Annotated in this window: 33 protein-coding genes (2 of these 33 only partly in view); 22 read left to right on the top strand and 11 right to left on the bottom strand. The window is 74.1% G+C overall.

Features of this window, described 5'->3' with window-relative positions:
• From ACZ47G_RS06240 to ACZ47G_RS06210, 7 genes are all read left to right on the top strand, one after another.
• Positions 1-8056, top strand: partial view of a non-ribosomal peptide synthetase/type I polyketide synthase gene (locus ACZ47G_RS06240; RefSeq protein ID WP_465740288.1) — the 3' portion only. It extends 1256 nt beyond the left edge of the window; the window shows 8056 of its 9312 coding nt (coding positions 1257-9312); its start codon lies off the left edge, out of view; its stop codon occupies positions 8054-8056.
• Entirely contained in the window at positions 8043-9722 is a 1680-nt protein-coding gene (locus ACZ47G_RS06235; protein ID WP_465740287.1) for a phytoene desaturase family protein, read from the top strand. The genes ACZ47G_RS06240 and ACZ47G_RS06235 overlap by 14 nt, the downstream gene beginning before the upstream one ends.
• On the top strand, positions 9719-11401 hold the full coding sequence (locus tag ACZ47G_RS06230) for a phytoene desaturase family protein (RefSeq protein WP_465740286.1): 1683 nt from the start codon (positions 9719-9721) through the stop codon (positions 11399-11401). The genes ACZ47G_RS06235 and ACZ47G_RS06230 overlap by 4 nt, the downstream gene beginning before the upstream one ends.
• 116 nt (positions 11402-11517) lie before the next feature.
• Positions 11518-12573 carry an MDR family NADP-dependent oxidoreductase gene (locus ACZ47G_RS06225; RefSeq protein WP_465740556.1) on the top strand — a complete coding sequence of 352 codons (1056 nt, stop codon included), beginning with the start codon at positions 11518-11520 and terminating at the stop codon, positions 12571-12573.
• 105 nt (positions 12574-12678) lie between these two features.
• Positions 12679-13164: a GntR family transcriptional regulator gene (locus tag ACZ47G_RS06220; protein ID WP_465740285.1), complete on the top strand. Its 486-nt coding sequence runs from the start codon at positions 12679-12681 to the stop codon at positions 13162-13164.
• Positions 13161-14012 carry an ABC transporter ATP-binding protein gene (locus ACZ47G_RS06215; RefSeq protein WP_465740284.1) on the top strand — a complete coding sequence of 284 codons (852 nt, stop codon included), beginning with the start codon at positions 13161-13163 and terminating at the stop codon, positions 14010-14012. The genes ACZ47G_RS06220 and ACZ47G_RS06215 overlap by 4 nt, the downstream gene beginning before the upstream one ends.
• Positions 14009-15106, top strand: a complete 1098-nt coding sequence (locus ACZ47G_RS06210; RefSeq protein WP_465740283.1) for a hypothetical protein — start codon at positions 14009-14011, stop codon at positions 15104-15106. Before ACZ47G_RS06215 ends, ACZ47G_RS06210 begins: the two co-directional genes overlap by 4 nt.
• A 91-nt stretch (positions 15107-15197) precedes the next feature.
• Here the strand turns inward: ACZ47G_RS06210 and ACZ47G_RS06205 are convergent, their stop codons facing one another.
• Positions 15198-16583 (bottom strand): hypothetical protein, encoded by a 1386-nt coding sequence (locus ACZ47G_RS06205; RefSeq protein ID WP_465740282.1) that lies wholly within the window; start codon positions 16581-16583, stop codon positions 15198-15200.
• 216 nt (positions 16584-16799) lie between these two features.
• Positions 16800-18017 carry a threonine synthase gene (locus tag ACZ47G_RS06200; RefSeq protein WP_465740281.1) on the bottom strand — a complete coding sequence of 406 codons (1218 nt, stop codon included), beginning with the start codon at positions 18015-18017 and terminating at the stop codon, positions 16800-16802.
• Between the two features lie 116 nt (positions 18018-18133).
• Between ACZ47G_RS06200 and ACZ47G_RS06195 the strand changes: the two genes are divergently transcribed.
• Positions 18134-18436: a hypothetical protein gene (locus ACZ47G_RS06195; protein WP_465740280.1), complete on the top strand. Its 303-nt coding sequence runs from the start codon at positions 18134-18136 to the stop codon at positions 18434-18436.
• Between the two features lie 109 nt (positions 18437-18545).
• Here the strand turns inward: ACZ47G_RS06195 and ACZ47G_RS06190 are convergent, their stop codons facing one another.
• A complete protein-coding gene (locus ACZ47G_RS06190; RefSeq protein ID WP_465740279.1) occupies positions 18546-21362 on the bottom strand; it encodes a penicillin acylase family protein in 2817 nt (938 codons plus the stop codon).
• 274 nt (positions 21363-21636) lie between these two features.
• Between ACZ47G_RS06190 and ACZ47G_RS06185 the strand changes: the two genes are divergently transcribed.
• Entirely contained in the window at positions 21637-22719 is a 1083-nt protein-coding gene (locus ACZ47G_RS06185) for an SUKH-4 family immunity protein (protein ID WP_465740278.1), read from the top strand.
• Positions 22720-22957: 238 nt separating this feature from the next.
• On the opposite strand, the gene ACZ47G_RS06180 is transcribed toward ACZ47G_RS06185, so the two are convergent.
• The gene (locus ACZ47G_RS06180; protein WP_465740277.1) at positions 22958-23971 is read right to left on the bottom strand and encodes a zinc-binding dehydrogenase; all 1014 of its coding nucleotides are present in this window, start codon (positions 23969-23971) and stop codon (positions 22958-22960) included.
• Between the two features lie 101 nt (positions 23972-24072).
• Between ACZ47G_RS06180 and ACZ47G_RS06175 the strand changes: the two genes are divergently transcribed.
• Positions 24073-24756, top strand: a complete 684-nt coding sequence (locus ACZ47G_RS06175) for a TetR/AcrR family transcriptional regulator (RefSeq protein WP_465740276.1) — start codon at positions 24073-24075, stop codon at positions 24754-24756.
• A 201-nt stretch (positions 24757-24957) separates the two neighbouring features.
• On the opposite strand, the gene ACZ47G_RS06170 is transcribed toward ACZ47G_RS06175, so the two are convergent.
• Positions 24958-25638, bottom strand: coding sequence for a macro domain-containing protein (locus ACZ47G_RS06170; protein ID WP_465740275.1), 681 nt, complete (start codon positions 25636-25638; stop codon positions 24958-24960).
• Positions 25639-25844: 206 nt separating this feature from the next.
• Here ACZ47G_RS06170 and ACZ47G_RS06165 point away from each other — a divergent pair, with 206 nt between their 5' ends.
• The 5 genes from ACZ47G_RS06165 (at position 25845) to ACZ47G_RS06145 (ending at position 33599) form a co-directional block, all read left to right on the top strand.
• Positions 25845-27470, top strand: a complete 1626-nt coding sequence (locus ACZ47G_RS06165; RefSeq protein ID WP_465740274.1) for an ADP-ribosyltransferase domain-containing protein — start codon at positions 25845-25847, stop codon at positions 27468-27470.
• Between the two features lie 489 nt (positions 27471-27959).
• Positions 27960-28673, top strand: coding sequence for a thioesterase II family protein (locus ACZ47G_RS06160; protein WP_465740273.1), 714 nt, complete (start codon positions 27960-27962; stop codon positions 28671-28673).
• A 258-nt stretch (positions 28674-28931) separates the two neighbouring features.
• Positions 28932-30431, top strand: a complete 1500-nt coding sequence (locus tag ACZ47G_RS06155) for a lyase family protein (protein ID WP_465740272.1) — start codon at positions 28932-28934, stop codon at positions 30429-30431.
• On the top strand, positions 30428-31354 hold the full coding sequence (locus ACZ47G_RS06150) for a GHMP family kinase ATP-binding protein (RefSeq protein WP_465740271.1): 927 nt from the start codon (positions 30428-30430) through the stop codon (positions 31352-31354). The genes ACZ47G_RS06155 and ACZ47G_RS06150 overlap by 4 nt, the downstream gene beginning before the upstream one ends.
• Positions 31344-33599, top strand: a complete 2256-nt coding sequence (locus ACZ47G_RS06145; protein WP_465740270.1) for a pyridoxal-phosphate dependent enzyme — start codon at positions 31344-31346, stop codon at positions 33597-33599. The genes ACZ47G_RS06150 and ACZ47G_RS06145 overlap by 11 nt, the downstream gene beginning before the upstream one ends.
• A gap of 81 nt (positions 33600-33680) precedes the next feature.
• Here ACZ47G_RS06145 and ACZ47G_RS06140 read toward each other — a convergent pair whose 3' ends face one another.
• Positions 33681-38576 (bottom strand): amino acid adenylation domain-containing protein, encoded by a 4896-nt coding sequence (locus tag ACZ47G_RS06140; protein ID WP_465740269.1) that lies wholly within the window; start codon positions 38574-38576, stop codon positions 33681-33683.
• 66 nt (positions 38577-38642) lie between these two features.
• Positions 38643-39917 carry an MFS transporter gene (locus ACZ47G_RS06135; protein WP_465740268.1) on the bottom strand — a complete coding sequence of 425 codons (1275 nt, stop codon included), beginning with the start codon at positions 39915-39917 and terminating at the stop codon, positions 38643-38645.
• 378 nt (positions 39918-40295) lie between these two features.
• On the opposite strand from ACZ47G_RS06135, the gene ACZ47G_RS06130 reads away from it, so the two are divergent.
• The 3 genes from ACZ47G_RS06130 to ACZ47G_RS06120 are packed head-to-tail and all read left to right on the top strand — an operon-like array spanning position 40296 to position 46262.
• Entirely contained in the window at positions 40296-43505 is a 3210-nt protein-coding gene (locus ACZ47G_RS06130) for a non-ribosomal peptide synthetase (protein WP_465740267.1), read from the top strand.
• Positions 43502-44701 carry an NAD(P)/FAD-dependent oxidoreductase gene (locus ACZ47G_RS06125; protein WP_465740266.1) on the top strand — a complete coding sequence of 400 codons (1200 nt, stop codon included), beginning with the start codon at positions 43502-43504 and terminating at the stop codon, positions 44699-44701. The genes ACZ47G_RS06130 and ACZ47G_RS06125 overlap by 4 nt, the downstream gene beginning before the upstream one ends.
• 22 nt (positions 44702-44723) lie before the next feature.
• Positions 44724-46262, top strand: a complete 1539-nt coding sequence (locus ACZ47G_RS06120) for an AMP-binding protein (protein ID WP_465740265.1) — start codon at positions 44724-44726, stop codon at positions 46260-46262.
• 75 nt (positions 46263-46337) lie between these two features.
• Here ACZ47G_RS06120 and ACZ47G_RS06115 read toward each other — a convergent pair whose 3' ends face one another.
• Together ACZ47G_RS06115 and ACZ47G_RS06110 are read right to left on the bottom strand one after the other, a co-directional pair.
• On the bottom strand, positions 46338-48698 hold the full coding sequence (locus ACZ47G_RS06115; protein ID WP_465740264.1) for a non-ribosomal peptide synthetase: 2361 nt from the start codon (positions 48696-48698) through the stop codon (positions 46338-46340).
• Positions 48695-50074, bottom strand: coding sequence for a condensation domain-containing protein (locus ACZ47G_RS06110; protein ID WP_465740263.1), 1380 nt, complete (start codon positions 50072-50074; stop codon positions 48695-48697). The genes ACZ47G_RS06115 and ACZ47G_RS06110 overlap by 4 nt, the downstream gene beginning before the upstream one ends.
• Before the next feature lie 286 nt (positions 50075-50360).
• Here ACZ47G_RS06110 and ACZ47G_RS06105 point away from each other — a divergent pair, with 286 nt between their 5' ends.
• From ACZ47G_RS06105 to ACZ47G_RS06095, 3 genes are read left to right on the top strand one after another with little or no spacing between them, the layout of a single operon-like run.
• Positions 50361-52895, top strand: coding sequence for a non-ribosomal peptide synthetase (locus ACZ47G_RS06105; RefSeq protein WP_465740262.1), 2535 nt, complete (start codon positions 50361-50363; stop codon positions 52893-52895).
• Between the two features lie 14 nt (positions 52896-52909).
• Positions 52910-54307, top strand: coding sequence for a serine hydroxymethyltransferase (locus ACZ47G_RS06100; RefSeq protein ID WP_465740261.1), 1398 nt, complete (start codon positions 52910-52912; stop codon positions 54305-54307).
• A gap of 56 nt (positions 54308-54363) precedes the next feature.
• A complete protein-coding gene (locus ACZ47G_RS06095; RefSeq protein WP_465740260.1) occupies positions 54364-54570 on the top strand; it encodes an MbtH family protein in 207 nt (68 codons plus the stop codon).
• A 68-nt stretch (positions 54571-54638) separates the two neighbouring features.
• Here the strand turns inward: ACZ47G_RS06095 and ACZ47G_RS06090 are convergent, their stop codons facing one another.
• The gene (locus ACZ47G_RS06090; RefSeq protein ID WP_465740259.1) at positions 54639-55292 is read right to left on the bottom strand and encodes an FMN-binding negative transcriptional regulator; all 654 of its coding nucleotides are present in this window, start codon (positions 55290-55292) and stop codon (positions 54639-54641) included.
• A gap of 15 nt (positions 55293-55307) precedes the next feature.
• Positions 55308-56609 carry a lysine N(6)-hydroxylase/L-ornithine N(5)-oxygenase family protein gene (locus ACZ47G_RS06085; RefSeq protein WP_465740258.1) on the bottom strand — a complete coding sequence of 434 codons (1302 nt, stop codon included), beginning with the start codon at positions 56607-56609 and terminating at the stop codon, positions 55308-55310.
• Between the two features lie 373 nt (positions 56610-56982).
• Between ACZ47G_RS06085 and ltaE the strand changes: the two genes are divergently transcribed.
• Positions 56983-57671, top strand: partial view of a low-specificity L-threonine aldolase gene (gene ltaE, locus ACZ47G_RS06080; protein ID WP_465740257.1) — the 5' portion only. It continues 409 nt past the right edge of the window; only the first 689 of its 1098 coding nucleotides appear in the window; the start codon lies at positions 56983-56985; its stop codon lies off the right edge, out of view.

Here is a 57671-nt window from a genome sequence, read left to right as displayed (position 1 = left end):
CGGCGTCAACTCCTTCGGCTTCGGCGGCACCAACGCCCACGTCCTGCTGGAGGAACCGCCGCCGCCCGCGCCCCCCGCCTCCGCCCCCGCGCCCCGGCCGGCCGTCACGGTGCTCCCGCTGAGCACCCGGGACGCCGCCGGACTGCCCGAACTCGCCGCCGCCGTACGGCAGGAGCTGGCCGACGGCGCCTGCCCGGCCGACCTCGGCCACACCCTGGCGCACCGCCGCCAGCACCTGCCCGAGCGGCTCGCGGTGGTGCACACCGGACCGGCCGACCTGGCCGAGGCACTGACCGCCGCGGCACGCGGCGAGGCCCACCCGAGGGTCGTCCAGGGCCGCGCCCTGGAGCCCGGAGATCGGCGCCTGGCCTGGGTGTTCACCGGCATGGGACCGCAGTGGTGGGGGATGGGCCGGGGCCTGTACGAGAGCGAGCCGGTCTACCGGGAGGCCGTCCGGGCGGTGGACGCCGAGATCCGCGCCCAGGCCGGCTGGTCGCTGCTGACGGAACTCGGGCGCGACGAGGCCGACTCCAGGATGGCCGGGACCTGGCTCGCCCAGCCCGCCAACTTCGCCGTCCAGCTGGGCCTTTCGGCGCTCTGGCGGAGCCACGGGGTGCGCCCCGACGCGGTGGTGGGTCACAGCACCGGCGAGGTCGCCGCCTTCCACGAGGCCGGGGTCTACGACCTGGCCGACGCCGTCCGGGTCGTGCTCGCCCGCAGCGGCCTCCAGCAGCGGCTGGCCGGGACGGGCTCGATGCTCGCCGTCGGCCTGCCGGAGGCCGAGGCGGAGCGCCGGATCCGCCCGTACCGCGACCTGGTCTCGCTCGGCGCCGTCAACAGCCCCTCCGCGGTGACCCTCGCCGGGGACACCGAGGCGCTGCGCGAACTGGCCGGGGAGCTGGACCGGCAGGGCGTGTTCGCCCGCTTCCTCGACGTCGAAGTCCCGTACCACAGCGTGCGGATGGACCCGATCCGGGAGGAACTGCTCGCCGCCCTGGACGGCATCAAGCCGCAGCAGGCGAAGCTGCCGATCTACCTGACCGCCCGCGAGGGGCTCGCCCGGGGCCCGGAGCTGGACGGCGGCTACTGGTGGGGCAACGTCCGCAACCCGGTGCGCTTCCGGGCCGCCGTCGAGCGGATGGCCGAGGACGGCCACCGGCTGTTCCTGGAGGTCGGCCCGCACCCGGTGCTCGGGCACGCGATCCGCGAGTGCGCCGAGCGGGCGCACCCGCTGCCGTCGATCCGCCGGCAGCAGGACGAACCCGAGCGCATCGCCCGCACCCTCGCCGAACTCCACACCCTGGGAGTGGAGTTGAGCTGGGACGCACTGCACCCGGCCGGCCGCCCGGTGCCGCTGCCGAGCTACCCGTGGCGGCGCGAACGCTACTGGGTCGAGCCGAAGCCGGTCGAGCAGGTCCGGCTCGGACAGCTCGACCACCCGCTGCTCGGCCGCCGCACCACCGCCGCCCAGCCCACCTGGACCACCGCGCTCGACCCCGAGCGGCTGCCCTACCTGGACGACCACCGGATCGAGGGCCGGGCGGTCTTCCCCGCCGCCGGCTACCTGGAGATGGCCGCCCAGGCCGTCCGCGCCCTGACCGGCGGCACCGAGGTGGTCCTGGCCGAGATCGAACTGCACCGGGCGCTGTTCCTCTCCGACACCGAACCCGTCCCGGTCCAGCTCGGCTACGCCCCCGAGGACGCCCGTTTCACCATCGCCGCCACCCCGGCCGGCGCCGAACCCGTTGTGCACGCCGGGGGTCGGGTCCGCACCGGCCAGCGCCGCTCCCACGGGCCCGCCCCCGACCTGGCCGCGCTGCGCGCCCGCGGGCAGCACCTCGACGGCCCCGACTGCTACCGGCGGCTGGCCGAGCGCGGCTACGACTACGGGCCCGCCTTCCGGGCCGTCGCCGAGGTGTGGGCCGGGCCCGGCGAGGCGCTCGCCCGGATCCGCCCCACCGACGGACTCGGCCCCGACGCGGCCGACCACCACCTGCACCCCGTCCTGCTCGACGCCTGCTTCCAGACCCTGCTCACCACCCGGCTGCACGTGCCCGAGGACGGCGGCGTCCGGCTGCCGGTCTCCATCGCGGAGGTCCGGCTCGACGCCATCGGCGACCAGCCGCTCTGGGCGCACGCCACCGTCACCCGGGACGGCGGCGGCGAACTCCTCGGCGACCTCGCCCTGTACGCCGAGGACGGCACCCCGCTCGGCCGGATCACCGGCTTCAAGGCCGCCGACGTCACCAAGGCGGCCGGCTCGGTGGGCCTGGCCACCATCGACGGCTGGCTCACCGAACTCGGCTGGCAGGACACCCCGGCCGCGCCCGCCGAGCAGCCGATCGGCGACCTGCTGCTGTTCGCCGACTCCGGCGGCCTCGCCGAGCGGCTGGCCGCCCTGGCCGCCGAGCGCGGCGCCCGCAGCCACCTCGTCCGGCCCGGCGCCGCCTACGCGGCCGGCGCCCAGGAGAGCACCGTACGGCCCGACTCCGCCGAGGACCTCCGGCAGCTGCTCGCCGACCTGGACCCCACCTACCGGACCGTCGGCCACCTGTGGAACCTCGACCTGCCCGCCCTGGACACCACCGACCCCGGGCAGCTCGACCGGCTCGCCACCCTCGGCGCCTACTCGCTGATCCCCCTCGCCCAGGCGCTGCCCGCCGCCCGCCCCGACGGCCGGCTGCACATCGTCACCCGGGGCACCCAGTCCGTCCTCCCGGCCGAGCCGGTCGAGCCGCTCGGCGCCCCCGCCTGGGGCATCGGCCGGGTGCTCTGGCAGCAGGAACTCGTCGCCCAGCGCGGCCGGTTGATCGACCTGGACCTCGCCGCCCCGGCCGTCGCCCAAGCCGAGGCACTGCTCACCGAACTCGCCGCCCCCGAGGACGCCGAACCGGAACTCGCCCTGCGGGCCGAGCGCCGGCTCACCAGCCGGCTGCGCCCCGCCGAGGGCCTCACCCGGCCGCTGCCGCCGGTGCTGCGCCCCGACGGCAGCTACCTCGTCACCGGAGCCTTCGGCGCGCTCGGCCGACTGCTCTGCCGCACCCTGGTGCGCCGCGGCGCCCGGCGGCTCGTCCTGGTCGGCCGCACCGCCCTGCCGCCGCGCACCGCATGGCACACCGTCGACCCGGCGAGCCCGGCCGGCGAACGGATCGCCTTCCTGCGCGAACTGGAGGAACTCGGCGCCGAACCGCTGCTCGCCGCCGTCGACGTCACCGACCGGAGCGCCCTGGCCGACTGGCTCGCCGACCACCGGCAGCGCCGGCTCCCGCCGATCCGCGGTGTATTCCACCTCGCCGGACAGGTCAGGGACACCCTGCTGGCGCAGATGGACCGCCCCGCCTTCGACGCCGGGTACGCCCCCAAGGTGACCGGCGCCCACCTGCTGCACCGGCTGCTGGCCGACGAACCGCTCGACCACTTCGTGCTGTTCGCCTCCGTCGCCTCGCTGCTCACCACCGCCGGGCAGACCAACTACGCGGCCGGCAACGCCTTCCTGGACGCCCTCGCCCACCACCGCCGAGCCGCCGGCCTGCCCGCGCTCAGCCTGGACTGGGGCCCCTGGGCCACCGGCATGATCGAGGAACTCGGCCTGGTCGCCCACTACCGCGACGCCCGCGGCATGAGCTCGCTGCCGCCGGAGGCGGGCACCGCCGTACTGGAACGCGTCCTCGGGCAGGACCGCGCCCAACTGCTGGTCGCCACCGTGGTCGACTGGCCGACCTTCCTCGCCTGGTACCCCACCCCGCCGCCGCTGGTCGCCGAGCTGGCCGCGAACGCCGCCGAGCAGGCCCCGGCCGAGAGCGGCGGCTTCCTGGACGGCTACCGCGCCGCCGACCCGCAGACCCGCCGCGCGCTGGTCACCGAACGGTTCACCGCGGCCGCCGGCGCCGTGCTGCGCACCGGCACCGAGCGGATCACCCCCGACACCCGGCTCGGCGCCCACGGCCTGGACTCGCTGCTCGCGATGGAGCTGCGCGCCCGGGTGCACGGCGAACTCGGCGTCGCCCTGCCGGTGGTGGCACTGCTCAGCAACGGCAGCGTCGCCGACCTGGTCGAGCTGCTCACCGAGGGCCTGGCCGAGCGGCTCGCCGCCGAGGGCGGCCCGGAGCGGGCCGAGGTCGAGCTGCACACCGACGCCTCGCGCTACCCGCTCACCCACAACCAGCAGGCGCTGTGGTTCCTGCGCCAGCTGCACCCGGACGGCTTCGCGTACAACATCGGCGGCGCCGTCGAGGTGCGCGCCGAACTCGACCCGGGCCTGGTGTTCGCCGCCTTCGCCTTCCTGGTCGCCCGGCACCCCGGCCTGCGCGCCGCCTTCACCGCCGAGGAGGGCCGCCCCGTCCAGCGGATCCGCAGCGAAGTCGTCGCCGACACCGGGCTGTTCGACGTCGAGGGCCGCCCGTGGGAGGAGATCCACGAGCTGATCGTCCGCGAGTACCGGCGGCCGTACGACCTCGCCGAGGACCCGCTGGTACGGCTGCGGCTGTTCCGGCGCGGACCGGACCGCTGGGTGCTGATGAAGGCCGTCCACCACATCGTCTCGGACGCGATCTCCACCTTCACCTTCATCGAGGAGCTGTTCGAGGTCTACCAGGCGCTGCGCCGGGGCCGCACCCCCGAACTGCCCCCGGTAGCCGCCCGCTACCTGGACTTCCTCAACCACCAGAACCGCTTCCTGGCCGGGCCGCAGGCGCAGCGGATGCTCGACTACTGGCGCGGCCACCTGCCCGCCGCGATGCCCGTCCTCGCCCTGCCCACCGACAAGCCGCGCCCGGCGGTGCAGACCCACAACGGGGCCTCCGAGTTCTTCCGGCTGGACGGCGAACTGACTGCCCGCGTCCACGAGTTGGCGCGCGCACACGGCGCCACCCCGTTCATGGTGCTGCTCGGCGCCTACTACCTCCTGCTGCACCGCTGGTCCGGGCAGCCAGACATCGTGGTCGGCAGCCCCGTCACCGGCCGCACCCAGGAGGAGTTCGGCTCCGTCTACGGCTACTTCGTCAACCCGCTGCCGCTGCACGTCAGCCTGGCCGGGGAGCCGACGGTGACCGAGCTGATCGCCCGGGTGCGGGAGAGCGTGCTCGGCGGGCTGGACAACCAGGAGTACCCGTTCCCGCTGCTGGTCGAGCAGTTGGGCCTGCAGCACGACCCGAGCCGCTCCGCGGTGTTCCAGGCGATGTTCATCCTGCTCACCCACAAGGTCGCCGTGGAGCGCTTCGGCTACCGCCTGGAGTACATCGAACTCCCCGAGGAGGAGGGGCAGTTCGACCTCACCCTGTCCGCCTACGAGGACCGCGCGGACGGCTGCTACCACTGCGTCCTCAAGTACAACTCCGACCTCTTCGAGCCCGACACCGTCCGGCGCCTGGCCGCGCACTACCGCAACCTGCTGGTCGCCATGACCCGGGCCGCCGAGGGCGAACCGGTCGGCCGGCTGCCGATGCTGGACCAGGCCGAACGGCGCCGCATCCTCGACGAGTTCAGCGGCGCCGGGCGGCGGATCGACCACGACGTGCCGCTGCCCGAGCTGATCGCCAAGGCCGCCGCCGAACACCCGGAGGCCGTCGCGGTGGTCGCCCCCGGCCGGGACGCCGTCCGGCGGCTGAGCTACGGCGAGCTGGACCGCGCGTCCCAGCGGGCCGCCGCCCGGTTGCGTGGACTCGGTGTCGGCGAGGGATCGGTGGTCGCGGTCTGCCTGGACAAGTCGCCCGAGCTGATCACCACCCTGCTGGCGGTCTGGCGGGCCGGCGCCGCCTACCTGCCGCTCGACCCCGGCCACCCGGCCGACCGGCTGGCGTACCAGGTGGCCGACGCCGGGGCGGCCCTGGTCGTGGTGGACGAACGCCGTCCCCTCCCGGCCGAACTGCCCGCCCCACTGGTCACCCTGGCCGAGCTGGACGGCCCCGCCGCCGGCGCCGGGCCGCTGCCCCCGGCCGACCCGGACCGGTCCGCGTACGTGATCCACACCTCCGGCTCCACCGGGCGCCCCAAGGCCGTCCGGGTCGACCACCGCAACCTGGCGGCCGCGACGGCCGGTTGGCGCGCCGAGTACCGGCTGGACACCGAGGCCCGGGTGCACCTCCAGATGGCCGGCAGCGCCTTCGACGTGTTCTCCGGCGATCTCGCCCGGGCGCTCGGCACCGGCGGCACCCTCGTCCTGGTCGACCGCGAACTGCTCTTCGACACCGCCCGGTTGTACCGGGTGATGCGGGAAGAGGCGGTGGACTGCGGCGAGTTCGTGCCCGCCGTGGCCCGGGCCCTGCTGGCCCACTGCGAACGCTCCGGGCAGCGGCTGGACTTCCTGCGGCTGCTGGTGGTCGGCTCCGACTCCTGGAAGGCCGCCGAGCACCGCCGACTGCGCGCCCTGTGCGGCCCGGAGACCAGGCTGGTCAACTCCTACGGCCTGACCGAGGCCACCGTGGACAGCAGCTACTACGAGGGTGGTGCCGAGGAGTTGGAGCCCGGCCGGATGGTCCCGATCGGGCGCCCCTTCCCGAACAGCGCACTGTACGTCCTGGACCGCTACGGCGAGCCCGTCCCGGTCGGGGTGCCCGGCGAACTGTGGATCGGCGGCGCGGGCGTCGCGGCCGGCTACCCCAACGACCCGGAACAGACCGAACGGCGCTTCCGGGAACTCGACCTGGACGGCACCCCCCGGCGGTTCTACCGCACCGGCGACCTCGGCCACTGGGACACCGCCGGCACCGCGCACCTGCTCGGCCGGATCGACAACCAGGTCAAGGTGCGCGGCCACCGGATCGAACCCGGCGAGATCGAGGCCCATCTGACCGCCCGGCCCGAAATCGCCGAAGCCTGCGTGACGGTCCGTCAGGACGTTGTGGGCGAGGCGGTGCTGGCCGCCTACCTGGTGCCCGCCGAGGGCGTCCGGCTGGACCGCCGCGAACTGCGCCGCCACCTCGCCGAACACCTGCCCACCGTGATGATCCCCTCCTACCTCACCGAACTGCCCGCCCTGCCGCTCACCCCGAACGGCAAGGTCGACCTCGCCGCCCTGCCCGAGCCCGAGGCCGACACCGGCGGTGCCCGGCACGAACCGCCGGTGACCCTCTACGAGACGCGGGTCGCCGAACACTGGCAGAAGCTGCTCGGCCTGGCCGAAGTCGGCCTCCAGCACGACTTCTTCGAGCTCGGCGGCAGCTCCATCCGGCTGATCGAGCTGATCCACCACCTGCAGACCGAGTTCAACATCAGCATCCCGGTCGGCCTGCTGTTCAAGGTCACCACCCTGCACGGGATGGCCCGCACCGTCGAGCAGATCATCACCGGCGAGGTGGCCGGCGGCCAGCCCCACCTGTGGTTCAACGCCGAGGCGCCGGAAGCCCGTACGGTGTTCTGCTTCCCGCCGGCCGGCGGGCACGGCCTGGTCTACCGCCAGCTCGCCGCCCACCTGCCCGGGCACCGGATCGCCGCCTTCAACTACCTGACCGGCGACGACAAGACCGCCCGCTACGCCGACCTGGTCGAGGCGCTGCACCCGGACGGGCCGTACCTGCTGCTCGGCTACTCGCTCGGCGGCAACCTCGCCTTCGAGGTGGCCAAGGAGCTGGAACGGCGCGGCCGCACCGTCGACGCGCTGCTGCTGGTGGACGCCTACCGGGTCCTGGACGCCTTCGACCTGGGCGCGGAGCACGTGGCCGTCTTCGAACGCGAACTCCGGGAGCACCTGCACCGCCACACCGGCTCCACGATCGTCGCCCAGGAGACGCTCCAGCAGGCCCGGGACTACCTCGAGTTCTGCAGCCGAACGCCCAACACCGGTACCGTCCGGGCCCGGTTGGCCGTGGTCTGCGAGCGCGAGCGGCTCGGCCTCCACACGGCCGGCGAACCGGGCTCCTGGCACGGCGCCTCCACCGCCGGCACCGCCGTGCACCCCGGCCACGGCAGCCACGCCGAGATGCTGGACGGCGAGTTCGCCGCCCGCAACGCCGAACTGGCCGCCGGGCTGCTGGCCGCCGCCCCGGCCGCCGACCTCCCGGCCGCCGACCTCCCGGCCGCCGACCTCCGGACGGGAGGCGGCGCCGATGGCCGCGGCTGACCGCGGGCCGGACTGGTCCGGCCGGGAGCGGGCCACCGCCGGCCCGCCCCGGGTGATCGTGATCGGGGCCGGCCTGGCCGGCCTCGCCACCGGCTGCTACGCCCAGATGAGCGGGCTGGAGACCCGGATCTTCGAGAAGCACGTGCTGCCCGGCGGCTGCTGCACCGCGTGGTCCCGGCAGGGCTACCTGTTCGACTACTGCATCGACTGGCTGATCGGCACCGCCGAGGGCACCGGCGCCCACCAGGTCTGGCGCGAACTCGGCGCCCTGGACGGCAAGTCGGTGACCCACTTCGACACCTTCAACCGGGTCGTCGACGAACACGGCCGCGCCGTCACCTTCCACACCGACCCGGACCGGCTGGAGGCCCACCTACTGGCCCTCGCCCCCGGCGACGCCGCGCCGATCCGGGCCTTCTGCCGGGACCTCCGCCGCTTCGCCGCGATCGACCTGCCCTGGGACCTCACCCCGCCGCCGCTGCGGACCACCGCCGAACGGCTGCGCACCCTGCGCGGCCTGCTGCCCGCCTTCCGGCTGTTCTGGCGCACCGCGACCACCCCGATGAGCGGCTTCGCCGAGCGCTTCCAGGACCCACTGCTGCGCCGGGCCTTCCCCACCATGTTCCTCCAGGAGCCGGCCGGCTTCCCGCTGCTGCCCTACCTGTACACCCTGGCCGCCGCCCACACCGGCAACGCGGGCTTCCCGCAGGGCGGTTCGCTCGGGCTGGCCCGCTCGGTGGAGGAGCGCTACACCTCGCTCGGCGGGGCGATCGGCTACCGCTGCCGGGTGGACCGGATCCTGGTCGAGGACGGGCGCGCCGTCGGCGTCGAACTGCGCGACGGCACCCGGCACTTCGCCGACCACGTGGTGGCCGCCTGCGACGGCCCGACGGTGCTCGACCGGCTGCTGCGCGGGCGCTACTCCAGCCCCGCCACCGACCGGCTGTACGGCGAACTGCTGGACAAGCCCGGCAACCTCTACCCGGCGGTGGTCTCCGCCTTCGTCGGCGTGGACGGCCCGCTGCAGGCCGGCGAACCGCACAGCACCACCTACCTGCTGACGCCCGAGGACGCCGCCCGCCTGCCCGGCTCGCTCCAGCAGAGCCTGGTGGTGCAGCTGCGCTCGAACTACGCCGAGGGCTTCGCCCCGCCCGGCAAGTCGGTGCTGCACTGCACCTACTTCAGCGACTACCGCTCCTGGAAGGAGCTGCGGACCCGCGACCGCCGGGCCTACCGGGCACGCAAGCAACAAGTCGCCGGATTCGTCCGGGAGTTCCTGGAGCGCACCCACCCCGGGCTCGGCGCCCGGATCGAACTGGTCGACGTGGCCTCGCCGGTGACCACCGAGCGGTTCACCGGCAACACCTACGGCAGCATCCTCGCCTGGCAGGCGTTCTCCGAGGCCGAGGACGCCGCCAACCGGCTGGTCAACCGGGACCGGATGCGGCTGCCCGGCCTCAGCGGCTTCTCGATGGCCGGTCAGTGGGCCTCGCTCGGCGGCCTGATCCGGGCCGCCACCAGCGGACGGTACGCCGCCCAGTACCTCTGCCGGGAACTCGGCCGGCCGTTCCGGGCCTGGCCCAGCGACAACCGGGAGCCCTGGCACCCGGGCAAGTGGGGCCCGCTGCCGCAACTCGACGCGGTCACCATGGGAGTACCCGAATGAGCCCCAGGCAGTCCATGATCATCGTCGGCGGCGGCCTCGGCGGCCTGTCCACCGGCTGCTACGCGCAGATGAACGGCTACCGCACCCGCGTCCTGGAGATGCACGAGCTGCCCGGCGGCTGCTGCACCGCCTGGGACCGCGGCGAGTTCACCTTCGACTGCTGCATCAGCTGGCTGCTGGGCAGCGGTCCCGGCAACGAGATGCACCGGATCTGGCTGGAGCTCGGCGCGCTGCAGGGCAAGCGGATGCGCAACTTCGACGTCTTCAACGTGGTGCGCACCCGGGACGGCCGGGCGGTGCACTTCTACTCCGACCCGGACCGGCTGGAGGCCCACCTGCTGGACCTCGCCCCCGAGGACGCCCGGCAGATCCGGCAGTTCTGCGCCGGACTGCGCACGTTCCGCCAGGCGCTGGCCCGCTACCCGTTCCTCAAGCCGGTCGGGCTGATGGGCCGGTGGGAGCGCTGGCGGATGCTCGCCTCCTTCCTGCCGTACTTCAACGTGATCCGGCGCTCGATCTCGGTGCTGATGAGCGACTACTCGGCCCGCTTCCGCAGCCCGCTGCTGCGCGAGGCGTTCAACTTCGTGCTGTACGAGAAGCACCCCAACTTCCCGGTGCTGCCGACGTACTTCCAACTCGCCTCGCACGCCGGGCAGTCCGCCGGAGTACCGGAGGGCGGCTCGCTCGGGCTGGCCCGCTCGATCGAGCAGCGCTACCGGCGGCTCGGCGGCGAGATCGACTACAACACCAAGGTGACCGAGATCCTGGTCGAGCGGGACACCGCCGTCGGGGTGCGGCTGAGCGACGGGCGCGAGCTGCGCGCGGACATCGTGGTGGCCGCCTGCGACGGCCGCACCACGATGCTCGACCTGCTCAAGGGCCGCTACCTGACCGACACCTACCGGCGGCTCTACACCCGGACGCTGACCGAGCCGGGCATGGTCTTCCCCGGCTACCTGACCGTCTTCCTCGGCCTGCGCACGCCCTTCCCGGCCGGCGACCCGTGCACCACGTACCTGCTGGAGGACGAGTTCGCGGCGCGGCTCACCGGCATCCGGCACCCCAGCATCAACATCCAGTTCCGCAGCCGCCACTACCCCGAGCTGTCGCCCGCCGGGACCACCGTCGTCTACGCCAGCTACTTCTGCGACATCGCCCCCTGGCGGGCGCTGAGCACCGGCCCCGAGCAGATGCCCCGGCTGCGGCGCGGCGAGGAACTGCACACCCTGCCGGTCGGCCGGGGCCGGGAGTACCAGCGGGAGAAGCGCCGGGTCCGCGACGCCGTCATCGAGTTCCTGGACGGCCACCACCCCGGGCTGCGGGACGCGGTGGCCGTCAAGGACGTCTCCACCCCCCTCACCCAGGTCCGCTACACCGGCAACTACGACGGCACGGTGCTCGGTTGGCAGCCCTTCGTGGAGAGCGGGGAGACCCTGGAGGAGGAGATCAAACGCAACGGCCCGGGGCTGCCGGGCCTGGCCAACTTCTACCTCTCCGGAGTCTGGGCGACCACCGGCGGCCTGATCCGCGCGGCCGCCGCCGGCCGGCACGTCGTGCAGTTCATCTGCCGCGACGACGCCCGGCCGTTCACCGCCGAGGTGGACGACCACGCGCCGCCGCCCACCCTGATCACCGACCCGGTCGGGCCCGACGACCGGCAGTTTGGAGTCACTTCGTGAGTCACCTGATGAGGACCGCCGAGCCCGTGACGACCACAGAGCCCTTGTCGACCGCCGAGCCCGTGACGACCACAGAGCCCTTGACGACCGCAGAGTCCTTGATGACGGCCGAGAAGGTGCGGATCGAGAAGTGGGTCGTCCGCGAGCACCTGGACGGCGTGCCGGACGTGGCGCGGATGTACCGGAAGGTCGTGGAGGAGGTGGACGTCCGGCTCGCCGAGGACGAGATGCTGCTGCGCACGCGGTGGGTGTCGGTGGACCCCTACCTCCAGGGGATCGCGCTGGACACCCCGGTCGGCGACCACATGGGCGCCGACTCGATCATGGAGGTGGTGCGGGCCGGGCCCGCCGCGCGGTTCGCGGTCGGCGACCTGGTGCAGGGCTTCGGCGGCTGGCGCAGCCATGTGATCGGCACCGGGGAGTCCTGGCTCTGGCAGACCGGCACCTTCCCGATGGTCTTCCCGGCCTACCGCCGGCTGGACCGGGCGGACTACGACGAACAGCTGCCGATCAGCACCGCGCTCGGCCTGCTGGGCGGCCCCGGGATGACGGCCTGGGGGACGGTGGAGAAGTTCCTGGACGTGCGGCCCGGACTGACCGTGCTGGTCAGCGGGGCCAGCGGCGCGGTCGGCTCGGTGGTCGGACAGCTCTGCCGGCACCGGGGCGCCCGGGTGATCGGCACCACGGCGACCCCGGCGAAGGCCGCCCGGCTGCGCGAGCTGGGCTTCGACGCGGTGCTGGAGTACCGGGACGGCGACGATCCGGAACGGCTGGCGAAGGAGCTGGCCGAACTCGCCCCGGACGGCGTCGACCGCTACTTCGACAGCCTGGGCGGCACCCTCACCGACACGGTGTTCCGGATGCTCTCGGTGGACAGCCGGGTGGCGGTCTGCTGGCAGTGGGGCAGTCAGGTGGGCGGAGAGTGGGTGGGCCCCCGGCTGCTGCCGATGATCATGTTCCCGCGCACGGTGATCCGCGGCATCTTCTCGCTGGAGTGGTTCACCGAGGAGAACTGGGCCGCGCTGCGGCGCGACCTCGGAGCCCTGGTGCGCAGCGGGGAGCTGAGCTACCAACAGACCGTCCACCAGGGCTTCGACAGCATCCCGGCCGCCTACCGCAGCCTGTACGCCGACCGCTCGGCGAGCCGGGGGAAGGTGCTGGTCGAGGTGTGAGCCCACGGGATCCGGTAACGGAGTTTCAGTGTAGTGGTTGACCAGTGTTCTAGTAGACCGTAACAATTCACGGGCACGCCTCAAGACCCTCAGCGATGCGAGGAGATGCCCGTGATCGAATTCCACGTGGACCGGAGCGACAGCGTCCCGGCCTACGCCCAACTCGTCCGCCAGGTGCGGGAGGCGCTCAGGCTGGGGGTGCTCAAGCCCGGGGACCGCCTCCCGGCCGTACGGGACGTCGTCGTCTCGTGCACGGTCAACGCCAACACCGTGCTCAAGGCCTACAAGGAGCTGGAGCACGTCGGCCTGGTCGAGGCCCGGCAGGGCTCCGGCACCTTCGTCACCGGCTCGCTCGGCGCGGTCGAACCGCACGACATGGCGCGGCTGCGCACCGGGCTGGCCCGCTGGGTCGCCGAGGCCCGTCGGGCCGGGTTGGAGGACGAGGACGTCAAGGCCCTGGTCACGGCGGTACTCGCGGAGGAGCCGGCCGCCGCCGAGCGTGACGCCGTCGGCCGCGCCGCTGCCGAGCGTGACGCCGTCGACCACGATGCCGTCGACCGCGATGCCGCCCGGCACGGGGCGAGCTCGTGATCGCCACCGAGCCGGCGCTCGCGGCGCACGGGCTGACCAAGAGGTACCGCGGCGTCACCGCACTCGACGACTGCACCTTCACCCTCCCGGCCGGCGGGGTGATCGCCCTGGTCGGCGCCAACGGCGCCGGCAAGTCGACCCTGATGGGGATCGTCAGCGGCATGGTCCGGCCCACCGCCGGGGAGTACCGGGCCGGCGGCCGGGTGGTGCTGCTCTCCCAGGACAAGCCGCTCTACCGGGGCTTCAGCGTCGCCGACATGCTGACCTTCGGCCGCCACACCAACCAGGTCTGGGACCAGCGGCGCTCGCTCGACTGGCTGGAGCGGTTCGCCGTGCCGCTCGACCGGCGCTGCGACAAGCTCTCCGGCGGACAGCAGGCCCAGGTGGCGCTCGCCGTCGCGCTCGGTGCCTGCCCCTCGCTGCTCCTGCTGGACGAGCCCCTGGCCAACCTCGACCCGGTCGCCCGCAAGGCCGTCACGGGCGAACTGCTCGGAGAGGTCGCCGAGACCGGGATGACGGTGCTGCTCTCCACCCACGTCGTCGCCGAACTCGTCGGGGTGGGCGACCACTTACTGCTGCTCTCGCAAGGCCGCTCCATCCTCGGCGGCGACACCGAGGACCTGCTCACCCAGCACCTGCGGCTGACCGGCCCGCGCGCCGAGCGGCCACCGGTCGAGGGGGAGGTCGTCCACCGGAGCCACACCGCCCGGCAGTCCACCTTCGTGGTGCGCAGCCTGCTCGGCGCGGCCACTCCGCTGGACGCCCCCGGCTGGACGAGCCACCCCGTCACCCTGGAGGACATCGTGCTCGCCTACCTGAAGACCTCGCTCGGGGAGACCGGACTGTGAGCGACCGTACTGCGAGTGACCGTACTGCGAGCGCAGTCTTCACCGCCCGGCCGGCGGCCGGCGACACCCGGCCCGCGGCCGCCGCCCGGGGCCGGGTGTGGCGCGGCATCCTCTGGCTGACCTGGCGCCAGCACCGTGCGGCGCTGATCGGCTTCGCCGCCGTCACGGTCGTCCTGCTGGTCTGGATGGCCGTCAACGCCGCCGAACTGCGGAGCGCCATGGAGCTGTGCCACGGGTCGGGCTGCACCAAGGCCGTCGCCGACGAGCGGGCCGCCCGGATCAGGGACGCCGCCGACCTCGCCGGCTACCAGCTGAACCTGGTGGTCTTCCTGCCCGCCATGATCGGCACCTTCCTCGGGGTGCCGCTGCTGGCCAAGGAGTACGAGCACCGCACCCTGCTGCTCGCCTGGTCCCAGGACCTCAGCCCGCAGCGCTGGCTGTTCGGCAAGCTCGCCGTGCTGGGCACCGCCGTCGCGGCGCTGTCCGCGGCGCTCGCCGCCGAGTGCCTGCACGTCTCCCAGCTCGTCCACCTCGCCGACCGGCGCAGCCTGTTCGAGGGGACGCTCTTCCAGGCGGGCGGGTGGATGCCGCTCACCCTCGGCCTCGCCTGGGGGATGTTCGGGGTGGCCGCGGGGGCGGCGCTGCGCCGGCTGCTGCCCGCCTTCGCCGTGGTGCTCGGCGCCTTCGGGCTGCGCACCTGGGCGATGGAACAGCTGCGCCCGCACCTGCTCGACCCGTTGACCCGGGTGCTGCCGCTCGGGCCGGACCGCTCGGCCGGCGCCGATCCGCTGGCGGCGGTGCCCAACGAACTGCTGCTGGACGGCGGCAAAGCGCCGTTCGTGGACGCGGCCGGGCACGTCCACGCGTACGGCGACGTGATGACGCAGTACTGCGGCAGCATCCCGGACGGGCGGGGCGACGCCTTCGTCTCCTGCCTCCAGCAGCAGGGGCTGGTCGGCGTCCAGCAGGCCTACCAGCCGGCGAGTCGACTGGGGACCTTCCACCTGATCGAGAACGGGCTGAACCTGACGGTGTTCGTGTTCTCGCTGGTGCTCACCTGGTGGCTGGTGCGGCGGGGGCGGACGACGGTCTAGGAGCGGGCGCTCCCGCGGTGGGGGCGCTCGGGCGGGGAAGGGCCCCTCGGCCTGGCGGGGCCGAGGGGCCGGTCTGGGGTGGGCGCGGTGGTCAGCCCAGGGTGAACCAGGTGCTGCGGGACTTCTTCCACTCCGGGTGGGTGAGGTCCTTGGCGTCCGTGCCGTCGGCGTACAGGTCGGCGGAGCCGTTGTCGGTGATCAGCTGGGCGCGGGCACCGGGGGCGTTCAGGTCCGGGACGTCCGGGACGGCCTCCCAGGCGCCGGCGTCGCTGGTCGGCAGGTCGATCAGCTTGACCGGCTGGGAGCCCGGCCGGCCGTCCCAGCGGTAGAGCGCGTACGGCGCGGAGTTGTCCTCGGCCGCCCAGGAGCCCGCCACGATCAGGTACTGGCCGAGCGCGTTGCGGCGCAGGTCGCGGACGGACAGGCCGCCGAGGTCCAGCTCGATCGGCTCGCCGATGGCCGCGTGCGCGGCCGAACCGTCGAACAGCGAAGGGAAGTTGGTGACCGGCACCAGCAGCGCCCGGCCGCCGGTGACCGCCGGGGTGAGCGGGGCGCGGAAGCCGATGTACGCGGTGCTGCCGCTGCCCGGGGCGAACTCCAGGCCCTCGACGTTGAATCCGTCGATCTGCTTGGGCGCCTGGCCCTCGGCGGAGCCCGCCGCGAAGCCGTAGCGGTCGCCGTGCGCGCTGTCCCAGGCGATCAGGTCGTCGCGCAGGCCGTGGTACGAACCGGCCAGTGACAGCTGGGTGTTGGCGCCGGAACCGGTGACCTTGGTGGTGAACAGGGTGTGCCGGTCCGGCTTGACCTTGCCGTCCTTGTTGTTGCCGAGCGAGCCCGTCCAGTAGATCGTGTCGCCGACCCGGGCGGCGGCCTCGATGTCGATCTCCTTGTCGACGCCGAGCGCCGAGCTGAAGTCCCAAGTCCGCACCGGGGAGCCGGAGTTGCTCTGGTCGTAGAGCCGCAGGGTGTTGGACTCGTCGTCGCCGACCAGGATGAAGCCGCCGCCCGCGTCCACCGCGGCCGAGGCGTCGCTGGAGCCGGTCAGGTAGCGGGTCGCGGCGGAGTCCCGGACGGCGGCCGAGGCGGCGTAGTGCAGCGTACGGGTGGCGGTCTTGCCGCCCAGGCCGGTCACCTTGACGGTCAGGTCGGTGTAGCCGACGCCCTGGGCGGCGACCGCCAGGGTGCGGGTGGCGCCGCTGCCGGTCACCGTCACGTCGCCGGCCCGGGCCACGCTGCCGCGGGTGCTGGCCGAGGCGGCGACCGTCAACGCCGAGGCGGCGGCGCCGCTCTGGGCGACCGTCACGCTCACCGTCGGATCGCCGGTGGCGCCGACCGCGCCGGACAGGTAGCCGGCCGAGAAGGTGATGGTCGGGGTGCCGTACGAGGCCGCCGCGGACGGCACCGCGGGGAGCGCGAGCACGGGCACCGCCGCGACGGCGACGGCCAGCGGCAACAGCCGACGGGAGGACAGGATCACGGTGACAGCCCTTCGACGCGGGGGAGTTGGGGCGGAGCAAGCCTGCTGTGCGTGGGCGAACGCCGACCCTACGTCAGCGAACGGTACGACGAACAGCAGGCTTCCGGTACCGGTCGTGCACTTCTGTTGCGGGCTTCGGGTGCGGGCTTCGGGTGCGGGCCTCGGTTGCGGGCTCCGGCTGCGGGCTTCGGTGCGCGGCTCGGTCGGGCGCTTCGGTCAGGCGGTGATCCCGGCCGCGCGCAGGCGGCGCTCGACCTCCTCCCAGGTCGGGGTGGCCGGGGCGGTCCGGTGGGTGCCCATGCCCTTGTCCTTGAAGCCGCTGGAGGTGGAGACGCAGACCACCGGACCGTCGTCCGGGGCCTGCGCGCCGAGGCTGCGCAGTCCGGCCAGTCCGGCCGCCGCGGACAGTTCGGCCCACAGTCCGGCGCGGGCCATCTCGCCCTGGGCGTCGGCGAGTTGGACGTCGTCCAGCGTGAGTGCCGCACCGCCGCTCTCGCGCACCGCCAGGACGCCCCGGTAGCCGCTGACCGGGGAGGCGATCGAGTAGGCCGCGCTCGGGCCGACCGGCACGTGAGCGGCCGGGAGTCCCTCGGCGAGCGCCCGGTGCAGCGGGCCGGAGGCCGCCGACTCGCAGGCGTAGATGCGCGGCACCCGGTCGGCGAGGCCCAGCCGACGCAGCTCGACGAAGCCCTTCCACACCCCGAAGAGCAGCTCGCCGTACCCGGTGGGGACGAACACCGCGCTCGGCACGCCGACGTCCTGGAAGATCTCGTAGGCGACGGTCTTGTAGCCCTCGGGGCCGTAGGCGTGGCCGGTGTGGGTGGGCGTCAGGTTGCTGACCGGATGCAGGCCGAGCCGCTCGACGACCTGGCGCAGCAGCGGCCAGCGGGCCTCCCACGGGACGGGCAGCACCACGGCGCCGTAGGCGTTGAGGAAGGCGTCCACGGCGGGCGGGGTGTCCGGGCCGGTGAACACCACGCACGGCAGCCCGGCGCGGGCGGCGTAGGCGGCCGCCGAGGCGCCGTGGTTGCCCGAGGAGGCGACCGCGATGCCGGGCGCGCCGACGCCGACGGCGGCGCTGGTGGTGCAGCGGTTCAGCCGGTCCTTGTGGCTCCAGGTCGGGTTGCGGGACTCGTCCTTGACGTACACGCCCGGTTCGAGCTCGACCAGCGGGGTGGCGCCCTCGCCGAGGCCGGGCGCGAGCAGCGGGGGCAGCAGCGGCGCCCAGCGCTCCAGGCCGCCGCGGGTCCGCACGGGGGCGAACAGGGCGGCCGGGTCGACCTTGTCGTAGGCGTAGTCGACCTCGACCGGGTAGGAGACGTCCGCCGTGCCGGTGTTCGGGCAGCCCGAGGTCAGCGGTGGGTGGAGGGGGTAGTCGAGGGTGGGGTCGCCGAGTGAGCGCTGGCCGGTTGCGAGGGAGTCGTCTGTTGCCATGTAAGTAGCCTAGGGCTGTTTCAGGTGCTACCGGGCGAGTTTTTGAATCTTGACCGGTTGGGCACACTAGCGGGGGTGTCCGAGGACGGACAACGGAACGGAAGCCGGGGAGCGGGATGGACAGCGGGATTCGGGCGATGGTCGACGCGGTCGACGAGGCGCGGCGGCAGCTGCGGGAGAACGCCCTGCCGAAGGCGAAGGACAGCGGGCGGGACAAGGTCCCGGCGGCGGAGGCGGCCGTGATGCTCGGGGCGCTCGCCGATCTGGTGGAGGTCGCGGGCGAGCTGGCGGCGGCCCTCTCCGAGCGGATGGCCACGGCGCAGAGCCCCAAGGCCTATCACCTGGCGGGCGTGCGGCTCAGGGACGAGGCGGACCACCTGCGGGAGGCCGAGCGGGAGGTCGTCAAGCGGGTCGGCTGAGCGCGGGGCCGTCGAGCGGGTCGGCTGGGCGGGAGGTCGTCGAGCGGGTCGGCCGAGCGTGCCACGGCCGCCGGTGCCCCGGGTGGGGCGCCGGCGGCCGTTCCGTCGGTCAGGGCCGGTGGCTGGAGAACTGCACCACCTGCTGGTACGTCGGGCGGTTCTGCCAGGTGGTCTTGGAGTCCGTCACCCCGCCCAGCGGGCGCTGGATGATGGTGTCGGCGCACCACTGGTCGCCCGCCGAGCAGTCCGTGTCGCCCTTGTAGACCTGGGCGGACGACTGGGCGGCGGCCTGCGTGAGGGTGGTCAGCAGGACGTTGCGGCAGGCGGTGAGGTCGCCCCCGCCGCAGAACGGACGGGCCAGCGGCCCGGCCACCGGGTCGCCGAGGACGGCCCGCAGGTCCTTGTCCAGATAGCTCCACCAGCCGTACTGGAAGGCCGAACCCTTGTGCGGGATCGACTCGTTGGCGCTGACCGGCCCGCCGGCCGTCGCCCCGGTCTGGCCGCCGGAGGGCGACTCGTTGATCTGCAGCGCGCCGGTCAGCGCGCCGAACAACTGGTCACCGAGGCCCGGCCGCATCACCCCGTCGGCGACCAGCGGCCACCAGGCGTCCATCACCCGGATCGCGGCCGCGTCCGCGTAGGTGTGGCTGCCCGGGGAGGTCTCCTTGCGCTGGGCGCCGTCCGCGAGCCAGGCCTCCAGCTGCTGCAGGGCGGTGGCGGCGGCCGGGTCGGTGACCGGCGCGCTGCGCAGCACCCGGATCAGGTCGGGCAGCACGTCCTCGGCTCGGAGGTCGGCCAGGGCGGCGCTCTCCATCGCCTGGGTGAGGGTGACCCGGCTCGCCTTGCCGCCGTTCCGCAGCAGGGACTTGACCCGGTCGTCCAGCAGGTTGGCGCGGTGCACCGAGCCGTTGCCGAAGCCGGCCGCGGTGAAGCCGTCCGCCTGCTTGTTGTTCCAGGAGACGTAGTAGTCCTGGTCGACGGAGTGCGGGTGCTCGGTCGGCGGGGTGTACCGGGCGGTGTTCGTCGCCGGGTCGAAGTCGGCCCACTCGTAGGCCGGTTGGGCGAGCACCGGGAGCCCGGCGTCCACCCCGGGGGCGCGGACCGGGTTGCTGCCGGAGTTGTAGTACGCGATGTCGCGGGAGTCGGCGTAGAACCAGTTGAAGGTGTAGTTGATGTCCTGCGCCGCCTGCTGGAAGCTCTGGGCGTCGTGCACCGCGCCCGGGTCGTTCAACTCCTGGAAGCCGATGATGGAATCGGCCTCGTGCCGGTAGGTGGAGCGCAGCGAGGTGAAGGCGACGGGCGCGCCGCCGACGGTGCCGCGGGCCGTCACCAGCCCGTAGTTCGAGCGGTAGGCCACCAGGGTGTACGAGCCGGCCGGGGTGGAGTCGGCGGTGGTCGGGCTCCACGCGTCCTTGCGCTCCAGCCGGTCGAAGGGCTGGCACTGCCCGTGCCAGAGATAGGAGTTGGCGGCGGTGGTGACCGGCGAGCCGTCGGTGGTGCAGAGCGGGACGGCGTAGGTGTCGGTGATGTCCTGCCCGGCGGAGGTGGCGCTCCAGGCGTAGTCCTGGCCGCGGCCGAGCTGCACGTAGAAGCTGAGGCCCGCGAAGGCCGCGCCGCGGGCGCTGATCCCGGGGCCCTGGATCTCCTCCAGCATCAGCAACTGCGGTGCGAAGTAACCGGTTTGCGGGCCGAACACGGCGACCGGGTGGCCGTCGTCGGTGTGCGCGCCGGAGACCAGCAGGGCGTTGGACATGCCGTGCTTGGCGGTGAGCAGATTGCCGGGCAGGACGCCGTCCGCCTTCGTGGTCGCGGTGTTCGCCGATCCGGTGGCGTCGTAGATCATCCGCTCGGGCACCACCGAGCCCGGGTCGGGCAGCGCCTGGCCCTGCGGGGCGTCGGGCACGGTCGCGTACGGGAAGCTCTGCCCGTCGTGCAGGGTCTTGACCGCCTCCGGGTCGTCGGCCTCCCGCAGCGACTTCCACACCGCGTCCCCGGCGTCCTTGCCGTACCGGGCCTCGGCGGCCTCCTTGACCTGGGCGGAGGCCAGTTCGCCGCCCCCGCCGGAGCCGAACAGCGCGCCGACCACCGAGGCCAGGGCGACCAGGTCGGTCAGCTTGAACGGCTCGATCGAACCGGCGTTGGTGATCGGGTCGATGTGCCCGGTGAGGTCGTACTCGCCGGGAAAGGTCCGGCCGTTGTACGCCTGGGTGACGTACTGGTTGATGCCGTCCAGGTAGGCGTTGGCGTCCGCCAGCGCCTGGGTGGCCCGGCCGCCGCGGGCCGCCAGCGCGTCGATCTGCTGCTGCAACTCGGCCTCGGTGTACGGGGCGGCCTGCCAGAAGCTCTGCTCCAGCTGCCGGTTGGCGGCCGCGCCGCCCGCGAAGCCGGACAGCTGGCCCCGGCCGACGTGCCGGAACAGGTCCATCACCCACAGCCGGTCCTGTGCGGCGGCGTAGCCCGCGCCGAACTCGGTGCCGTACCGGGTGGTGCCGGTGATGTGCGGCACGCCGGTGGCCTTGTCGCGCACGATCGTCACGTCCGGGCGCGGGGTCGCGGTGCTGGCCACCTGGTCGGCCGGCACGCCGAACGACGCGTCGTTGAAGAAGCTGCGCAACCCGGCCTCGGTCAGCCCCGGATAGCCGGAGGCGAGGCCGGAGTACGGGCCCAACTGGTCGTCGGTGTGGGCGGGGCGGCTGCCGAACATCCGGTTGAGCAGGATCTCGGCGAGTGTCGCATTGCCGTTCTCACCGGGCGGCAGGATGTCGGTGCACCGCCCGCCGCAGTAGTCCGGCGCGGCGGCGGCAGCGGCGGGGGTCGCGGTCGCGGTCGTGGGGGCGGTGAGGGCGGCGGTCACGAACAGGGCCGACGCGAGGGCGACGGCGGCGAACCGGAGGGGGTGGGGGTGGGGGCGTGGGGGTCTGCGCAAGGCGAGCTCCTCCGTCGAAGCCACGGGGAGTCGACGGTAGGGGTGCTACTGGACGGTTGGCTAGTGGCGTGCATGCCATTTCGCGCGCGGCGCCCAGGAGTTGGGCTTGATCGTGACGCGTGGGCCGGTGGGTCGGGCCTGGTCGGGCGGATGGGGGCGGCTCTGACTGTCGGTGGGGTCGACTAGGGTCGCCCGGGTCGATGGAGATCGTCCGCCGTGGGGTGGCGGGGCAGGAGGCAGTGGCGTGGCTGGGGCGGGTATGGGGGACAGATGGGTGCGGGAGTTGTCGGCTGCCGGGGAGTCGTGCTGGGAGCGGGCGTACCTGGACCTGGGGGCTGCGGGGGAGGAGCCGCTGCGGTCGGTCGAGGGGTTCCAACTGCTGGGGGAGGCGTGCTACGAGGCCTGGGAGGGGCCGGTGGCGGTGCTGCTGGACGGTGTGAGCGGGGAGGTGTTCCTGGGGCGGCCGGGTGATGACGGGGTGCTGCGGCGGGACTTGCTGGCCAGCAGTCCGGCGTGCCTGGTCGCGCTGGCGCGGGTGATGGAGACGCTCGGCGGGGGACGGGAGTACGGTCCGGCGGCCGTCGCCGAGGTCGAGCGGGTCGGGCGGGAGCGGCTGCGTGCGGCGGATTCGGAGCTGTACCGGCGGACGGACGGGCGGCCGGCGCACTGGGAGACGGCGCTGACGATCCGTGCCCTCGCCCGGGGTGCCCGGGCCGGCGGCGCGGAGGGGCTGGCGTACGCGGTCACGCCGGAGCTGGTCGAGGACCTCGCGATGCTGGAGGGCGGCGGGGGTGGGGTCCGCCGGTTCGCGGAGGCCGAACTGCCCGCGGGCGTCAGCCACGGGCCGAGTCGCCGCCTGCTGACCGAGGTCGGCCTGCCGCTCTCTGCTGAGTGCCTGCTCTCCGTCGAGGCCGAGGGGCCGCTGCGCACCCTGGCGGAGGACTCTCCGGAGAACTTCGACCCCGAGAACGAGGAGGAGTTGTCGACCCGCGCGTACCAGGGCGGGTTCCTGGTCGTCGGCGAGTGGATGTACGACCTCGACGTCGTGCTCGACGGCGCCACCGGCCGGGTCGAACTCCCGGACTTCTGGGACGACGGCGATCCGGCCGCGTACCTGCACCGCGACCTGTCCGCGCTGCTGTACACGCTCTGGACCTTCCACCGGCTGCGAGGCGCGCGGGAGGCGGCGTACCGGCTGCGGCGGGAGGCTCCGTGGTCGGTCTTCGACCCGTGTGAACTCTTCGACGGCGCGGCCGAGGCGGCGATGCGGGCCCTCGATGCGGAGGCGTTCGCGAGCGAGAGGCACTTCTGGCCGATGCGGATCGACGACGGGCACATGGGCAGCCTGCTGGAGTAGGGGGTCGGCCGGTGGATCGGCGGGTGGCCAAGGTGGTGTGGCGGCGGAAGGAGCTGCCGCTGCCGGCCGGGATCACGGTGGCGGCAGTGGGCGGGGCGGGGCTGTACCTGGCTCAGCAGGGGACGGCGGCGCACGTCCCGGCGGGGGGATAGCGCGCGGGCCGGCAGCCGTGGGGCGGCTGCCGGCCCGGGGCCGTGCCCGGCTCAGTCGGGCAGGTGTGGGGGGCGGGTGGGGGCTGTCAGGGCTTGAGGACCAGGCGGATGGGGTTGCCCTCCTTGCGCTCCAGGGCCTCGACGGCGCGGGCGGCGTCGGCGAGGGGGAAGGTGCCGCTGACGGAGCGGGCGAAGTCCAGGCGGCCGCCGCGGACCAGGTCGACCAGGTCGACGACGTCCTGGCCGTCGGAGCCGTAGTGGCCGAGGATCTGCTGGCGCAGGTAGCTGAGCCGGGTGCCGTCGGTGATGGTCAGCGGCTTGTCGGTGAGGCCGACGAGCACCAGGCGGCCGCGTTCGCCGAGGGTGGCCATGGCCTGCTCGCGGACCGGGGCGACGCCGGCGAAGTCGAAGGCGGCGGCGAGCGGCCGGCCGCCGGTGGCCGTGCGGAGCTGCTCGGCGAACTGCGGGTCGGCCGGGTCGAGGGCGGCGTCGGCGCCGAAGGCGAGGGCGCGCTCGCGGGCGGCCGGGAGCGGGTCGACGGCGACGATCGGGAAGGCGCCGATGGCGCGCAGCAGCTGGACGCCGTGGGCGCCGAGTCCGCCGACGCCCCAGACGCCGACGGCCTCGGCGGGGCGGACGGCGCCGGTGCCGGTGATCGCGGCCCACGGGGTGGAGACCGCGTCGGGGATGAAGCAGGCTTGTTCGAAGGGGAGTTCGTCCGGGATCGGGACGAGTGTGGTGGCGGTGGCGAGCGCGTACTCGGCCCAGCCGCCGTCGTAGTCCACGCCGCGGGTGTACACCCGGCCGTTGCGGGTCTCGCCGGCCTGCAGCAGCACCCGGTCGCCGACGGCGGCGGTGGTCACGCCCTCGCCGAGGGTGTGCACGGTGCCCGCGACCTCGTGGCCGAGGGTGACCTTGTCGCCCTGGAGGAGGAAGGGCTTCAGGGTGCCGTCGATCAGGTGGACGTCGGAGAGGCAGACGCCGGCGGCCTCGACCTTGATCAGCACCTCGCCCGGGCCGGGCACCGGGACGGGCACCTCCTCGACGGCGAACGCGCCCTTGGTGACGTCGAGGCGGCCGGCGAGCATCGTGGCGGTCATCGGGACTTCCCTTCTGCCGGGGGCGGCGGGGCTGGGGGAGTGCCCCGCCGCCCCGAACTTGCTTGTTATCCAACAAGCAAGTTCGACCCTAGCATGGTGCCATGCCCACGCACGATGACCCGCCCGCCCGCACGACCGCCAGCACGCCTGCCGGAACGACCGCCCCGCAGGACGCCCAGCCCCGCCGCACCCAGGCCGAACGGCGCGCCCACGCCGAGGCCGCGCTGCTCGCCGCCGCCGCCCGGCTGATCGCCGAGCACGGCAGCACCGGGGTCACCCTGGCCCGGGTCGGGGAGGAGGCGGGATTCAGCCGCGGCCTGGCCACCCACTACTTCGGCTCCAAGGCCGCGCTGCTCGCCCGGCTCCAGGAGGAGGCCCTGGCCGAGGCGATGGCGGCGGCCGCCCCCGAGCGCAGCGGCGCCGGGGTGGTGGAGGAGCTGTGCGGTTTCGCCCGGGGCGTGCTCGACGGGGTGCGGAACCCGACCGACCTGGGCCGGGCCTTCGTGGTGCTGGGCGCCGAGGCGCTGGCCGGCGCCTCCGAGCTGACGGGCGCGGTGGCCGAGCTGGACTCCCGGACGCGCGGCTGGGTGGTGGACGCGGTCGGCCAGGGCGTGGCCGAGCGGGAGGTGCGCGCCGGGGTGGACCCGCAGGCCTTCGCGTTCGCCTTCGTGGGGCTGCTCAAGGGGCTGGTGGTTCAGGCGGCGGCCGCGCCGGAGGCCTTCGACGTGGCGGTGGCCACCACGGAGGCGCAGCGCTGGATCCGGCTGGCGCTGGTCGCGGACTGACCGGGGGCGGCTCCGAACCGGCGGCGGCTTCGAATCCCCGGCGGCTCCGAACCCGTGGCGGCTCCGAACCCCGCGGTGGCTCCGAACCGGCGGCGGCTCCGGACCCGCTGTGTCTTCGAGTCCGGGTGACCGGAAACGCCCCGCGCCGCGCCGAAGGGTCGGCACGGCGCGGGAGGCGGGAGGGTGCTCCTCGGGGTCGGGTTACCGCCCGGAGCGGCTGCGGGGCGACGGCGCCGTGATGCGGACCCTGGTGGTGGCGGGGGCCTTCTCGATGTCGTCCAGCTGGGCCAGGATGGTGGCGCGCAGCTCGTTGTCGTCCTCGAAGTGGTGGTCGTTGAAGAGGGTGTAGCCCGTCCACATCAGGTTGGCGCAGACCCGGGCCGGCACCCGGCCGGTCTGGGCGCCCATGCCGACCAGGGCCACCGAGCGGATGCTGCCCGGGGCCAGCCGGTTCTGCCGGTGGACGGCCTGGAAGGCGGCGGCGCAGGCCAGGGCGACGTTGAGGGTCTCGCTCACGTTCTGCGAGGAGCTCTGCATCGTGGGCGCGGAGATCAGGAACCCGGGGGTGACGGCGCCGGAGGGCACACAGACCGCGCTGCCCACCGGCAGGCTGCCCGCGTGGTGGTCGCGTATCGCGCGCTGCACCTTCAGCTGGATGCCCGCGCCCAGGTGGCGCTTGATCGCGGCGTCCGTCCCGCCGTCCATCCGGCCCTTGGAGTTGGTCGGGCTGACCCAGGCGTCGACCTGCTCGGTGAGGATCGAGCCGTGCCGGATCTCGATCTCGGGGGTGTCGGCGAAGGCGGCCCGCCAGGACTCGACCACCGTCGCGTTGAGGTCCGTCAGCACCACCCGGAGCGGGGACTGCGCGCGGTCCGTCGTCATGCTGCAACTCCTGTCGTACGGCAGGGCCCGGGAGAGGGGGCCCGAGGGTCTCTCGTTGTCGGTTCCGACGCTAGTGGGTGCCACTGACAGTCCGTCGCCCGCTCACCGGGCGGGCCGGAGTGTCAGTCCGGGCTGTTAGGAAGGTGTCGTCCGCCGGAGAACTGACGGATCGTCATCCGATGCCCTTGACCAGCCGGAGTACCACCATGAGCGCTGCCGACACCTCCGCCACCACCCAGCCCGACCCGAACGACCCGCTGGCCCTCGCCGAGCTCTTCCAGGGCGGCGGCGAGCCGTGGCTGCCGGTGCTGAAGCCCGTCATTGAGGCGCAGTCCGGTGCGGCCTCGTTCATCGGCCCGGGGCGCGGCCCGGACGTCGTGCCGGTCCGCGAGCTGACCTTCCAGGCGCTCAAGCCGCACGCCCCGCACAAGTGGAAGGTGGTGGTCTTCGGCCAGAACCCGTACCCGCGGCCGGAGAGCGCCACCGGCATCGCGATGTTCGACAACGCCTTCCACGACTGGAAGGACAGCCAGTTCGGCCGGGTGATCAGCATCCGCTGCATCATCAAGGCCGCGGCGATGTGGAAGTACGGCATCCCCAAGAAGACGCCGATCGCGGACATACGGGCGCTGCTGAAGAAGGAGGAGACGGTCCAGCCGCCGGAGTGGTTCCAGGCGATGCTGACCCAGGGCGTGCTGCTGCTGAACGCGGCGCTCACCGCCAGCGCCGACGGCGCGATGGGCCCGGACCAGCACACCGGGTTCTGGCGGCCGGTGGCCGAGCGGATCGTGGAGGAGATCCTGCGGGCCAAGCAGCAGGCGGGGGAGGAGGACCGGGGCGTCGTGTTCGCCTGGTGGGGTGCGCACGCGCGCAGCCTGAAGAGCGTGGTGCAGCGGCTGGAGAAGAAGTACCCGGAGGTCGAGGTCCGGCACATCGACCACGCCAACCCGGCGGCCCAGGGCGACATCTTCTGCGACGACGAGCACTTCGCCACGGTGAACGCCGCCCTGGCCTCGCTCGGTGCGGACGAGGTGGACTGGCTGCCCAGCAAGGGCTGGAACGCCGGCGCGGCGGCGGGTGCGGGCGCGGACGGCGGCGTCGCCGAGCGGATGGGCGCGTTCATCGCCTCCACGATGGAGCTGCACCAGCTGTACCTGGACCGCCTGGCCGGCGTGAAGGACGAGGGCCTCGAACTCCCGGCGATCAGCGGGGTGTTCGACACGCCGCTGATGGACTTCCGGGAGGCCGTGGCGCCGGTGGCCGAGCTGCTGCGCGGCCTGGACCGGCACATCGCCCTGTCGTACGACTTCGGCAGGCGGCGGGCGGGCGAGGGCGCGGCGGCCGGGCTGTCCGCGGACGCGATCGCCGCGCTGTACCTCTACACCTGCGAGTCCGCGTTCTACCGGGAGATCAACGCGGTGCTGCGCTCGCCGGACCGCGGCCGGCTGGTGCCGTACCTGCCGTACCTGCGGCTGCTGTTCGCGGCGGTGTCGCAGCTGCCGGTGCGGACGGAGCCGCTCTGGCGCGGGGTCTCGCTGGACCTTCGGAAGCAGTACCCGCTGGGGCGGACGGTGACGTGGTGGGGCGTGTCCTCCTGCACCTCCGAGCTGGGGGTGGCGAAGGCCTTCCTCGGCAGCCGGGGCAAGCGGACGCTGTTCGAGGTGCGGCCGCTGCGCGCGACCGGGATCCAGCGGTTCTCGGCGTTCACGGGCGAGGAGGAGTACATCCTGCTGCCGGGCACCCAGTTGGAGGTCACGGACGTCCGGGCCCAGCGCGGCGGGCTGTGCACCGTGACGCTGACCGAGATCGCGGAGGGGCCGCTGGTGTCCTGAACCCCGTGCCGACCGGATGTCGTCGGAAGCCCAGGGCCTCGACGGGTCGCGACGGGCCTCGGCGGGCCTCGGCGGGCCCCAACGGATGTCGTTGGATTGGCCAATGCGAGTTCCCCGTGGGTTGTGCCACGGGTTTCCCTCCCGAGTCGGCGAGTTGGAGAAATCGGAGCGCTTTCGGGTGGGGGCGCCGTAGAGTGGGACGGCCGATGATCGTCAACTATTGAGCGTGCTCACTCAGCTGAGGTACAGTCATCAGCGGTTGATCGGCACACCATTCATCATCCTCGATGGCAGAACCGACCAGGCGGCACAACCGGCCTCCGCAGAGCGGCGATCCAGAGCGGATCGAATGGGTTCTGGCAGCTATTCCAGAAAGGCCGCTTCGGAGACCATGGACTTTCCGGACGACCTCGGGCCAATAGCCGGACTTCCGGGATGGCGCCCGTGAACGGCCAGATACTTCCCGACAAATGGTTCGTTTCCCGAGAATTGCGTCCGGAGGCGCCGGTCAGGCTCATCTGCTTCCCCTATGCGGGCGGCGCCACGGCCGTCTACACCCGCTGGCCGGCCGCGCTCGGTCCCGGCGTCGAGGTCGCCGCGCTGGCCCTGCCCGGCCGGGAGCGCAGGCTCGGTGAGCCGGCGGCCGTCGAGGTGGAGCGGATCGGGGAAGCCGTCGCCGCCACCGCCGACCGGCCGTACGCGCTGTTCGGGCACTCGATGGGCGCCCTGCTGGCGTTCGAGGTGGTCCGCTGGCTGCGCCGGGCCGGGGCCCGACCGCCCGTCCACCTCTTCGTGTCGGGCTGCCCACGGCCCGACCACCAGCGCGGCGAGGACATCTTCGACGGCCTGTCCGCCCTGCCCGACGACGAGCTGCTGGCACGGCTGGTCCGCGGCGGCGGCCTGCCGGCCTTCGTCCTGGACGAGCCGGAGCTGCTGGAGCTCGTCCTGCCCGTCTGCCGGGCCGACTTCGGCTGGCTGGACGCCTACGACTGCGGCGACGAACCGCCGGTGCCGGTGCCGATCACCGCCTTCGTCGGCACCGAGGACGCCTCGGCCCGCCCCGAGGAGACGGCCGGCTGGGCCGCGCACACCACCGGGCCGTTCACCCAGCACGCCGTGCCGGGCGGCCACTTCTTCCTGGACGACAACCTGGACGCCATCAGCCGGGCGATCCGCGCCGGGCTCGGGAGCCTCGAGGCGTGACGCCGAGGTCGCAGCCCGCGGCGAGCAGCCCGGCGACCCCGACCCGGGCGCCCCGGCGGGGGCCTGCGAGACGAGCCCCGGCCGGGATCCGAGGGGCGGGCGCCCGGCCGGGATCCGCAGGGGCCCCCGGCCAGGGGTCGAAGGACGGGCGGCGGGTCGGAACGACGAGTCAGGAACGGTGATGGGGGACGGAACCACCGGGCGGTGCGCCCTCCGCCACCCCGCGCGGCCTGCGCGAGGACTACTGAGGAGCACGTCATGACGGTGACCGGTCGGATCGAGGGCATACCGAGCGAGGTGTGGCACCAGGAGGTGCTGGCACCGCAGTTCGCCTACGAGGCCGAACACCTGCTGCGGCACTACGTGCAGATCGAGCGGGTGCTGCTGCTGGAGTACCGGCGGATGGGACTGGTCGACGGGGTCGGCACCGCCGCGATCGCCGCCCGGCTGGACGAGGTCTCCCCGGACACCGTCCGGGCGAACCCGCGCGAGAACATGTCGGACATCTCCTTCGCCCTGGAACGGCACGTCACGGGCGGTCCCGTCCCGCCGTTCGCCGCCTGGCACGCCGACCGCAGCCGCAACGACCTCCAGGTCTGCGCCCAACTGCTGTCCGCCCGCGAGCAGGTCCGGGCACTGGCCGCCGACCTGCTGGCCTTCGACGCGGCCGTCCGCGCGCTGGCCGGCGGCGCCGTCGAGGTGCCGATGCCCGGCTACACCCACTCCCAGGCCGCCCAGGTGATCAGCCCCGGCTTCTACCTGGCCGCCCTGTCCAGCGAGACGCTGACCGCCGTGCGCCGACTGCTGGCCGCCTACGACGAGATCGACGCCTCACCGCTGGGCGCCGGCAGCATGGCCGGGCAGGAACTCGACTGGGACCGCTCCCGGATGGCCGAACTGCTCGGCTTCGCCCGCCCCCAGCCGCACGCCCTGGTGGCCGTCGCCTCGCGCGGCTGGGCGCTGGCGATCGCGGCCGAGGCGGCCCACTTCGCCGTGGCGCTCAGCCGCTTCACCACCGACCTGATGGCCTGGGGCGGCAGCGCCCACGGCTTCCTGGACCTCCCGGACGAACTCTCCGGGATCTCCGCCGCGATGCCGCAGAAGAAGAACTTCCCGGTGCTGGAACGGATCCGCGGCCGCTGCGCCCTGGTGGCCGGCAGCGCGGCCGAACTGGCGGCGGCGCAGCGCAACACCCCGTACACCAACACCGTCGAGGTGTCCAAGGAGGCCGGCGCGCACCTGCGGGTGCAGACCGAGGCGCTGCGCTCGACCCTGCGGCTGGCGCACGCCGTGGTCACCGGGCTGGTGTTCCGCACCGACCGGATGCGGGCCGCCTGCGAGGGGGAGTTCCTCGGCGGCTTCACCCTGGCCAACCGGCTGACCCTGGACGAGGGCGTGCCGTGGCGGACGGCGCAGGTGATCGCGGGCCGCTACATCAAGGCCGCGCTGGACAAGGGGCTGGCCCCGGCGGACGGGGACGCCGCGCTGCTGGCGGCGGTCGCCGAGGAGGCCGGGCACCGGCTGTCCGGGCCGCAGGCGCTGCTGGACGCGTCGCTGAGCGTGGACGCCGGGCTGCGGGCCAAGACCTCGGTCGGCTCCACCCACCCCGACCAGGTCCGCGCCACCCTGGCCGAACTGGCCGCCGAACAGGAGCGCCTGACCGAGTGCTGGGCGCAGCGGACCGCGGCGGCGGCGACGGCGGCCGACCGGGTCGCGGCACTGCTGGCCGCGGACCGGGAGAGGTCGGAGAGGTCGTGAGCACGCCCCCGCCCGCCCCGTCCCGCCCCGGCGTCGAGCTGCGGACCGGCTCGGCCCGGGCCTTCGGCACCTTCGGCGAACTGCTCCAGGGCGCCCTGCCCGACGGCGCCGAGTTCCTGGTGACCCTGCCGGTCGACCGCTGGGCCCGGGCCCGCTTCCGACTGGACCCGGACGGCCCGCTGCGGGTCTTCCCCGCGCACAAGACCAAGACCCGGCGGGTCGCCGAGGCGATGCTCGCCGCGCACGGCCGGCCGGCCGGCGGGCTGCTGTTGCTGGACGGCGACCTGCCGGTGGGCAAGGGCATGGCCAGCTCCTCGGCCGACCTGGTCGCCACCGTCCGGGCGGTCGGCGCCGCGCTGGGCCTGGACACCTCACCCGCCGCGGTGGAGCGCTGGCTGCGCCCGATCGAGCCGACCGACGGGGTGATGCACCCCGGGGTGGTGGCCTTCGAGCACCGCGAGGTACGGCTGCGCGAGCGCCTGGGCGGCCTCCCGGCGGCGACCGTGGTGGCGGTGGACGAGGGCGGCCTGCTGGACACGGTGGCCTTCAACCGGGTGCCGAAGGCGTACTCCCCGGCGCGGCGCGCCGAGTACGCCGAGCTGCTGGCGGAGCTGGCCGCGGCGGTGCGGGCCGGGGACCTCGCCCGGGTGGGCGCGGTGGCGACCCGCAGCGCGGTGCTGAACCAGCGCCTGGCGCCCAAGCGCAACCTGGACGCGCTGCTGGCGATCGCCGCCCGGGTCGGCGCCGAGGGGGTGGTGTGCGCCCACAGCGGCACCCTGCTGGGCGTCCTGCTGGACGCGACGGCCGCGGACCACGGCCCCCGCCTGGCCGCCACCCTGGCCGCCTGTTCCGCCCTGCCCGGCACCGCCACCACGGTCCGGGCCCTCACTCTCCGAGACATGGAGCTCGCTCATGCGGCATGAATCGATCGTGGACGCCATCGGGCACACGCCCCTGGTCCGGCTGCGGGTGCCGGCGCCGGAGGGTGTCGAGGCGTACGCCAAGTTGGAGCTGGCGAACGCCTTCGCGATGAAGGACCGGGTGGCGCGGCAGGTGGTGGCCGAGGCGCGGCGCAGTGGCGCGCTGAAGCCCGGGGCGCCGATCGTGGAGAGTTCGTCGGGGACGATGGCGCTCGGGTTGGCGCTGGTGGGCACCCACTTGGGGCATCCGGTGCACATCGTGACCGATCCGCGGATCGACCCGGTCACCCTGGCCAAGCTGCGGACCCTGGGTTGTGAGGTGCACGTGGTGTCGGCGATGGGCGAGCAGGGCTGGCAGTCGGCCCGGCTGGACCTGCTGGCCGAGCTGATGACCGGTCTGCCGGACGCGTTCTGGCCGCAGCAGTACTCCAATCCGCAGAATCCGGCGGCGTACCGGGGCCTGGCGGAGGAGCTGGTCGCCGATCTCGGCCGGGTGGACGTGGTGGTGGGTTCGGTGGGCAGCGGTGGTTCGCTGTGCGGGACGTCCCGGGCGCTGCTGGAACGTTTCCCCGAGCTGAAGGTGGTCGGGGTGGACGCCGTCGGCAGTGTGCTGTTCGGCCAGCCCGATGTGCCGACCCGGCGGCAGGGCGGCCTCGGCAACAGCCTGCACCCGGACAACATCGACTACCGGCTGATCGACGAGGTGCACTGGCTCTCCGACGACGAGGCCTTCGCCGCGACCCGGGCGCTGGCCCGGGAGCAGAAGATCTTCGCCGGGAACACCTCCGGCTCGGTGTACCGGGTGCTGACCCACCTGGCGGCGCACGCCGCGCCCGGCACCCGGCTGGTCGGCATCATGCCGGACCGCGGGGACCGCTACGTGGACACCGTGTACGCGGCGGACGCCGACGTCAGCGGGGACGCCTCGGTCGCGACCGAGCCCGCCCCGGTGCGCTACGGCGAACTGGTCCACAGCTGGTCGTACGCCGGGATCTCCCGCCGGGAGCGCCCGCTGCTGCTGTTCGTGGAGTCCAACACCACCGGCACCGGCATGCTCGCGCTGACCACGGCGGTGCGGCTGGGCCTGGAGCCGGTGCTGTTCGTGGTGGACCCGGCCCGCTACCAGGGGCTGGCGGAGACCGGCGCCCGGGTGGTGGTGTGCGACACCGACGACCCCCAGCTGCTGCGCAAGGCCGCCGAGGAGGCGGCCGGCGGCCGCGAGGTGGCGGGCGTGACGACCACCAGCGAGTACTACCTGGTCCAGTCGGCCGCGCTGGCCGAGGGGTTGGGCGTGCCGGCCAACCCGGCGGCGGCCCTGGCGGCCTGCCGGGACAAGTCGGCGACCCGGCGCACCCTGGCGGCGCACGGGGTGCGCCAGCCCCGGTTCGCCGAGGTCCGGGATCCGGCCGGGGTCGCGGCGGCGGTCGCCGCGGTGGGCCTGCCCTGCGTGGTCAAGCCGGTCGACGAGTCCGGCTCGCACGAGGTGCTGTGGTGCGAGGACGTCGCCACCGCCACCGAGCAGGCCCGCAGGCTGCTGGCGGTCACCCACAACGTGCGCGGTCAGGCCAGCGCCCGGACGGTGCTGGTGGAGGAGTACCTGACCGGCCCCGAGTTCAGCGCCGAGATGTTCCTGGCCGGCGGCGAGGCGGTCTGCGTCGGCGTCACCCAGCGCACCGTCAGCGAGCTGCCGTACTTCGTCGAGACCGGGCACCTGTTCCCGGCCGTGCTGCCGGCGGAGACGGCGGCGGCGATGGCCGACACCGCCCGGCGCGCTCTGGCGGCGGTCGGGCTGGAGCGCGGCCCGGCGCACGTCGAGCTGCGGCTGAGCGCCGACGGCCCGGCCGTGATCGAGATCAACGCCCGGCTGGCCGGCGGCATGATCCCGGAGCTGATCCGGCCCGCGACCGGCATCGACCTGCTGGACCAGCAGATCCGCGCCGCCGCCGGTCTGCCGCTCAACCTGGCCCCCGAGCGGGCCCGCTCCGCCGGGATCCGCTTCCTGCTCGCCGCCGAGGAGGGCCGACTGGCCGCCGTCGAGGGCGTCGAGCGGGCGGGCGCGGTCGCCGGGGTGGAGCGGGTCACCGTGACGGCGGCCGCCGGGCGCCCGGTGCGGCCGGTGCGGGAGTCGTACGACCGGCTGGGCCATGTGATCGCGGTGGGGGAGGGGCCGGAGCAGGTGACCGGGGCCCTGGACGCCGCGCTGGCCCAACTCGCCGTCGTGGTCGAGCAGGTGGAGCAGCTGGACTAGGTAGAGCAGGTGGAGCAGTAGGGGACGGCACGGGGGCGCCGGCGGACGGATGGTCCGCTGGCGCCCCCGTCGCGTCCGGGGTCAGGCCCGCTGCTCCGGCGGGACGCGCAGCGCGGTGCGGTCGGTCCGGCCGGAGGGCAGCTTCGGCAGGGCGTCGAGCACCACGAACCGGGCCGGCGTCATGGCCCGGGGCAGCGAGCGGGTGCAGTGTGCCCGCAGCTCGGCCGGGGTCGGCCGGGCGGCCGGGTCGGCGGGGGCGGCCGGGGTGACGAAGGCGACCAGCCGCGGCCCGTCGGACACCGGGGCGTCCGCCAGCACGGCCGCGTCGGCGACCTTGCGGTGGGCGCGGAGGACGGCCTCGATCTCGCCGGGCTCGATCCGCTCCCCGTCGATCCGCAGCTGGTCGTCGGCCCGCCCCTGGTACAGGAGTTCGCCGTCGGCCGTCCAGCGGGCCAGGTCGCCGGTGCGGCACATCCGCTCGCCGGGCGCTCCGAACGGGCAGGGCAGGAAGCGGTCGGCGGTCAGCTCGGGGCGGTTGAGGTAGCCGCGGGCGAGGCCCGGCCCGGAGAGGTGGATCTCGCCGGTGACGCCGGGGGGCGCGGGGCGCAGACGGTCGTCCAGGACGAACAGCCGGGAGCCGGCGATCGGCCGTCCGAGCGGCGGTACGTCCGCACCGCCCAGCGGGCCGGACAGGGTGCCGAGCACGGTGGCCTCGGTCGGCCCGTAGGCGTTGTGCAGCCGGCGGCCGTGCCCCTGGCGGGCGGCCGCCTCGGCGTCGAGCGGCTCGCCGCCGCTCACCAGGGCGCGCAGCGCGGGGAACGCGCGGTCGGGCAGCGCGGCCAGCGCGGTCGGGGGCAGGACGGCGTGGCTGATTCGGCGCTGCTCCAGCAGCAGGGCCAGCTCCTCGCCCCGCACCGGGTGGGCGGGTGCCACCACCAGGGCGGCCCGGGTGCGGAAGGCCAGCAGGAGTTCCAGCAGGTACGGGTCGGAGGTGGGAGCGGCCTGCTGGAGCACCCGGGGCCGGTCGCCGTCGGCGCCGGTGACCTGGTGCAGCTGCTCCCCGTCGGCGCCGGTGACCTGGTGCAGCCCTTCGGCGAGCGGGGCCAGTCCGGCGTGGGTGACCAGGACGCCCTGGGGCCGCCCGGCCGAGCCGGAGGTGTACCGCAGGTACGCGGCGTGCGCCGGGTGGACGGGTGCGGTGGCCGGTCGGTCGCCGGGGTGGTCAGCGAGCGCGTCCAGCAGGTCCGGGTCGTCCAGCAGCAGCGTCGGCGGGGCCCCGACGGGCAGGGCGGAGGCACCGTCCTCGTCGGTCACCACCAGGGCGGGCCGGGCGTCGGCGAGGACGAAGGCCAGCCGCTCGACCGGGAGCCGGACGTCCAGCGGCAGGAACGCCCCGCCCGCCTTGGCGACGGCCAGGACGGCGAGCAGCAGCTCGCCGCCGCGCGGCAGGGCGAGCGCGACGGTGCGCTCCGGTCCGACGCCACGGGCGACCAGCTCGGCGGCCAGCCGGTCGGCCTGCTCGTCCAGTTCGGCGTAGCTGAGGGCGAAGTCGTCGGTCTCCAGGGCCGGGGCGTCCGGTGCGGCGGCCACCGCCTGCTCGAACAGCCCGGCCAGGGTGGCCGGTTCGGGGGCGGGGGCGCCGGTGCCCCAGGCGTCGAGGACGGCCTCGCGCTCGCCCGGGAGCAGCAGCTCCCAGCGGGAGATCGGCAGGTCGGGCTGCTCGGTCGCGACGGCGAGCGCGAGCAGCAGGCGCCCGGCCAGTGTCGGGCCGGCCGCCTCGTCGAAGCGGTCGGCGCCGACCGTCAGGGTGCCGCTGATGGTGGCGCGGGCGCGGTCCTCGGTCAGCTCGACGATGAGGTCGAAGGGGGTGGCGGGGGTGCCCAGGTCGAAGGCCTCGGTGGGCAGCCCGCCGAGCGTCGGCACCGGCTCGGGCTCGCCGTTGAGGCTGGTCATCACCTGGAACAGCGGGTTGCGGCCGGCCGCCCGGGGCGGGTTGAGGGCGGTGACGATCTCGTCGAAGGGCAGGTCCAGGTGGTCGTGCGCGGCGAGGTTGGTCTCCCGCACCCGGGCGATCAGGGTGCGGAAGCTCGGGTCGCCGGAGGTGTCGGCGCGCAGCACGGCGGTGTTGATGAAGCAGCCGACCAGCTCGTCGAGCGCCTGGTCGGAGCGCCCGGCGGTGGGGGTGCCGAGCGGGATGTCGGTGCCGGCGCCGAGCCGGGTGAACATCGCCGCCAGCGCTGCCTGGAGCAGGATGAACACGCTGGCGCCGTGCTCGTGGGCGGCCGCGGTGATCCGCCGGTACAGCTCGGGGCCGGTGTCGACCGGGGTGGGCAGGCCGCGGAAGGTCGGGGTGGCCGGGCGCGGCCGGGCGCCGGGCAGGGCGAGTTCCTCGGGCAGTCCGGCCAGCGCCTGCCGCCAGAACGCCAGGCTGCGGCCGGACGGGCTGTCCCGGTCCTCGGCGCGGCCTAGCTGCTGGGTCTGCCAGAGCGCGAAGTCGGCGTACTGGAGCGGCAGTTGCTGCCAGTCCGGCGACCGGCCGGCGGACCGGGCGGCGTAGGCGGTGGCCAGGTCGCGGCAGAGCGGGGCGAGCGAGAGCCCGTCGCAGGCGATGTGGTGGACGTCCACCAGCAGGACGTGGGAGCGCGGGCCGGTGCTGAACAGGTAGAGCCGCAGCGGCACTTCGGCGGTCAGGTCGAAGGGGGTGTCCAGCGCCTCGCGCAGCGCCTGGCGGAGGCCGTCCGGGTGGACGGTGGCGGTCCGGACCACCCGGGCGAGGGCCTCGGGGGGCTGCACCGACTGGCGGGGGGCGCCGGACCGGGTGTCGGCCGGGAAGACCGTCCGCAGGATCTCGTGCCGCCGGCCGAGGTCGGCGGCGGCCGCGCCGAGCGCGGCGAGGTCGATGTCGCCGTCGATCCGCACCGCCAACGGCATGTGGTAGAAGGCCTGTTGCTGCTGCCCGAGCCGGTTGACGACCCAGATCCCGCGCTGCGCCATGGACAGCGGCAGCACCTCGGGCCGGGGCCCGGTGGCGGCCGGGATCGCGCTGCGGGCCGGTGCCCCGGCGGGGGCCGCGGCGGTCTCGTCCAGCAGTTTGGCCAGGTCGGCGAGGACCGGGGCCTTGAGGACGTGGCGGACGGACAGCTTGACCGACCACTGCCGACGGATCCGGGCGACCAACCGGGTGGCCAGCAGGGAGTCCCCGCCGTCGCGCAGGAAGTCGGTGTCCCGGCCGACCGCCTCGGTGCCCAGCAGCCGGGACCAGATCGCGGCCAGGGCCCGCTCGGTGGGGGTCTCGGGGGCGGCGGATCCCCCGGCGGCCGGGGCGGGACGGGCGGCCGCGGCGGCGTGCTGCGGGTCGGCGGCGTACTCGAGGCGGCCGTCGGCCAGGACGCGGGCCCGGCGCCCGGTCGGCGTGCCCGCCAGCAGCAGTTCGCCGTACACCCCGGTGGGCGCCCGGTTGCCGTGGCGGTCGCGGACCTCCGCCTCGGCGCCCTCCACCGTGGCGGGTCCGTGGACGCCCAGCGGCAGCCGGCCGATGCCGGGGGCGGTGGCCGTGGTGGCCGTGGTGGCCGTGGTGGTCTCGGTGCCCTCGGCGAGAAAGGCCTCCAGCAGGGTCAGGTAGTCGGCGGCGAGCCGCTCCACGGTCTCCCGCTCGAACAGGTCGCTGGCGTAGTCGAAGGCGAAGCCGACCTCGTCCGCGGTGTAGCTGACGGCCAGCTCCAGGTCGAACTTGGCGGAGTCGTTGCGCATCTCGGTGAGCTCGACCGACAGCCCGGGCAGCTCCGGCGGCGGCACCACCTGGTTGACGCTGCACATCACCTGGAACACCGGGTTGCGGGACGGGTCCCGGGGCACCCCGAGCGCCTCCACCACCCGGTCGAACGGCACGTTCTGGTGCGACAGCGCCTCCGCCGCCACCGTCCGTACCTGACCGAGCAGTTGGCGCAGGCTCGGATCGCCGGACAGGTCCACCGGCAGGGCCAGGGTGTTCGCGAAGTAGCCGATCACCGGCTCCCACTCGGCCCGCGGCCGGTTGGCCACCGGCACGCCGACGACCACCCGGTCCTCGCCGTTGTAGCGGTGCAGCAGCGCGGCGAGCACCGTCACCGCGGTGGCGAACAGCGAGGCCTCGTGGCCCGAACCCCAGGCGGCCAGCCGCCGCTGGAGATCCGCCGGGACGGGCACCGTCACGGTGGCGCCCTCGCCGCTGAGCAGCACCGGCCGCGGCAGGTCGGCCGGGATGCCGGCCTCCTCCGGCAGCCGGGCCAACCGCTCGCGCCAGAAGGCGAGCTGGCCCCGGTAGAGCTCCACGGTGGCCGGCTCGGCCTCCCAGGCCGAGTAGTCGGCGTAGCGCACCGCGAGCGGCGCCGGTCGGCTGGGCGGCCCGCCGACCCGGGCGGTGTAGCAGGCGCCCAGCTCCCGGAAGAACAGCCCCTCCGACCAGCCGTCGGTGATCGCGTGGTGCAGGGTCACGGCGAGGTGGTGGACCTCGGCCCCGGCCCGGATCAGCTTCGTCCGGAACAGCGGCCGGCCGGCCAGCGCGAACGGGATCCGGCTCTCCCGCTCGATCAGCTCGATCGCGGCCGGCTCGCCGGACTCGGTCAGGTCCTGCTGCTCCCAGGGCAGTTGCTCCGGGTCGAGCAGCAGCTGGAAGACCTCGTCCTCGTCGCCGGCGAAGGTGGTGCGCAGGCCCTCGTGCCGCGCCACCAGGTCGCCGACCGCGAGCCGCAGGGCCTCCGGGTCGAGCCGGCCGGCCAGCCGGAGCCGGAACGGGACGTTGTAGGTGCTGTTGGGGCCGTTCAGCTGCTCCAGGAACCAGAGCCGCTTCTGGGCCAGCGACGCGGGCGCCCTTCCGTCACCCGGGCGGGCGGCCGGGGTGGCGGGGGCGGTGGCGGGCGCGGCGGTCGTCTCCTCCGCCAGTGCGCGGGAGAAGACGGCGTCCAGTGCGGCGCGGCCGACCGCGTCGGTGTCGTTCACGAGACCTTCCTGGCCTTCCTGGTCGTGGGGGTGTTCTGACGGAACGTCCGGTCGTCCGGCGGGGCGTCAGACCGTGGCGGGGGTGGGGGCGGGAGCCTCGACGGGGGCGCCGGTCGCCCGGCGCACCGGGGAGAGGCCGAGCAGCAGCGCGGCCAGGCCGATGCCGCCGGCGCAGACCACGATCGCCGGCCGGGTGCCCAGCAGGGCGCCGAGGGCGCCGCCGGCCATGGCGCCGAACGGGGTGCCGGCCATCACGATCATCCGGGTGGAGGCGTTCATCCGGCCCTGCATGGCGTCCGGGGTGATCGCGGCCTGGTAGCTGCGGATGTTGATGCTGCTGGAGATCACCAGCACGGCGTAGGCGATCTGGACGAACATCAGCGTCGCGACGGCGACGCCCCGGGGCATCAGGGTGGCGGCGGGGATGACGAGTTCGACGGCGGTCATCGCCGCCGTCACCCAGACCACCATCCGGCCGAACGGCAGCAGCCGGCCCAGCCGGCCCGCCAGCAGGGCGCCCAGCAGGGAGCCCGCGCCCGTCCCGGCCAGCAGGGCGCCGACCAGGAGGCCGGGCAGGTCCAGGGTGCGGGTGATGAAGACCAGGAACAGCGGGTCGATCGCGATGGCACAGAAGTTGATCAGGAAGGTGGCGGGCACCAGGAAGCGCAGCGTGCGGTTGCCGAAGACGAAGCCGAGGCCCTCGCCGATCTCCTGCCACAGCGAGGACGGCGCGCCGTCGGCGGGCCGCTGCGGTACCGGCTCGCGCCGGCGGATCCGCAGGGTGCAGGCCGCCGCCAGCCCGAAGGCGAAGACGTCGAGCAGGATGACCACCGGGCCGGTGAGCAGCTGCACCAGCAGGCCGCCGAAGGTCCGGCCGCCGATGCTGGAGACCGAACTGCTCAGCTCCAGCTTGCTGTTGCCCTCGACCAGGTCCGCGCGCTCCACCAGGGCGGGCAGGATCGCGGCGTTGCCGATGTCCGAGACGGTGCTGCAGGCGCCGGTGCCGAACACCACCACCAGCAGCAGCGGGACGCTCAGCAGCCCGGCCCAGGCCAGCAGCGGGACGGACAGCAGGACCAGCGAGCGTACGACGTCCGCCGCCACGATGATCAGCTTCTTCGGTCGCCGGTCCAGCCAGACCCCGACGAACAGGCTGATCAGCAGGTACGGCAGGAACTCGGTGGCCAGCAGCAGGCCCATCTGGAACACCGAGGCGCCCAGGCTGACCGAGGCGAGCAGCGGGACGGCCACCGCCACCATGTTGGTGCCCAGCATGGAGAGCGTCTGCCCGGCCCAGAGCCGGCGGAAGTCCGCGTGCTGCCACAGTCCGTCGAGCTTCACGCCGTCGGTCCTTCCTGCGTCGTGAATGCGGAAAGTGGGGTGTGGTGTCGCGCGCCGGGTGTCCGAGGCCGGATGTCCGAGGCCGGATGCCCGATGGGCGGGGAACTCGACGTCTGCGGGGAACTCGACGCCCACGGCGAACTCGGCGTTCACGCCGAACCCGATGTCCGCGGTGCGGGAACACCATTCCCGCGGGATATGGCGACACCTCCGCGCCCCGGGAACGCCGCCCCCGGAACGCCAGCATACAGCCGGGAATTCGCCCGGCAAGGGGCAAGATCTCGCCCCGTCGGCAAGGGATTTGACCTCTGTCATGATCGCTGCGAGTAGGGTAGTCTCGCCGCGTCCTGCACTGATGGGATCCGGGGGAATCAGTCCATGCACGACCGCGTCGTTCCGATCTCGCCGCAACAGCGGAGGCTGTGGCTGCTGCACAACCTCCATCCGCGGCTCCCGCTCTACAACGGCCCGGTGGCGCACGAGATCCGCGGAGAACTCGACGTTCCGGCGCTGGAACAGTCGATCCGTGCACTGATATCCCGTCATGCCGCGTTACGCACGGGCTTTTCCACGGTGGACGACCAACCCGTCCAAGTGATAGCGGACCGGCTGGAGTTCGGCCTCACCGTGCACGACCTGAGGGGGGATCCCGATTCCCTCCGGGTCCGGGTGCGGGAGGCCGCGGCGACGCCCTTCGACCTGGAACGCCCCGGGCTCTTCGACTTCCGGCTGTTCCGCTCGGCGGACGACGCCTGGACGCTGCTGGTGAACCTGCACCACATCGTCACCGACGCCTGGTCCAACGCGGTGATCGCCGCCGAGATCGGCCGGGACTACGCGGACGCGCTGGCCGGCCGCCCGCTACCGGTCGCGGAGACCGGGGCCGACTACGGCGCGTACGGCGTCGCGCTGGCCGAACGACTGGCCGGCGGGCTGGCTGAGCGTCAACTCGCCTACTGGGCCGAGCACCTGTCCGGCGCCCCCGACCTGCTGCGACTCCCGCTGGACCGCCCCCGCCCGGCCCGCCAGCGCTTCCACGGCGAACTGCTGCCCATCACGCTGGACGCCGCCCTGGCCGAGCGGGTGCGGCAGACCGCCGCCGGGCACCGCACCACGGACTACGTGGTGCTGCTGGCCGCCTTCACCCTGCTGATGCACGCCTACACCGGCGAGCGGGACGTGGTGGTCGGCACGCCGGTGTCCAATCGGGACGACGACGCCCTGGACGGGACGGTCGGATTCTTCGTCAACATCCTTCCGCTGCGCAGTCGGAGCAGGATCGGGGAGAGCTTCTCGGAGTATCTCCGGCGTTGTCGGGCGACGTTCATCGGAGGTTTCCGCAACCAGTCCGTTCCTTTCGACGACATCGTCAAAATGACGGACAGTCAGGGCGTCGTCAGCCACTCGCCGTTGGTCCAGGCGGTCTTCGGATACCACCAGGAGCCGTTGCCGGCCCTGCCGTTGGACGGACTGCGGACCACCTGCTGGAACGTGCCGACCGGATTCGTCCAGACGGACCTGGAGTTCGACCTCGCACGGGCCGCGGACGGTTCCGTGACGGGCGTCATCGCCTATGACGGCGACCTGTTCGACGAGGCCACGATCGCCCGGCTGGGCGCGAACTACCGCGCCCTGCTGGAGGCGGCCCTTGCCGACCCGCAGACCCCGCTGGCCCGGCTCGAACCGCGTGCCGCGGCGGAAATCCGCTTCGCCGACGAGGTGAACGCGACCGACGCCGAGTTCCCGGCGGACGCCTGTCTGCACGAGCTGTTCGAGGCACAGGCGGCGCGCACCCCGGACGACACCGCGGTGGTCTCGGAGACGGCCCGGCTCAGCTACCGGGAACTGGACGAACGGGCCGAGGCGCTGGCCCGGGAGCTGCGGGCCCGGGGCGTGGGCCCCGAGCGGGCGGTCGGCATCTGCCTGGAACGCTCGGTGGAGCTGGTGGTCGGACTGCTCGGCATCCTCAAGGCCGGCGGCGCCTACCTGCCGCTGGACCCGGCCAGTCCGCCCGCCCGGATCCGGCAGATCCTGGCCGACGCCGGCGCCCCGGTGCTGCTGGCGGCCCGGGCCCTGGGCGAGCAGATCGACGCCGCCTCGGCGGGCGCCGAGACGCTCGACCCGACGACGCTGCCCGAGGCCCCCGCCGCGGCCGACATCGCCGTTGTCGAGGGTCCGCACCCGGAGAACCTGGTCTCGGTCTACTACACCTCCGGCTCCACCGGCATGCCCAAGGGCGTGGCCAGCCGGCACCGGGGCTGGGTGAACCGGATGGTCTGGATGCAGCGGCGGCACCGGCTGGCCCGGGGCGAGACCGTACTGCACAAGACCACGCTGACCTTCGACGACTCCGCCCTGGAGATCTTCTGGCCGCTGTCCGTCGGCGGCCGGGTGGCGGTGCTCGAACCCGGACGCCACCGGGACCCGGTGGCGGTGCTGGAGGCCGCGACCCGCTACGAGTCGGTGTACCTCCAGGTCGTTCCGAGCATGCTGAACGCGGTGCTCGACCTGGTGGAGCAGGCACCCGACCGGGTGCCGCCCCGGCTGCGGAACACCACCTCCAGCGGCGAGGCGCTCACCGCCGCGACCGTCGAGCGCTTCCACCGGCTGATGCCGGGGGCGCTGCACAACACCTGGGGCGCGACCGAGGTGTCGATCGACTCGACCTGCCACACCTGCGGCCCGGCCGACGGGACCGCGGCCGGACCGGTGAGCCTGGGCCGCCCGTTCGACAACAACACCGTGCACGTGCTGGACCGCGAGCTGCGGCCGGTGCCGGTCGGCGTGGTGGGCGATCTGTACATCGGCGGCCTCGGCCTGGCCCGCGGCTACCTCAACGACCCGGCGCGGACCGCCGGCGCCTTCCTGCCCGACCCGTTCCGGCCCGGCGAGCGCCTCTACCGCACCGGCGACCAGGGCTTCCTGCACCCCGACGGCGCCTTCCGCTTCGTCGGGCGCAGCGACCACCAGGTGAAGATCCGCGGCATGCGGGTCGAACTCGGCGAGATCGAGACCGTGCTGCTCGGGCACCCCGGGGTGCGGGAGGCCGTGGTGGTGGTCGCGGCGGAGGGCCCGGCCCAGCGGCTGGTGGCCTTCGTGACCGCCGCCGACCCGGCCGCGCCGCCGACCTTCGAGGCGGTGCGCGAGCACGCCAAGGAGTGGCTGCCGCACTACATGATCCCGGCCCAGCTGGTGGTCGAGCGGGCCTTCCCGCTGAACGCCAACGGCAAGGTGGACCGCCGGGCGCTCACGGTGCCCGAGCCGCCGGCCGGTTCGCAGGCCTCCGGGGGCGAGGCGCCGCGGACGCCGTCCGAGCAGTTCGTCGCCGGGGTGTGGCGGGAGCTGCTCGGCGTCGAGCGGATCGGCGCCGAGGACGGCTTCTTCCTGCTCGGCGGGCACTCGCTGATCGCCACCCGGTTCACCGCGCGGGTGCGCCAGCGGCTGGGCGTGGAGTTCCCGCTGGTCACGCTCTACTCGGAGCCGACGGTCCGGGCGACGGCCCGGACCCTGGAGGAGCTGGTCGCGCGGAAGCTGGCCGACGACGCCCGGCCGGCCACGGCGGGGGAGCCGGCGGAGGCCCAGGCGTGAGCGGTGGCTGGGACGCCGTGGTGGTGGGCGCCCGGGTCGCGGGCGCGGCCACCGCGCTGCTGCTGGCCCGCAGCGGCCACCGGGTGCTGCTGATCGACCGGGCCGCCTTCCCGTCGGACACCGCCTCCACCCTCTACATCCACCAGCCCGGGGTGGCCAGGCTCGCCGAGTGGGGCGTCCTCCCGGCACTGCTGGACTCCGGCTGCCCGGCGCTGGACACCATCAGCTACGAGGTCGGTGACGTCCGGCTGGCCGCCCCGGCGCCGGTGCTGGACGGCGCACCGGCCGCCTTCGCGCCGCGCCGCCGGGTGCTGGACCAGCTGCTGGTCGACGCGGCCGTCGAGGCGGGGGTGGAGTTCGTCGACCGGGCCAACCTCCAGGAGCTGGTGCACTCCGACGGCCGGGTCACCGGGGTGCGCTTCCGCACCGCGAGCGGGGTGCGCACCGAGCACGCCCGGCTGGTGGTCGGGGCCGACGGGATGCGCTCCCGGGTGGCCCAACTGGTCGACGCGCCGGTCGAGTCGGGCGATCCGCGGGCCAGCTGCGTGTACTACACCGGCTGGGCCGGCCTCAGCACCGGCTTCGGCTTCCACGAGAGCCCCGGCAACTGGATCGTCCGGATCCCCACCCACGACGACGTCACCCTGATCTCCACCTACTTCCCGCAGGACCGCTTCGCCGAGATCAGGCAGGACCCGTTCCGCCACCACCTGGCGGCCGTCCGCAGCACCGCGCCCGGGCTGTACCAGCAGCTCACCGAGGCGGAGCAGGTCGAGCCGATCATCGGTACGGGCGACCAGCAGAACTACTTCCGGCGCGGGCACGGCCCCGGCTGGGTGCTGGTCGGCGACGCCGGGCACCACCTGGACACCATCAGCGCCCGCGGCATCACCAACGCGCTGCTCCAGGCCGCCTTCCTGGCCGAGGAGTTGGCAGCGGATCAGGGTGACCCGGTACGGCTGGACGCCGCCCTGGCCCGGTTCACCCGCCGCCGCGACGAGGAGCTGACCGAGCCGTACCAGAGCACCCTGGAGCTGGCCCGGCTGACCGTCACGCCGTCCCGGCTGCGGATGCTGCGCGAGATCGCCGAGTCCCCCGAACTGACCGGCCGCTACTTCGCCGTGGTCGCCGGGATGCTCGGCATCGACGAGCTCTTCGACGGCGACTTCCTCGACGACGACGACGACCGGTTCTGATCCCCTTTCCTGGAGGAAGCGCATGAGTCCCGCTCCACTCTCGCTCTGGGGCGGCGAGTCCCGACCGCCGTGCCTGCTGACCGCGTTCCACGACCAGGCCGTGCTGCGCGGCGCGCAGACCGCCGTCGTGGACGGCGGCCGGAGCCTCGGCTACGGCGAGCTGCTGGCCTGGGTCCGGGGCATCGCCGAGGGCCTGGCCGCGGCCGGGATCGGCCCGGGGGACCGGGTCGCCGTCACCGGCCGGCGCAGCGCCGCGGTGGTGGCCGCGATGCTCGGCACCATGTGGGCCGGCGCCGCCTACCTGCCGCTGGACCGCGAGTACCCGGCGGCCCGGCTCGCTCACATGCTCAAGGACAGCGGCGCCGGCCTGCTGCTGTACGCGGACGAGCCGCCGGAGTTCGAGGTGCCGGTGCCCAGCCTGCCGATCGCCGGTCTGCCGACCACCGGAACCGCCGACCCGGTGGACTGCCGGCCCGAGCTGTGGACGTACCTCATCTACACCTCCGGCTCCACCGGCCTGCCCAAGGGCGTGGCCGTCCCGCACAGCTGCCTGGACACCATGGCCGACTGGCAGCGCAACCACTCCGTACGGCCGGAGCTGCGCACCGCCCAGTTCGCCCCGCTGAACTTCGACGTCTCCTTCCAGGAGGTGCTGGGCACCCTGTGCGGAGGCGGCACGCTCGTGGTGGTGCCGGAGGAGCTGCGGCAGGACCCGTTCGAGCTGCTGGAGTGGCTGGGCGAGCACCGGATCGAGCGGCTCTTCCTGCCGTACGTCGCGCTGCAGATGCTGGCGGTGGCCGCCGCCGAGGAGGAGTCGCTCGACCACCTGGCGCTGGCCGAGGTCAACGCGGCCGGGGAGCAGCTGGTCTGCACCCCGGACATCCGGGCGCTGTTCGCCCGGCTGCCGCGGTGCCGGCTGAACAACCACTACGGGCAGAGCGAGTCCGCGATGGTCACCGCGCACACCCTGACCGGCCCCAGCGACTCCTGGCCCGCGCTGCCGCCGATCGGCACGCCGCTGCCCGGCTGCGAGCTGCTGATCGATCCGCTGGACGCGGCCGAGCCGAACGTCGGCGAACTGCTGGTGGCCGGTGCCCCGTTGTCGCCCGGCTACCTCAACCAGCCGGAGCTGAACGCCAAGCGCTTCGTCACCGTCGACCCGACCCCGCAGGGGCACACCGCGGCCTTCCGCACCGGGGACCTGGTCCGGCTGTCGGACGGCGTGGTGACCTTCCTCGCCCGCCGGGACAAGGACGTGAAGATCCGCGGCTACCGGGTCAACCTGCTGGAGGTCGAGGTGCGGCTGCTGGAGCTGCCGACCGTCTCCGCCGCGGTCTGCGTGGCCCTGGACGACGGACAGGGCTCGCGCTCGCTGCACTGCGCGGTGACGGTGGACGCGGGCGCCGAGCCGCTGGACGGCGCCCGGGCGGCGGAGGAGCTGCGCCGCCACCTGCCGGACCCGTACCTCCCGCGCTCCTTCACCACGCTGGCCGCGCTGCCGCGCACCCACAGCGGCAAGGTCGACCGGGACGCGGTGGCCCGTACGCTCGCCGCGCGCTGACACCGTGCGGCTGACACCACGCGGCTGACACCGTGCGAAAGGGCCGGCTCCGGGGCCGGCCCTTTCGCCGTCCGCTCAGCGCAGTGACGGGCGCTTGCTGGTGCCGCGCCGCTCGGTGACGATGGCGGCGACCGCGGCCACGGTGTCGGCGGTGATCAGGTCGGTCACCTTCAGTGCGGTGCCGAAGCGGCGGTTCAGCCGGCCGACGACCTGGATGGCGGCCAGCGAGTTGCCGCCGAGGTCGATGAACGAGGCTGCGGCGCCCGGGACTTCGGCCAGTCCCAGCACCTCGTGCCAGGTCTCGCCGACGGCGTCGCGGACGGCCGGATCCGACTCCACGACGGACGCCGGGGCCGCGGCCCCGGCGGCGAGCCGTTCCAGCTCCGGCCGGGCGATCTTGCCGTTCTGGTTCACCGGCAGCTCGGCGAGCGCGGACACCCGGGCCGGGACCATGCTCGCCGGCAGCCGCTCGCCCAGGTGGGCGCGCAGTTCCTCGCCGGAGACGGTGGCCGACCCGGCCACCGACACGTAGGCGGCCAGCGACTGGGCGATGCCCGCCGAGTCGCGCACCGGCACCACGACGGCGTCCGCCACCGCCGGGTGCTCGCGCAGGCAGGACTGGATCTCGCCCAGCTCGATCCGCACGCCGCCGATCTTCACCTGGTGGTCGACCCGGCCGATCAGCTCCAGCTCGCCGTCCGCCCGCAGCCGGGCGAGGTCGCCGGTGCGGTACAGCCGGGCGCCGGGGACGGCGGAGAACGGGTCGGGCAGGAAGCGCTCGGCGGTGAAGGCGGGCCGGTCCTGGTAGCCCCAGCCGACGCCCAGCCCGCCGAGGAACAGCTCGCCGAGCTGGTCCACCGCGGCGGGTGTGCCGAAGGCGTCCAGCACGTGGGCGCTCTGATTCGTCATCGGCCGCCCGTACGGGATCGAGCGCCAGCGCGGGTCGACGGCCGTCACGTCGTAGTAGGTGCTGTCCACCGAGACCTCGGTGGCGCCGCCCAGGCTGATGAAGCGGGCCTGGGGGAACGCCTTGCGGACGGCGTCGGGCTGGGCCAGCGGGATCCAGTCCCCGCCCAGCAGGAAGGCCCGCAGCGCGCCGGTGCGGCCGGTGCCCCAGGTGCGCAGGAACTGGGCCAGCGAGGACGGGACGGAGTGCCAGACGGTGATCCCGGCGTGCTCGACCAGTTCGGCCCAGTGCTCGACGTCGTTCTCCTTGCCGCGCTCCGGCAGCACGAGCGTGGCGCCGGTCATCAGCGCGGCGAACACGTCGTAGACCGTCATGTCGAAGCTGGGCGAGGAGACGCCGAGGATCCGGTCGCCGGGGCCGAGGCCGTAGCGGGCGCTGAGGTCGAGGATCATGCCGGTCCGGCCGACGTGGTCGAGCAGGGCGCCCTTGGGCTCGCCGGAGGAGCCGGAGGTGAAGATGACGTAGGCGAGGTCCCGGCCGGTCACCGGGGCGTCCGGGCGGGGCGCCCCGGCGGTGGCCGACGGCAGCTCCGCGACCGGGCCGAGGGCGATCACCGGCACGTCCGGCGCCGGGTTCTCGGCGCCCAGGGCGTCGGCGACCACCACGTCCACCCGGCCCAGCCGGTGCAGCACCTCGCGGCGGTGGGCCGGCAGCATCGGGTCCAGCGGGACGAAGGCGGCGCCGGTCTTCAGTGCCGCGTACGCCGCCACCACCAGCTCCGCGCTCCGGGTCGCCGCCACGCCGACCCGCCCGCCGACCCCCACCCCGAGGGCGGCGATCCGGGCGGCCAGGGCCTCCGCCTTGGCGTCGAGCTCGCCGTAGGTCAGGCTGAGGCCGCCCTGGACCACGGCGATCCGCTCCGGGGCCGCGGCCGCCTGCCGCTCCACCCGCCGGTGCAGGCAGACCGGCTCGGTGAGCGGCGGACCGGGGCGGTTCAGCTCGGCGACCAGCTCCCGCTCGGCGGCGGTGCGGTGGTCGACCTGGTCGATCCGCAGTTCGTCGGGGGCGTCCAGGTAGGCCGCCAGGTGGGCGGCGATCCGGGGGAGCGCCTGCTCGTCGTCCGGTCGGGCGGTGGCCCGCAGGCGCAGCGTCCAGCCGCGGTCGGCGGCGGGGGAGAGGGCGAAGACGGCCGGGGAGGCCTGGGGGTCGACGGACAGCTCCAGCCCGCCCTGGCAGTCGGTCAGCCACCGGGCGAAGGCGGCCCGGCAGGCCCCGAGGGTGGGCGTGGAGGAACCGGTTCCGGCCAGTTCGGCGGGTTCGGTCCGCCAGGCCGTCCAGGCCTCCGCCCCAGCCACGCGGCCCCAGACGGTGACCGGCCGCAGGCCGCCGTACCGCAGCACCAGCGCGCACAGCCCGGCGGCGAGGTCCGCGGGCGCGGCCGCCCGCAGACCGCTCAGCGGCTCGGACTCGACGGCGCCGGCGCGGTCGCTCCACAGCACCGGGAGGGCGGGATCGGCGTGCTCGGTCATGGGTGGGCTCCCTGGTCGGGTTCGTGAGGGGTGGGGGCGACGGCGGCGAGCAGCCGGGAGACGCGGGCGCCGGGGCGGTCCGAGGCCGCCCGGAGCAGCTCCCGCAGCTGGTCGGCCAGGCCGGCGGCCCACGGCGCGTCGAACGCCTCGGTGGAGTACTCGATGCTGAGCAGGAAGTCCGGGCCGTCCTCGATGAAGGTCACGGTGGCGTCGAAGGCGTGCTGCCCGGGGTACAGGTCGACGTCCTCGCAGGTCACGCCGAGCAGCTCCGGGCGGCCCGGGGCGCTGCCGCCGGTGCGCAGCTGGAGGGTGACCTGGGCCAGCGGATTGCGCCCGGGCCGGCGGGCGGGGGCGAGGCGGCGCACCACGGTGGCGAACGGCACCTCGTGGTCGATGGCCGAAAGGTTGGCGGCGTTCAGCCGGGCGGCCAGCTCGCAGAAGGCCGGGTCGTCCGCGAGGTCGGCGCGCAGCACCACCATGTTGACGAAGTAGCCGATCAGCGGCTCGAGTTCCGGCTCGCCGCGGCCGGCGAGCAGGGTGGCGAAGGCGGTGTCGGTGCGACCGGTGCGCTCGGTCAGGGCGAGTGAGAAGGCCGCGCCGAGCCACGAGAACAGCGACACCCGGGCGGCCCGGGCCAGGTCGGTCAGCGCGCGGTGCAGGCCCGGGTCGAGCCGCACCAGCAGCCGGTCGGCGGCGAAGGAGGGCCGGCGGGGGCGCGGGCGCCCGTGCGTCAGGTCGACGGTCGGCGCGTCGCCCAGCGCCTCCGCCCAGTAGCCGAGCAGTTCCTCCAGCTCCGGGCCCTGGAAGCAGTCCCGCTGCCACCGGGCGTACCGGCGGTAGGGCACCGGCAGTTCGGGCAGCGCCGCCGCCGGGTCCCGCCCGGCCAGCAGTGCGGCGTACCCGGCGGAGAGTTCGTCGGTGAGCAGCCGCAAGGACCAGCCGTCGGTGGCGATGTGATGCATCACCAGGGAGAGCACGTGCTCCTCCGGGCCGAGCCGGAACAGCCGCAGTCGGAACGGCCGGCCGGCCGCCAGGTCGAAGGGCTCGCGGGCCTCCCGGTGCAGCGCGGCGGCGAGTTCGGGCCCGTCGGCGACCTCGCGCAGCGGCAGCTCGGCCTCGGCGGGCGGCAGCACCTGCTGGTACGGCTCGCCGTCGTCCTCGCGGAAGGCGGTGCGCAGCACCTCCTGGCGGCGCACCACCACGGTCAGCGCGGCCCGCAGCAGATCGGTGCGCAGCGGGCCGCGCAGCCGGAAGGCGAGCGGGACGTGGTAGGCGGCGGTGCCGGGCACCAGCTGCTCGAACATCCACAACGCCTCCTGACCGGAGGACAGTTCGTACCGCTCGGCCGGGTCGGCCGGGCCGCCGGAACCGGGCATCGTGCTCCCATCGCTGAAGGGGGGTCGGGGGCGTTCGGAGCGGCCGGGGCGGAGGGCCGGTGCGTCGCCGGGGTGCTCGGGTGCCGGGGCGCGGGCGGTGGAGGGCGCGCCGGACCGCGGGCGATCACGGGCCAGTCTGTCAGCGATGCGCACTCTGCGGAAGATCCTTCCGGGTGGAGGGCCGGAAAACTCCGGGGGGAACGGAAGTTGGTTGTCATCCCTCGGCGGGTGAGGTATCCCTTGATCCAGAACCTGTCCGGTGCATGCTCACTCCCAGGAGTCCCCAATGACCGGCCCACACCCTGCCGGCGGTCCCGTCACCACGGCGGCCGTGGGCCTGGTCCGGCTGCCGTGCGACCGGTGGCCCGCCGACCGGCCGGTCAGCCGCGGCGGTTCGCGTACGCATCCGGTCCCGGCGCCGGTGCTGGCGCGATTCCTCGATCTGGCGGGGGAGTTGGGTGCCGGTCCGGACGCCGGGCTGGCGGCCGTGCTCGCGGTGCTGCTGCACCACTACCGCGGCCAGGACGACGTGGTGGTCACGCTGGAGCGGCCCGACGGTCCCGACGGTCCCGACGGTCCCGACGGTCTCGGTGGCCGCGGTGGCCTCGGTGGCCCTGACGGTCCCGACGGCCCCGGCGAGGCCCGGATCACGGTCGCGGACGACACGAGCCTGCGCCGGATCTGGCGGGACCTCGGCGCACAGCCGGCCGAGGCAACAGGTGACCCCGGCGCACAACCGGACGAGGCCGCAGGGGAGTCGGACGCCCCGCTGACCGTACGGCTGCGCGCCGACGGCCCGGGCGCCGCGTTGGAAGCCGCGTACGACCCGGCGCTGCTCGACGACGCCACCGCCGAACGCGTGCTGGCACACGCCGCCCGGCTGCTGGAAGCGCTGGTCGCCGACCCCGACGGCCCGGCCCGACGGGCCCGGTTCGGCTCGGCGGCGGAACGCCGGCGGGTCCTCGCGGAGTGGAACGGAACCGGGGCGCCGTACCCCGACTCCACCGTGGTGGCCGCCTTCGAGGAGCAGGCCCGGGCGACGCCGTCCGCGCCCGCCGTCGAGTGCGAGGGCGAGGTGCTCAGCTACGCCGAACTCGACCGGCGGGCGGGCCTGGTGAGCCGCCGGCTGCTGTCCGCCCAGCGCTCCGGCTTCGTCGGGATCCACCTGGAGCGCTCGATCGAGCTGGTGGTGGCGATCCTCGGGGTGCTCAAGGCCGGGCTGGCGTACCTGCCGCTCGACCCCGAGCTGCCCGCCGACCGGATCCGCTACCTGGTCGAGGACTCCGGCGCCGGTACGGTGCTGTGCCGCCCCGAGGACCTCCACGCCTTCCCGGACGTCACGGCCATGACGGTCCATCAGGCCGTCGAGGAGCCGGTCGAGGAGCCGGCCGGGGCGGAGCCCGGGCGCCCGGAGATCACCGGCGACACCCCGGTCTACCTGATCTACACCTCGGGCTCCACCGGCCGCCCCAAGGGCGTGCTCAACCGCCACGCGGGCGTCTTCAACACCGTCCACTGGCGCCAGGAGCGGTTCGCGCTCACCCCCGCCGACCGGGTGCTGCAGAAGACCCCGTTCGGATTCGACGTCTCCGCCTGGGAGTTCCTCTGGCCGCTGGTCTCCGGCGCCTGCCTGGTGGTCGCCCGCCCGGGCGGCCACCGGGACACCCGCTACCTCAAGCGGACCATCCGGGAGCGGGGCATCACCGTCGTCCACTTCGTGCCGTCCATGCTGGACGCCTTCCTCGAAGAGGACGAACTGCCCGAGCACTGCGCCGGACTGCGCCTGGTGTTCGCCAGCGGCGAGGCGCTCGCCCCGCCGACCGTCCGGGCCTTCTTCGAGCGGCTGGACTGCGAACTGCACAACCTCTACGGGCCGACCGAGGCCTCCATCGAGGTCTCGCACTGGCAGGCCACCCGGGAGTTCGCCGGGCGCGACGTGCCGATCGGGCGGCCGATCGCCAACACCGGGCTGTACGTCCTGGACGAGCGGCTGGAACCGGTGCCGGTCGGCGTGGTCGGCGAGCTGTGCATCGGCGGGGTGCAGGTCGCCCTCGGCTACCACCGGCAGCCGGAGCTGACCCGGGAGCGGTTCGTCGCCGACCCCTTCACCCCCGGCGGTCGGCTCTACCGGACCGGCGACCTCGCCCGGCACCGCACCGACGGGCAGATCGAGTACCTCGGGCGGCTGGACGACCAGGTCAAGATCAGCGGCTACCGGATCGAACTCGGCGAGATCGAGACCGTGTTGCGGGCTCTGCCCGGCGTCGCGCAGGCCGCGGTGCTCCCGGTCGGCGAGGACGGCGCCCGGCGGCTGGCCGCCTTCGTGGTGCCCGTCGAGCCGGGCGCCCTCGACCCGGAGGGGTGCCGCTCCGCGCTCGCCCGGCAGCTGCCCGGCTACATGGTGCCGAAGCAGTTCACTGAACTCGCCGCCCTGCCCACCTCGACCAACGGCAAGCTCGACCGCCGTGCCCTGGCCGGGCTCGCCCGGCCCGCCGATCAGGCCCAGGCCCCCGCCGACGACGCCGGGAACGCCGGGAACGCCGACGACGCCGGGAACGCCGGGAACGCCGACGACGCCGGGGACGCCGGGAACGCCGAGGCCGGCCTGGAGCCGACCCTGCGCGCGCTGTTCGCCCAGTCGCTGGGCGTCGCCGAGGTCGGCCGCCACGAGGACTACTTCGAACTGGGCGGCCACTCGCTGGCCGCCGTGAAGCTGGCGACCCGGATTCGGGCCGCGCTCGGAGTGGACCTCGACGTCTGGACCCTGTTCGACTTCCCCACCGTGGCCGAGTTGGCACGCGAACTCGCCCGGCCACTCTGACGAAGGACGATCCCATGTCAGTTCCACCCGCCCCCGGCCGCGCCCCGGAGGACGCCGAGGAGACCGACGACTCCGAGGACACCGTGCGCGACCTGCTGCTCGCGGGCGCCGAGCGGCTCGCCGCCGACGACCCGGAGCTGCACCGGGTGCTCGCCCGCGAGCAGGCCCGGCAGAACGCCACCCTCTCCCTGGTGGCCTCCTCCAGCGTGGTCGACCCCTCGGTGCTGGCGGCGCAGGCGTCCACCGCGGTGAACGTGACCGCGGAGGGCTACCCGGGCCGCCGCTACCACGCGGGCTGCGGCGTCATCGACGACATCGAGAGTCTGGCGATCGAGCGCGCCCTGAGCGTGTTCGGCGCCCGCTACGCCAACGTCCAGGCCCACTCGGCGACCACCGCCAACTACGCGGTGCTGTCCGCCCTGCTGGACCCGGGGGACACCCTGCTGGGGATGAACCTGGCCGAGGGCGGCCACCTGACCCACGGCAGCCCGGCCGCGTACGCCGGGCAGTACTTCGACGCCGTCGGCTACGGGCTGGACGCCGACGGGCTGATCGACTACGACCAGGTGGCCGCGCTGGCCCGGGAGCACCGCCCCCGGGTGATCATCTGCGGGGCGACGGCCTACAGCCGGATCGTCGACTTCGCCCGGTTCCGGGCCATCGCCGACGAGGTCGGCGCCTACCTGATGGCCGACATCTCGCACGTCGCCGGGCTGGTCGCCACCGGCCTGCACCCCAGCCCGGTCGACCACGCCCACATCACCACCGCCTGCACCCACAAGCAGCTGTTCGGCCCGCGCGGCGGCCTGATCCTGGCCGGCCGGGACCACGACGCCCCGGCGCCCAAGGGCAGCGGCGACCTCGCCGGCTTCCTCCAGCGGGCGATCTTCCCGTACTACCAGGGCGCCCCGGCGCTCAACGCCATCGCGGCCAAGGCCCGCGCACTGGCCATCGTGGCGACCCCGGGCTTCGCGGCCACCACCGGGCGGATCGTCGACTTCTCCCGCGGCATGGCGGCCGAACTCGCGCGGCGGGGCTACCCGATCGTCTCCGGCGGGACGGACAACCACACCGTCCTGGTGGACCTGCGGGCCCGCGGCCTCAGCGGCCTGGTGGCCGAGGAGGCGCTGGAGGACTGCGGGATCGTGGTCAACAAGAACCGGGTGCCCGGCGACACCTCCCCGCCGCTGGTCGGCGGCGGCGTGCGGCTCGGCTCCAACAGCGCCGCCCACCGGGGGATGGCCGGGCCCGAGGCGGCGCGCTGCGCCGAACTGATCGACACCGTGCTGTCCGCCGTCACCCCGCTCGGGCCGCGCAGCTACCTGCTGGCGGACGACGTCCGGTACGCGGTCTCCTCCCAAGTCGCCGAACTGGCGGCCAAGTTCCCCCTGCCCGGCTACCCGGCCAACTAGGTCCCATCACCACCTGGGTCCCATCGCCCACTAGGTCCCATCGGAAGGAAACGCACATGAGCGAGCTCGAAGACGACCGCCGGCACCTGGTCGTCCTCAACGACGAGGAGCAGTACTCCGTCTGGCCGGCCGAGCGGGACATCCCGGCCGGCTGGCGGGCCGAGGGGTTCGCGGGGACCCGCGAGGAGTGCCTGGAGCACGTGTCGGAGGTGTGGACGGACATGCGCCCGCTGAGCCTGCGGCGCGCCACCGGCCCCTCCTAGTACGGCGACGCCGGAGGCCCGGGGCGGGTGGTACCGCCCCGGGCCACCGGCGTTCCGGTGTCACGGGCTCAGCCGGCCTCGGTGCCCAGTCGCAGCGCCCGCATGGTGTCGGCCACCTCCCGGTGCAGCCCGGAGCCGCTGTCGGCGAACCGGTCGATCACCCGCTGCCGCACCTCGGCGTCCTTCTCCTGGCTCAGCTTGAACATGGCCTCGACCTTGGTCACGGTGAAGTGGATGCCGCCGACCGCGCCCACGATCTGCCGGTGGTACTCCAGCGACGGGGCTAGCGGCATCTTGTCCCCGAAGCGGTCCTCCAGCGTCTGCGCGGTGGTGTGGACGATGGTCAGGGTCTCGTCGTCCCCGGCCAGTTCCACCGTGCCCTCCAGGTGGACCGCCACGTAGTTCCAGGTGGGGGAGACCATCGCGGCCGAGTAGAGGGTCGGCGTGACATAGCCGTTGGGGCCGTGGAAGACCAGCTTGGCCGGGCCGCCGCCGTCCGCGACCAGCTGCCGGAAGTGCGGGTTCGCCCGGGTCATGTGGGTCCACAGGCGCATCCCGAGCAGCGGGCTGCCGACGGCGGCGTCGGGCGGCACGATCACCGGGATGTGGGTCGCGTTGGGCGTCGGGTTCCCGTTGCTGGTGAGCACCGCGAGCGGGTGCCGCTCGACGACCCGCAGCGGCCAGTCGTCCCCGTCCACCTGGTAGAGCTTCGGCGTGAACACTCGTCCTTCTCCCTCTCAGCCGGTCAGTGCCTTGACGAGCATGTCGCCGATCTCCCCGGCCCGGACGGCGGTGAGGGACAGCAGGGTCTCGGAGAGCCCGTGGCTGTGCTCGCCGAAGCCCTGGACGTAGATCCCGCACCGCACGCTGTCGTCGGTCACCACCCGGTGCTCCCGGTCGAGCCGCAGCCGGCCCTGGTCGTCGAACCGGCAGTGCGGCAGCAGGCCGTCCAGGAAGACCGCCGGATCGGTGCGGGTGTACCCGGTCGCGCACACCAGTGCCTGCGCCTCGATGACGGTGCTGGTGCCGGCGGACAGCGATTCGACGTCGACCCGCAGACCATCCGGAGTTTCCGCGACTTCGCGGATCCGCGAGACGTTGTGGAAATGCAGCCGGGGCTTTCCGGCCACCTTTTCCAGATACGCCTGCCGGAACAGCGAGTTCAGCAGATCGGCGTCCACCACCGAGTAGTTGGTACTGGCGTGATAATCGACCAGACGCTGCCGGACGTCGTCCGGCGCGGTGTGGAAACGGTCCACCGCCTCGGGATTGAACACCTGGTTGGCGAACGGGCTGTCGTCGGCGACGCTGAAGCCGTACCGGGAGTGCACCGAGTGCACCTCGGCCTGCGGGAAGCGCGCGTGCAGGTGCTCGATCGCCTCCGCCGCGCTCTGGCCGGACCCCAGCACCACGAAGGAGCGCGGGTCCTGCGGCGCGATCCGCTCGACCTCCGGCAGGAACGCGGAGGTGTGCCAGATCCGGGCCGAGGCGGGCAGGTCGGCGGGCATCCGGGGCTCGATCCCGGGGGCCATCACCAGGTGGCGGGCGCGCTGGACCTGCCGGGTGCCGTCGGCCGCGACGAAGACCACGTCCAGGAACTCGATCCCGTCCTCGCCGGTGACCGGCTCGACCGCCACCACCCGCGATCCGTAGGAGACGACGTCCGCGAAGCTCTCCGCGACCCATTCCAGGTAGTCGTGGAACTCCACCCGCAGCGGATAGGCGGACTTGGTGTTGATGAAGTCCGCGAGCCGGTCCTTCGCCTGCAGGTAGCACAGGAAGGAGTACGGACTGCGCGGATTCCGCATGGTCACCAGGTCCTTGAGGTACGAGACCTGCATGGTCGCGCCCTCGATCAGCATGCCCCGGTGCCAGCCGAAGCGCGGCTGCGCCTCGAAGAAGCGCGCGGTCACCGGGGCGCCGTCGGCGGTCTCCGCGATGGCGGCCGCGAGGGCCAGATTCGAGGGGCCGAAGCCGATTCCGGCCACGTCGACGATACCGGTCCCGGCGATCACGCCGGACCGTTGCCGCTCACCCACGGACTTCCCTGCTCTCTCCCTTTTGGGGATGGGCCTTGTCTGGGTCGACGCCGAGTCAGGCCGACCGATGGCGGTGCTCAGGGCAGCACGCTGCCGCGACTCCTGATCACTCCATGACAGTAGGAGCTGCCCACCGGCTGTGCAAGCAAAAGAATGAACTGACGATCAATCCCGATGAGTTGGTGTTGTTCCGGCGAGGGCGTCGAGATCACCCTTGACGGCGGATCGGCACGCTGAATAGCATCCGAAGCGTTCGAGGTGGGGGCATGGCCGCACCCAAGTCGGCGACTCGGCAAATGAGTTCGTCACCGGCTATCCGAACTCCATTCACTGACTTTCCATCAGGAGCCGACCCGGGCAGGGTTTCGCGCGCGTGGGGATCCGTGACCGTACCGTCCTGGAACGAGAGGGCCTTCCCGCCGTGATCGAGCTGCGCAGTGACACCTTCACCCTGCCGACGCCCGCGATGCTCACCGCGATGACCGGGGCGCCGCTCGGCGACGACGTCTACGGCGAGGACCCGACCGTCAACGAGCTGGAACGCCGCTCCGCCGAGCTGACCGGCAAGGAGGCGGCCTGCTTCTTCCCGAGCGGCACCATGGCCAACCTGGCCTCGATCATGGCCCACGCCCCGCGCGGCACCAAGGCCGTGGTCGGCGCCGAGAGCGACATCTGGCTGTACGAGGCGGGCGGCGCCGCCGTCTGCGGCGGAGTCGTCTACGAGCCGGTGCCGAACCGGGCCGACGGCACCATCGCGCTCGCCGACCTCGCCGCCGCCTTCCCGGACGACCCGGACGACCCCCAGTTCGCGCTGCCCTCGCTGATCTGCCTGGAGAACACCCACAATCGCTGCGGCGGCGCGGTGCTGCCGCTCGACTACCTGGCCGAGGTGCGCCGCTTCGCCGACGCGCGGGGTGTCGCGGTGCACCTGGACGGCGCCCGGGTGGTCAACGCGGCGATCGCCGCCGGGGTGGAGGTCGCGGAGATCACCGCGCACGTCGACTCGGTGCAGTTCTGCCTCTCCAAGGGCCTCGGCGCGCCGGTCGGCTCGATGGCGGCCGG

Source organism: Kitasatospora sp. NPDC030952 (assembly GCF_055571335.1).
This window is presented reverse-complemented; position numbering and strand designations above follow the sequence as displayed.

Coding starts and splice junctions, on each gene's coding strand:
- ACZ47G_RS06235 (WP_465740287.1), top strand. CDS start 8,043: ATGGCCGCGGCTGACCGCGGGCCGGACTGGTCCGGCCGGGAGCGGGCC.
- ACZ47G_RS06230 (WP_465740286.1), top strand. CDS start 9,719: ATGAGCCCCAGGCAGTCCATGATCATCGTCGGCGGCGGCCTCGGCGGC.
- ACZ47G_RS06220 (WP_465740285.1), top strand. CDS start 12,679: ATGCCCGTGATCGAATTCCACGTGGACCGGAGCGACAGCGTCCCGGCC.
- ACZ47G_RS06200 (WP_465740281.1), bottom strand. CDS start 18,017: ATGGCAACAGACGACTCCCTCGCAACCGGCCAGCGCTCACTCGGCGAC.
- ACZ47G_RS06195 (WP_465740280.1), top strand. CDS start 18,134: ATGGACAGCGGGATTCGGGCGATGGTCGACGCGGTCGACGAGGCGCGG.
- ACZ47G_RS06180 (WP_465740277.1), bottom strand. CDS start 23,971: ATGACCGCCACGATGCTCGCCGGCCGCCTCGACGTCACCAAGGGCGCG.
- ACZ47G_RS06175 (WP_465740276.1), top strand. CDS start 24,073: ATGCCCACGCACGATGACCCGCCCGCCCGCACGACCGCCAGCACGCCT.
- ACZ47G_RS06170 (WP_465740275.1), bottom strand. CDS start 25,638: ATGACGACGGACCGCGCGCAGTCCCCGCTCCGGGTGGTGCTGACGGAC.
- ACZ47G_RS06165 (WP_465740274.1), top strand. CDS start 25,845: ATGAGCGCTGCCGACACCTCCGCCACCACCCAGCCCGACCCGAACGAC.
- ACZ47G_RS06155 (WP_465740272.1), top strand. CDS start 28,932: ATGACGGTGACCGGTCGGATCGAGGGCATACCGAGCGAGGTGTGGCAC.
- ACZ47G_RS06145 (WP_465740270.1), top strand. CDS start 31,344: ATGCGGCATGAATCGATCGTGGACGCCATCGGGCACACGCCCCTGGTC.
- ACZ47G_RS06130 (WP_465740267.1), top strand. CDS start 40,296: ATGCACGACCGCGTCGTTCCGATCTCGCCGCAACAGCGGAGGCTGTGG.
- ACZ47G_RS06120 (WP_465740265.1), top strand. CDS start 44,724: ATGAGTCCCGCTCCACTCTCGCTCTGGGGCGGCGAGTCCCGACCGCCG.
- ACZ47G_RS06115 (WP_465740264.1), bottom strand. CDS start 48,698: ATGACCGAGCACGCCGATCCCGCCCTCCCGGTGCTGTGGAGCGACCGC.
- ACZ47G_RS06110 (WP_465740263.1), bottom strand. CDS start 50,074: ATGCCCGGTTCCGGCGGCCCGGCCGACCCGGCCGAGCGGTACGAACTG.
- ACZ47G_RS06105 (WP_465740262.1), top strand. CDS start 50,361: ATGACCGGCCCACACCCTGCCGGCGGTCCCGTCACCACGGCGGCCGTG.
- ACZ47G_RS06100 (WP_465740261.1), top strand. CDS start 52,910: ATGTCAGTTCCACCCGCCCCCGGCCGCGCCCCGGAGGACGCCGAGGAG.
- ACZ47G_RS06095 (WP_465740260.1), top strand. CDS start 54,364: ATGAGCGAGCTCGAAGACGACCGCCGGCACCTGGTCGTCCTCAACGAC.